General features: G+C 72.1%; 50 protein-coding genes and 5 pseudogenes (2 of these 55 cut by a window edge). 27 read left to right on the plus strand and 28 right to left on the minus strand.

The genetic code is table 11. From position 1 onward, the window contains the following. A protein-coding gene (locus I5Q34_RS27740; protein ID WP_199895179.1) for a phosphatidylinositol-specific phospholipase C domain-containing protein crosses the window boundary here: on the plus strand, positions 1–354 show its 3' end. 1,107 nt of this gene lie to the left of the window's left edge; the window shows 354 of its 1,461 coding nt (coding positions 1,108–1,461); its start codon lies off the left edge, out of view; it ends in the stop codon at positions 352–354. A 25-nt stretch (positions 355–379) separates the two neighbouring features. On the opposite strand, the gene I5Q34_RS35120 is transcribed toward I5Q34_RS27740, so the two are convergent. Further along, entirely contained in the window at positions 380–856 is a 477-nt protein-coding gene (locus I5Q34_RS35120) for a MarR family winged helix-turn-helix transcriptional regulator (RefSeq protein ID WP_374193064.1), read from the minus strand. A gap of 138 nt (positions 857–994) precedes the next feature. On the opposite strand from I5Q34_RS35120, the gene I5Q34_RS27750 reads away from it, so the two are divergent. Further along, positions 995–2,419, plus strand: a complete 1,425-nt coding sequence (locus I5Q34_RS27750; RefSeq protein ID WP_234429623.1) for a chloride channel protein — start codon at positions 995–997, stop codon at positions 2,417–2,419. Between the two features lie 343 nt (positions 2,420–2,762). Continuing rightward, positions 2,763–3,964: pseudogene (locus tag I5Q34_RS35125) on the plus strand (cation:proton antiporter). Positions 3,965–4,827: 863 nt separating this feature from the next. Here the strand turns inward: I5Q34_RS35125 and I5Q34_RS27765 are convergent. After that, a complete protein-coding gene (locus tag I5Q34_RS27765; protein ID WP_199895184.1) occupies positions 4,828–6,582 on the minus strand; it encodes a SulP family inorganic anion transporter in 1,755 nt (584 codons plus the stop codon). 560 nt (positions 6,583–7,142) lie between these two features. On the opposite strand from I5Q34_RS27765, the gene I5Q34_RS27770 reads away from it, so the two are divergent. After that, complete coding sequence (locus tag I5Q34_RS27770) at positions 7,143–8,540, plus strand: MFS transporter (RefSeq protein WP_277965742.1); 1,398 nt, start codon at positions 7,143–7,145, stop codon at positions 8,538–8,540. Positions 8,541–8,581: 41 nt separating this feature from the next. Beyond that, positions 8,582–9,082 carry a MarR family winged helix-turn-helix transcriptional regulator gene (locus tag I5Q34_RS27775; protein ID WP_199895185.1) on the plus strand — a complete coding sequence of 167 codons (501 nt, stop codon included), beginning with the start codon at positions 8,582–8,584 and terminating at the stop codon, positions 9,080–9,082. A 75-nt stretch (positions 9,083–9,157) separates the two neighbouring features. Here I5Q34_RS27775 and I5Q34_RS27780 read toward each other — a convergent pair whose 3' ends face one another. The 4 genes and pseudogenes from I5Q34_RS27780 to I5Q34_RS27795 form a co-directional block, all read right to left on the minus strand. Next, positions 9,158–9,931, minus strand: a complete 774-nt coding sequence (locus I5Q34_RS27780) for a crotonase/enoyl-CoA hydratase family protein (RefSeq protein WP_307811745.1) — start codon at positions 9,929–9,931, stop codon at positions 9,158–9,160. A 106-nt stretch (positions 9,932–10,037) separates the two neighbouring features. Then, positions 10,038–11,199, minus strand: a pseudogene (locus I5Q34_RS27785) (TrkA family potassium uptake protein); the annotation flags it as partial. A gap of 171 nt (positions 11,200–11,370) precedes the next feature. Then, on the minus strand, positions 11,371–11,604 hold the full coding sequence (locus I5Q34_RS27790; protein ID WP_199895186.1) for a helix-turn-helix transcriptional regulator: 234 nt from the start codon (positions 11,602–11,604) through the stop codon (positions 11,371–11,373). After that, positions 11,604–12,188 (minus strand): DUF2975 domain-containing protein, encoded by a 585-nt coding sequence (locus I5Q34_RS27795; protein ID WP_199895187.1) that lies wholly within the window; start codon positions 12,186–12,188, stop codon positions 11,604–11,606. Before I5Q34_RS27795 ends, I5Q34_RS27790 begins: the two co-directional genes overlap by 1 nt. A 591-nt stretch (positions 12,189–12,779) precedes the next feature. Between I5Q34_RS27795 and nhaA the strand changes: the two are divergent. From nhaA to I5Q34_RS27815, 4 genes and pseudogenes are all read left to right on the plus strand, one after another. Beyond that, a pseudogene (nhaA, locus tag I5Q34_RS27800) lies at positions 12,780–14,084 on the plus strand (Na+/H+ antiporter NhaA); the annotation flags it as partial. 1,110 nt (positions 14,085–15,194) lie between these two features. Beyond that, positions 15,195–15,614, plus strand: a complete 420-nt coding sequence (locus tag I5Q34_RS27805) for a hypothetical protein (RefSeq protein ID WP_199895188.1) — start codon at positions 15,195–15,197, stop codon at positions 15,612–15,614. Between the two features lie 50 nt (positions 15,615–15,664). Next, positions 15,665–15,859, plus strand: a pseudogene (locus I5Q34_RS36165) (nodulation protein NfeD); the annotation flags it as partial. 109 nt (positions 15,860–15,968) lie between these two features. Then, positions 15,969–16,826 carry a slipin family protein gene (locus tag I5Q34_RS27815; RefSeq protein WP_277965743.1) on the plus strand — a complete coding sequence of 286 codons (858 nt, stop codon included), beginning with the start codon at positions 15,969–15,971 and terminating at the stop codon, positions 16,824–16,826. On the opposite strand, the gene I5Q34_RS27820 is transcribed toward I5Q34_RS27815, so the two are convergent. After that, positions 16,717–17,031: a hypothetical protein gene (locus I5Q34_RS27820; protein WP_199895189.1), complete on the minus strand. Its 315-nt coding sequence runs from the start codon at positions 17,029–17,031 to the stop codon at positions 16,717–16,719. The two genes, I5Q34_RS27815 and I5Q34_RS27820, sit on opposite strands and share 110 nt — an antisense overlap. 162 nt (positions 17,032–17,193) lie before the next feature. Between I5Q34_RS27820 and I5Q34_RS27825 the strand changes: the two genes are divergently transcribed. The 8 genes from I5Q34_RS27825 to I5Q34_RS27865 all read left to right on the plus strand — a co-directional run bounded on the left by I5Q34_RS27825 (position 17,194) and on the right by I5Q34_RS27865 (position 24,420). Then, positions 17,194–17,496 (plus strand): DUF427 domain-containing protein, encoded by a 303-nt coding sequence (locus I5Q34_RS27825; RefSeq protein WP_199895190.1) that lies wholly within the window; start codon positions 17,194–17,196, stop codon positions 17,494–17,496. Beyond that, positions 17,493–18,068: an SRPBCC family protein gene (locus tag I5Q34_RS27830; RefSeq protein WP_199895191.1), complete on the plus strand. Its 576-nt coding sequence runs from the start codon at positions 17,493–17,495 to the stop codon at positions 18,066–18,068. The genes I5Q34_RS27825 and I5Q34_RS27830 overlap by 4 nt, the downstream gene beginning before the upstream one ends. Before the next feature lie 58 nt (positions 18,069–18,126). Continuing rightward, positions 18,127–18,597, plus strand: a complete 471-nt coding sequence (locus I5Q34_RS27835) for a MauE/DoxX family redox-associated membrane protein (protein WP_199895192.1) — start codon at positions 18,127–18,129, stop codon at positions 18,595–18,597. Between the two features lie 453 nt (positions 18,598–19,050). After that, on the plus strand, positions 19,051–21,402 hold the full coding sequence (locus I5Q34_RS27840; protein ID WP_234429624.1) for a methyltransferase domain-containing protein: 2,352 nt from the start codon (positions 19,051–19,053) through the stop codon (positions 21,400–21,402). Between the two features lie 116 nt (positions 21,403–21,518). Next, positions 21,519–22,004, plus strand: a complete 486-nt coding sequence (locus I5Q34_RS27850; RefSeq protein WP_199895194.1) for a hypothetical protein — start codon at positions 21,519–21,521, stop codon at positions 22,002–22,004. 176 nt (positions 22,005–22,180) lie between these two features. Beyond that, on the plus strand, positions 22,181–22,882 hold the full coding sequence (locus I5Q34_RS27855) for a Crp/Fnr family transcriptional regulator (protein ID WP_234429625.1): 702 nt from the start codon (positions 22,181–22,183) through the stop codon (positions 22,880–22,882). Between the two features lie 77 nt (positions 22,883–22,959). Beyond that, the gene (locus I5Q34_RS27860) at positions 22,960–23,529 is read left to right on the plus strand and encodes a redoxin domain-containing protein (protein WP_199895196.1); all 570 of its coding nucleotides are present in this window, start codon (positions 22,960–22,962) and stop codon (positions 23,527–23,529) included. A gap of 6 nt (positions 23,530–23,535) precedes the next feature. Then, positions 23,536–24,420, plus strand: coding sequence for a cytochrome c biogenesis CcdA family protein (locus tag I5Q34_RS27865; RefSeq protein ID WP_199895197.1), 885 nt, complete (start codon positions 23,536–23,538; stop codon positions 24,418–24,420). Positions 24,421–24,553: 133 nt separating this feature from the next. Here the strand turns inward: I5Q34_RS27865 and I5Q34_RS27870 are convergent, their stop codons facing one another. Further along, entirely contained in the window at positions 24,554–24,967 is a 414-nt protein-coding gene (locus I5Q34_RS27870) for a MerR family transcriptional regulator (RefSeq protein WP_199895198.1), read from the minus strand. Positions 24,968–25,398: 431 nt separating this feature from the next. Here I5Q34_RS27870 and I5Q34_RS27875 point away from each other — a divergent pair, with 431 nt between their 5' ends. Continuing rightward, positions 25,399–26,886, plus strand: coding sequence for a SulP family inorganic anion transporter (locus I5Q34_RS27875; protein WP_199895199.1), 1,488 nt, complete (start codon positions 25,399–25,401; stop codon positions 26,884–26,886). 105 nt (positions 26,887–26,991) lie between these two features. Here I5Q34_RS27875 and I5Q34_RS27880 read toward each other — a convergent pair whose 3' ends face one another. Next, on the minus strand, positions 26,992–27,408 hold the full coding sequence (locus tag I5Q34_RS27880) for a VOC family protein (RefSeq protein ID WP_199895200.1): 417 nt from the start codon (positions 27,406–27,408) through the stop codon (positions 26,992–26,994). 998 nt (positions 27,409–28,406) lie between these two features. Then, positions 28,407–28,601 carry a hypothetical protein gene (locus I5Q34_RS27885; protein ID WP_199895201.1) on the minus strand — a complete coding sequence of 65 codons (195 nt, stop codon included), beginning with the start codon at positions 28,599–28,601 and terminating at the stop codon, positions 28,407–28,409. Positions 28,602–28,740: 139 nt separating this feature from the next. Here I5Q34_RS27885 and I5Q34_RS27890 point away from each other — a divergent pair, with 139 nt between their 5' ends. Continuing rightward, the gene (locus tag I5Q34_RS27890) at positions 28,741–29,190 is read left to right on the plus strand and encodes an Lrp/AsnC family transcriptional regulator (RefSeq protein ID WP_199895202.1); all 450 of its coding nucleotides are present in this window, start codon (positions 28,741–28,743) and stop codon (positions 29,188–29,190) included. Here the strand turns inward: I5Q34_RS27890 and I5Q34_RS27895 are convergent. The 6 genes and pseudogenes from I5Q34_RS27895 to I5Q34_RS27920 all read right to left on the minus strand — a co-directional run bounded on the left by I5Q34_RS27895 (position 29,177) and on the right by I5Q34_RS27920 (position 39,130). Beyond that, positions 29,177–32,221 (minus strand): AAA family ATPase, encoded by a 3,045-nt coding sequence (locus tag I5Q34_RS27895; protein ID WP_199895203.1) that lies wholly within the window; start codon positions 32,219–32,221, stop codon positions 29,177–29,179. The two genes, I5Q34_RS27890 and I5Q34_RS27895, sit on opposite strands and share 14 nt — an antisense overlap. Further along, positions 32,218–33,387: an exonuclease SbcCD subunit D gene (locus I5Q34_RS27900; RefSeq protein ID WP_199895204.1), complete on the minus strand. Its 1,170-nt coding sequence runs from the start codon at positions 33,385–33,387 to the stop codon at positions 32,218–32,220. The genes I5Q34_RS27895 and I5Q34_RS27900 overlap by 4 nt, the downstream gene beginning before the upstream one ends. A gap of 448 nt (positions 33,388–33,835) precedes the next feature. Next, positions 33,836–33,943 (minus strand): annotated as a pseudogene (locus I5Q34_RS35135) (IS6 family transposase); the annotation flags it as partial. Between the two features lie 311 nt (positions 33,944–34,254). Next, a complete protein-coding gene (locus I5Q34_RS27910; RefSeq protein WP_199895206.1) occupies positions 34,255–36,171 on the minus strand; it encodes an FUSC family protein in 1,917 nt (638 codons plus the stop codon). 1 nt (position 36,172) lies between these two features. Continuing rightward, positions 36,173–37,450, minus strand: coding sequence for a cytochrome P450 (locus tag I5Q34_RS27915; RefSeq protein ID WP_199895207.1), 1,278 nt, complete (start codon positions 37,448–37,450; stop codon positions 36,173–36,175). 90 nt (positions 37,451–37,540) lie between these two features. Continuing rightward, positions 37,541–39,130: an FAD-dependent oxidoreductase gene (locus tag I5Q34_RS27920; protein WP_234429627.1), complete on the minus strand. Its 1,590-nt coding sequence runs from the start codon at positions 39,128–39,130 to the stop codon at positions 37,541–37,543. A 101-nt stretch (positions 39,131–39,231) separates the two neighbouring features. On the opposite strand from I5Q34_RS27920, the gene I5Q34_RS27925 reads away from it, so the two are divergent. Next, on the plus strand, positions 39,232–39,996 hold the full coding sequence (locus I5Q34_RS27925; RefSeq protein WP_199895208.1) for an SDR family NAD(P)-dependent oxidoreductase: 765 nt from the start codon (positions 39,232–39,234) through the stop codon (positions 39,994–39,996). 45 nt (positions 39,997–40,041) lie between these two features. On the opposite strand, the gene I5Q34_RS27930 is transcribed toward I5Q34_RS27925, so the two are convergent. Then, positions 40,042–41,499 carry a carboxylesterase/lipase family protein gene (locus I5Q34_RS27930; RefSeq protein ID WP_199895209.1) on the minus strand — a complete coding sequence of 486 codons (1,458 nt, stop codon included), beginning with the start codon at positions 41,497–41,499 and terminating at the stop codon, positions 40,042–40,044. Positions 41,500–41,863: 364 nt separating this feature from the next. Between I5Q34_RS27930 and I5Q34_RS27935 the strand changes: the two genes are divergently transcribed. Beyond that, positions 41,864–42,691 carry an alpha/beta fold hydrolase gene (locus tag I5Q34_RS27935; protein ID WP_199895210.1) on the plus strand — a complete coding sequence of 276 codons (828 nt, stop codon included), beginning with the start codon at positions 41,864–41,866 and terminating at the stop codon, positions 42,689–42,691. Positions 42,692–42,985: 294 nt separating this feature from the next. Here I5Q34_RS27935 and I5Q34_RS27940 read toward each other — a convergent pair whose 3' ends face one another. Then, the gene (locus I5Q34_RS27940) at positions 42,986–43,612 is read right to left on the minus strand and encodes a YigZ family protein (protein ID WP_199895211.1); all 627 of its coding nucleotides are present in this window, start codon (positions 43,610–43,612) and stop codon (positions 42,986–42,988) included. A gap of 113 nt (positions 43,613–43,725) precedes the next feature. On the opposite strand from I5Q34_RS27940, the gene I5Q34_RS27945 reads away from it, so the two are divergent. Next, complete coding sequence (locus I5Q34_RS27945; RefSeq protein ID WP_374193065.1) at positions 43,726–44,091, plus strand: CoA-binding protein; 366 nt, start codon at positions 43,726–43,728, stop codon at positions 44,089–44,091. Positions 44,092–44,100: 9 nt separating this feature from the next. Then, positions 44,101–44,610 (plus strand): GNAT family N-acetyltransferase, encoded by a 510-nt coding sequence (locus I5Q34_RS27950; protein ID WP_199895213.1) that lies wholly within the window; start codon positions 44,101–44,103, stop codon positions 44,608–44,610. Here I5Q34_RS27950 and I5Q34_RS27955 read toward each other — a convergent pair. Together I5Q34_RS27955 and I5Q34_RS27960 are read right to left on the minus strand one after the other, a co-directional pair. Continuing rightward, positions 44,582–45,124 (minus strand): YbaK/EbsC family protein, encoded by a 543-nt coding sequence (locus tag I5Q34_RS27955; protein WP_199895249.1) that lies wholly within the window; start codon positions 45,122–45,124, stop codon positions 44,582–44,584. The genes I5Q34_RS27950 and I5Q34_RS27955 overlap by 29 nt on opposite strands. Positions 45,125–45,172: 48 nt before the next feature. Continuing rightward, the gene (locus tag I5Q34_RS27960) at positions 45,173–45,745 is read right to left on the minus strand and encodes an XRE family transcriptional regulator (protein WP_199895214.1); all 573 of its coding nucleotides are present in this window, start codon (positions 45,743–45,745) and stop codon (positions 45,173–45,175) included. Positions 45,746–45,853: 108 nt separating this feature from the next. Here I5Q34_RS27960 and I5Q34_RS27965 point away from each other — a divergent pair, with 108 nt between their 5' ends. From I5Q34_RS27965 to I5Q34_RS27975, 3 genes are all read left to right on the plus strand, one after another. Beyond that, positions 45,854–46,717 (plus strand): EamA family transporter, encoded by an 864-nt coding sequence (locus tag I5Q34_RS27965; protein WP_199895215.1) that lies wholly within the window; start codon positions 45,854–45,856, stop codon positions 46,715–46,717. A gap of 113 nt (positions 46,718–46,830) precedes the next feature. Next, positions 46,831–47,109 carry a ferredoxin gene (locus I5Q34_RS27970; protein ID WP_199895216.1) on the plus strand — a complete coding sequence of 93 codons (279 nt, stop codon included), beginning with the start codon at positions 46,831–46,833 and terminating at the stop codon, positions 47,107–47,109. A gap of 22 nt (positions 47,110–47,131) precedes the next feature. Continuing rightward, positions 47,132–48,343: a cytochrome P450 gene (locus I5Q34_RS27975; RefSeq protein ID WP_199895217.1), complete on the plus strand. Its 1,212-nt coding sequence runs from the start codon at positions 47,132–47,134 to the stop codon at positions 48,341–48,343. Positions 48,344–48,451: 108 nt separating this feature from the next. On the opposite strand, the gene I5Q34_RS27980 is transcribed toward I5Q34_RS27975, so the two are convergent. The 6 genes from I5Q34_RS27980 to I5Q34_RS28005 form a co-directional block, all read right to left on the minus strand. Next, positions 48,452–49,135, minus strand: coding sequence for a DapH/DapD/GlmU-related protein (locus tag I5Q34_RS27980; protein ID WP_199895218.1), 684 nt, complete (start codon positions 49,133–49,135; stop codon positions 48,452–48,454). An 86-nt stretch (positions 49,136–49,221) separates the two neighbouring features. Next, positions 49,222–50,085: a hypothetical protein gene (locus I5Q34_RS27985; RefSeq protein ID WP_199895219.1), complete on the minus strand. Its 864-nt coding sequence runs from the start codon at positions 50,083–50,085 to the stop codon at positions 49,222–49,224. A gap of 34 nt (positions 50,086–50,119) precedes the next feature. Further along, positions 50,120–50,692 carry a papain-like cysteine protease family protein gene (locus tag I5Q34_RS27990; protein ID WP_199895220.1) on the minus strand — a complete coding sequence of 191 codons (573 nt, stop codon included), beginning with the start codon at positions 50,690–50,692 and terminating at the stop codon, positions 50,120–50,122. Positions 50,693–50,975: 283 nt separating this feature from the next. Then, positions 50,976–51,506 (minus strand): gamma carbonic anhydrase family protein, encoded by a 531-nt coding sequence (locus tag I5Q34_RS27995; protein ID WP_199895221.1) that lies wholly within the window; start codon positions 51,504–51,506, stop codon positions 50,976–50,978. Between the two features lie 105 nt (positions 51,507–51,611). Beyond that, positions 51,612–52,268 (minus strand): DedA family protein, encoded by a 657-nt coding sequence (locus I5Q34_RS28000; RefSeq protein ID WP_199895222.1) that lies wholly within the window; start codon positions 52,266–52,268, stop codon positions 51,612–51,614. A gap of 172 nt (positions 52,269–52,440) precedes the next feature. Continuing rightward, positions 52,441–52,893: a DUF4442 domain-containing protein gene (locus I5Q34_RS28005; RefSeq protein WP_199895223.1), complete on the minus strand. Its 453-nt coding sequence runs from the start codon at positions 52,891–52,893 to the stop codon at positions 52,441–52,443. 84 nt (positions 52,894–52,977) lie between these two features. On the opposite strand from I5Q34_RS28005, the gene I5Q34_RS28010 reads away from it, so the two are divergent. Further along, a complete protein-coding gene (locus I5Q34_RS28010) occupies positions 52,978–53,985 on the plus strand; it encodes a hypothetical protein (protein WP_199895224.1) in 1,008 nt (335 codons plus the stop codon). A gap of 14 nt (positions 53,986–53,999) precedes the next feature. On the opposite strand, the gene I5Q34_RS28015 is transcribed toward I5Q34_RS28010, so the two are convergent. Continuing rightward, the gene (locus I5Q34_RS28015) at positions 54,000–54,845 is read right to left on the minus strand and encodes a spermidine synthase (protein ID WP_199895225.1); all 846 of its coding nucleotides are present in this window, start codon (positions 54,843–54,845) and stop codon (positions 54,000–54,002) included. A gap of 46 nt (positions 54,846–54,891) precedes the next feature. Beyond that, positions 54,892–55,899, minus strand: partial view of an elongation factor Tu gene (locus tag I5Q34_RS28020; RefSeq protein ID WP_199895226.1) — the 3' portion only. The gene runs 192 nt beyond the window's last position; only the last 1,008 of its 1,200 coding nucleotides appear in the window; its start codon lies beyond the right edge, outside the window; its stop codon occupies positions 54,892–54,894.

Below are 55,899 nucleotides of genomic sequence, written 5' to 3' on the forward strand. Positions count from 1 at the left end.
CGCGCGTGCCAGTCGAAGGCGCCCAGCAGCCACCGGTGGGGGGTCGAGAAGCCCTCGTACGACGGCAAGGGCTACTACCAGATCAAGTCCAGCAACGGCTCGTGCCTGACGGTCCCCTACAACAACGGCACCCCGCCGTCGGCCGGGACCCAGCTGTTCTGGTGGGGATGTGAGACCCGCTGGTTCGCGGGCAGCCAGCTGTGGAACGTCATCCCGACTCAGGCCGAAGTCGGAGGCGAGCGCAGGACGGCCTACAAGTTCATCAACAACTGGACCGGGCAGTGCCTGTCGGTGGACCCGTCCACCGCCTCCGCCCCGGGCGGCAAGGTGACCCAGGACACCTGCCCGAAGTAACCGCCGCACCGGGATGGAACCGGTGTCATCGTGGTTGGCGCCTCTCACGCTGTCGGCGGCTGCGCCGCGGGGTGCCAGCGGTGCTGTCAAGTTGCTCTGGTGCCCGCTTTACGAGTGGTTCCGGCGATGCCGCCGGCGCGCCCCGCGTCGCAGGAGCCATCCGGGCGACGATCGCGGCGATCTCCTCACGGCGCCGGCCGGTGACCTCCTCGACGATGCGCAGCCCCTCGGCCGTCAGCCGCATCATCGTCTCCCGGCGGTTGTCGGGGTTGATCTCACGGGAGATCAACCCCGCGGTGTGGAGGCGGTCGACCATCCGCATCGCCGTGGACGGATTGACCCCCAGCAATTCGGCCAGTGTCACCAGCTTCACCGGGCCATTCGTGGAAAGCACCACCAGCAGCCGGAACTGCGGCAAGGTCACCCGGTCCTCCACCGCCGCCAGCGACCGCGCCAATACGGCCACCAGCACGCGAGAGGCGGTCAACACCGCACGGGTCACTGCGGCAACATCATCGGTGTCCCGCGGCAGAGGACGCGAACGCTTGGGCACAACACCCTTTCTATCGTGCCGGAATCGACGCTGCCGCCCCTCCTCTTGACAACCTTTGCATAATGCAAAGCGAGTGAGGAGGGGGACATGAGCGGTATACCCACCACGGACTCCGCCGACATATCCGCCGACACCCGACCACCCCAAGCCACCCGCCTGCGCGTACCGGACCGGATAAGCCGGGCCCCCTGGGCCCTGACCGTCCTCGCCCCGATCACCGGGGCGGCAGCCGCACTCGGCTCGATCGGCTTCCACCAGCTGACCGACGCCCTCACCCGCGTCTTCTCCGGCAGCGCCGACTACGCGAGCGCCGGTCACGCCGCCCACCCGCTGATACCGGGGCTCGGCCCGTACTTCGTGCTCCTCGCCCCCGTCATCGGCGGGATGCTCTACGGGCCGCTGATCCACCGCTTCGCCCCCGGCCCCATCGGCCATGGACTGCCCGAGGTGATGCTCGCCGCCTCCCGGCCCGGCGCCGGTCTCGGGGTCCGGCCCACGGCCGCCAAGGCCCTGGCCTCCGCCGTGTGCATCGGTTCCGGCGGATCGCTGGGCCGCACCGGACCCGTCGTCCAGGTCGGCTCCGCCCTCGGATGCCTCCTCGGCCGCCTGACCAAGACTCCCCCGGACCAGGTACGAGTGCTTCTGGCCTGTGGCGCGGCGGGCGGTGTCGCCGCCACCTTCAACGCCCCTCTCACCGGCGCGTTCTTCGCCGTGGAACTGATCCTGCGCACCTACACCGTCGAGGTGTTCGGCGCGGTCGCGCTGGCCGGCATCACCGCCGACGTCCTCACCCGTACGGCCCTCGGTACCACCGTCTTCCTGCCCCTGCCCGATCCGGGGCCCGCGCAAGCGGCCCAACTACCGCTCCTGTTCCTCCTCGGCGTGGGCGCGGCAGCCGTCAGTGCGGTCTTCACCCGCGTGCTGTACCTGGTCGAGGACGCGTGCACCCGCGCCTGGCGGGGACCGCAGTGGCTGCGCCCGGCCGCAGGCGGACTCCTCCTGGGCACCCTGCTCCTCGCCCTGCCGCAGCTGTACGGCTCCGGCTTCCCGGTCATCGGGACGGTCGTCGACGGTGGCTACCTGCCGGGACTCCTGCTCCTGCTGCTGGCGGGAAAGATCTTCGCCGCGAGCCTGACGCTGGGCATCGGCGGAGCCGGCGGGGTCTTCGCCCCCAGCCTGTTCGCCGGCGCCGCGCTCGGCGCCGCCTACGGCAGTGCGGCCCGCGGGCTGCTGCCCGGCGTCGCGGGGCCGGCCACCCTCTACGCCCTGGCCGGCATGGCCGCGGTCCTCGCCGGTTGCTCGGGCACACCGGTCACCGCGATCACACTCCTCTTCGAACTGACCGGCCAATACACCATAGTTCCTCCGGTCATGCTCACCGTGGTCGTCTCGGCCCTCACCGCCCGTCTGCTGTGTCGCCACACCATTCACACCCTCAAACTCAGCCGCCGCGGCGTGACACTCCCCACCCCTATGACCGAGCCACCTCGAGCAAATCCGAACACCGGATAGCGGGTTACCGCGCAAACCGTGTGCGTCCACAGAATTGACCTGCGGGTCCGGTTCCCCACTCATTCGGGTGGGGAACCGGACCGCATCCCCCCGGTAAAGCACGCCGACGTCCTAGGGTCATGGTCGGACAGATCGGAAATTCGATGCGCTCCGAGTAGCGGGCAAAGGCCAGTTGCTCATCCGGTGAGGACATCTGTGCGGAATTCCCGCCTGCTTGACCACGAGAGACATCAGCACGGTGAAGGACTCTTCGCTGGACGCCATCATCCTGGCCGACATCGCCGTCATCCTGTTCGTCGGCGTCGCGGTCAGCCCACTCCGTGCGCGTCTGCGCCAACCGGTCGTGGTCGGAGAGATCGCGGCCGGCCTCCTCCTGGGCCCGAGCGTGCTCGGACTCCTCCCCGGCGACCTTCCCGCCCTTCTCTTCCCTCCGGCCGTTCGCCCGCACCTGTCCACCATCGCTCAAGTGGGCATTGTCCTCTTCATGTTCATCGCGGGCTGGGAACTCGACTTTCACCCCCTGAGAGGCCGCCTCCGCTCCGTCTTCACGATCACAACCGTCTCCCTGGCGATCCCCTTCACGCTCGCAGTAGCCGTTGCCACCGTGCTGATCACCCAGCACCCCGCCGTCACTTCTCCGGACACCCCTACCGCGGTCTTCCCGCTCTTCATGGGCATCGTTCTGTCCATCAGCGCGCTGTCCGTGCTCGTGCGCATCATCAAGGAGAACGGGCTCCACAGCAGTCGATCGGCACGATGGCCACGACCTGCGGCGCCGTCACCGAAGCCATCGCCTGGTGCTCTGTCGTCGCACTGTTCACCACAGCCCACGAAGGCGGCCTCACGAACTGTCTACGGCCTCTGCTGCAAATCCTGCTCTACGCCCTCGTCATGGCATGCGCGGTGCGCCCCCTGCTGCACCGGTTCCTGCACCGTGACAGACAGGCCGGACACCCGCTGCTGTTCATTCTGGTGATCAGCGGCGGCGTCCTGCTCTCCTCCTGTGCCACCGCGCGGCTCGGTGTCCACTCGGTGCTGGGCGCCTTCGCCTTCGGCCTGACCATGCCCCGCGACCTCCCTCCGGACCTGCGCCAGTCCCTCGAAGAGCCGCTCCACAACACCGGCGCCCTGCTCATCCCGGTCTTCTTCGCCCTCACCGGACTCTCCGTCGACATCACCGAACTCGGACCGGCCGGCGCGATCGAACTCGCCGCCTTCCTCGCTGTCGCATGGGCCGGCAAATACGCCGGAACGTTCGCCGGTGCCCGTCTGACCGGCCTTCCCCGCAACGAAGCCAACCTGCTGGCCACGCTTCTCAACACCCGAGGGCTCAGCGAAGTCATCATGCTCACCCTCGGGCGCGACGCCGGGATCATCACCGACGAGGTCTTCACCGCGATGCTCCTGACAGCTCTCCTGGCCACGGCGTCCGTCAATCCACTGGTACGGGCCCTCACGACCGCTTCCTCGGCCGGCCTCGCGCACATGCCCGCTCAGGCCGCACACCTTCAGTCGGCTCGGATCGCCAAGGAGCACACGCCCTGAACCGCCGACGGGCCGGAGCCACTGAACTGCAGAACAGCTCGTCCCCCTCTTTCCTCGGTCCCGCCTCCTCACCAGCAACGAAACCTCCGATCACACCGCACAGGTATCCGCCAGCCGATTGGGCGTTCCCTCAACCGGAGGACCAGAGAGCGTGAGGGGAATCCTGTGGGCTCTGTGCATGAGCGCACTGACCAGCAAGGGCAATCTCCGGACTCCGGGACGAGCCGAAGATACGATGTTAAGAACACGTCAAAGAGCACAGGCGACTGGGAAATTCCAGATCAGCAGTCAGGCCAGTTACCCGCCGCTCCAGTGCGGGGCATGCGGACCATTTTCGGCTCCGGTTCGCCTGCCATCGTCTACTCCTGTTCGTGGGAGGCGTGTTCGTGTGTCCCGATCTGTAAGCAGAGTTCTTGCGCCGGGTGTCCCGATTCCTTCCAGGGCTCACCACCGGCGCTGCTGGGATTCCAATGTCCGGGGAGAAGGTAGGAGTTGTGGTCTTGCCGGGACTGACCACGACCGCGGGGCACTGCGGTGGTGCGCCGGCTGCGGGTGTCGTCCATGAAGGGGGTGGGCCGTGCTCGCTCCGCATGTGAGCGCAACACCGCTGCCGGGCACCGGCGTACGGTACGACCCGACGGCGAAGGACAACCGTCGCCTGTCCGAGATGCGCATGCTTTCGAGGACGGGCGCCTCGGTGGCGACGGTGCCGCGGCGGATGGCGACGATTCCGTCTCCCGGGCCAGGGTTCCGGCTGGCCGGCGGCGAGACGCTGATCGTCCCGCGCCCGCGGCACGGTGTCCGGGTGCGGGATGCTCATGGTGGCTTCCCCGGAGACGCCCGGGCGGGATCCGGCGCTTGACTCATCGGCCACTCCCCTCGGCTGAACCCGGCCTGTTCCGCCCTTTGTTGACCAACGGTGCGGGACTGGCGGGGACCGGCCGGCGGCCGCCGTCGGGGGCGGTGATGTGACGTCGCGCGTGGTGGATGGCGTCGGTGAGCGTGGTGAAGGAGTGAAGCGTGTCGTGGGTGACGGCGGCAGTGAGTTGGTGCCGGAGGGGCTGGGGGATGCCGGAGAGCAGGACTCGGGCGTTCCGGCGGTGGTGGGCGTCCATGGTCTGCCGAAGGGCGAGCAGGCTGGTGGCATCGCAGGCGTAGACGCCGGACAGGTCCACGATGACCACGATGGTCTCGGCCCGGGCGACCGGCTCAAGCATGCGTTGCGCCGTGGTGAAGAGCAGCGGGCCTTCGAGCCGGTAGACGGCGACTGCGGTGTCGGCGTTCGGCGTGGGCGGGTTCTGGCGGGGAAGACGGACGGGCAGGTGATGGACCCGGGCGGCCTGCGTCACGGTGCGCAAGGCGAGGGCGGCGGTCAGAAGTACGCCGACGGCGACGGCGGTGACGAGATCGACCGCCACGGTGACGCCTGCGGTGACGGCGGTGACGGCGAGCGGTCCGTGGCCGGTGCGGGCGAGTGACCGCAGTGCCGCGAGGTCGATCATGCGCCAGGCCGTGAAGAGGAGGATGCCGGCGAGCGCGGCGAGGGGGACGGCGGAGACCAGGGTGCCCGCGGCCAGGACGGCGAGGGCGATGACGGCGGAGTTGGCGAGGGCGGCCAGGCGGGTGGTGGCGCCGGAGCGGATGTTGATGCCGGTACGGCAGACGGTGCCGGTGGCGGCCATCCCGCCGCAGAGAGACGCAGCGATGTTGGCCGCTGCCTGGCCGAACAGGACCCGGTCGCCGTCGTACCGGTGCGTGGTACCTGTCATGGTGTCCGCCGCGGAGGCGGTCATCAGCGACTCCAGGGCGCCCAGAGCCGCCACGGTGAACACCGACGGCAGCAGATCGGGTACGGCCTCCGGCCGAAGGTATCCGGCCGACGGGGCCGACAGCCCGGCCGGCAAGGGGCCGATGAGGGCCAGCGGCAGTTGGAGGAACCGCGCCCCCGCTGTCGCGGCGGCGACCGTCAGGAGCGGCCACGGCCAGCCCGGCCGGAGTCGGTTCCCGGCCAGACACGCCGTCAGCACCGCGAGCGTCGTCGCCGCCGGCGGCACGGCACCGCTGCCGGCGCCTGCGAGCGCCCGGCCCGCGCCGATCAGGACGCCGCCTTCGCCGGGCGCGCCGCCGCCGAGGGCCAGGGGGATCTGCTGGCACACGATCACCAGGGAACTGCCGGTGATGAAGCCGGTCAGTACCGGCGCCGGCACCAGGTGCACGAACCGGCTGGCACCCAGCAGGGCCATGACCAGCAGCACCAGGCCCGCGAGCAGGCCACAGGTCAGCACCCCGGGCGCCCCGTGGGCGTGGGCGACGGGGAGCAGGACGACGGCCATGACACCGGTGGGACCGGTGATCTGCCAACGGGAGCCGCCGAGCAGCGCCGCCACGGCTCCGGCGACCACGGCACCGACCAGCCCGGCCCGCGCCCCCAGACCGGCGGCGACGCCGAAGCCGAGCGCCATCGGCAGCGCGGCCACGGCCACGGTCGCCCCGGCCAGCAGGTTCGTCACCGGCGCGCGCTTCAGCTGGGCGAACTCGACCCGACCGGGCAGCAGGACCCTGAACCGCCGCACCGCCACAAAACCAGCGGAGTATTGCAGCGGTCTTCTTCTGGACATGCGGTCTCCTTTTCATCCCATGCGATGGGTGGGTATACACGGGGACCCGCAGGGCTGGAGACGCGAATCAGGAACAGCAGCGTGCAGAGCTTCCCGGCCGGCCGATCGGTACGCCGGACCAGGGGCCGGCGCTGCGACCCATCATGAATTGGCGGACGCAGCGTGCCGCTTTCCTCCGCTGAAACGTCGCAGAGTTCCATCGCCGGCCACAAGAGAGAAATGTCGTTCGAGGCATTCCCTGCAAGGTCGCCTCCAGAAGAAAAAGACAGAAGGAATTTCGATGCATTGCGCAGCTCAAGCGGGGGCGTGCGGCGGATTCGCGCGCCCGGTAGCGCGCGGCCCGGGCCGGGCGTGCTCCGTGCGCCCGCATCGCGTCGGATACCGAATACTTCGGTTACCGATGTAACTTCGGCGGTACGGCGGAGCCGGAACCGTACCCACGCCAGGCCCCGGCTCCGTCGTCGGCAGGGCTGGCCGACCGTACGTGGAGGTACAAGGTGTCCAGTGACTTGAGGCGGGAGCGAATACGGCCGCGCGGAAGCGCAGGGCGCCTTCCGGAGGTGCTGATACGGGAGCGGGCCCGGCCGGAGCGGATACGCTCCCACCCCGCGGCCTGGCGGCTGGCCGTGGCCACGGTGTGCTTCGGGGCCTTCATGGGCCAGCTCGACGCCAGTGTCGTCACCCTGATCTTCCCCAGCCTGCGTGCCGAGTTCGGCGTTTCGCTCACCGCGGTGACGTGGGTGTCCCTCGCCTACCTGCTCACCCTCGTCGCCCTCCTGCTGCCTGCCGGGCGCCTCTCCGACGCCCGTGGTCGCAAGCTCCTCTACCTGTACGGGTTCGTCGTCTTCACCGCCGCCTCCGCAAGCTGCGCCCTCGCCCCCACGCTCGCGGTGCTCATCGCCGTGCGCGTGGTCCAAGCGGCGGGCGCGGCGCTGATGCAGGCCAACAGCGTCGCGCTGGTGGCCACCAGCGCACCTCCCGGCCGGCTGCGCACGGCGCTCGGTGTCCAGGCCACGGCCCAGGCTCTCGGGCTCGCGCTCGGGCCGCTGGTCGGCGGGGCACTCGTCACGACCCTCGGCTGGCGCTGGATCTTCGCGCTCAACGTCCCTGTCGGGGTGATCACCGTCGTCGCGGGCCACTACCTGCTGCCGCGTACCCGCCACCGCCACAGCGCGCCCGGCTTCGACTGGCCGGGGCCGGTTCTCCTGGCCGCGGCCACCAGTTGCACGCTGCTGGCCTTGTCCGCTCTCTCCCGTGCCCCCGTCTTCCCCTGGCGGACGATCGCCCTGCTCATGGTCGCGGCCGGCGCGGTGGCGGCGTTCATCGCATGGCAGCGACGGACGTCCCACCCGTTGCTCGGCCCGGAGTTGCTGCGGCCGAGGCCCGTGCGGTTCGGTCTGGCCGGGGCCCTGTGCGGCTACCTCGTCCTCTTCGGTCCCCTGGTCCTGGTTCCCCTCGTGCTGACCGCGCACGGCTCCGATGCGCTGGAGGCGGGACTGGTACTGACCTGGCTGCCGGGCGGCTTCGCCCTCGGCGCCGCCCTGGCCGAGAGGACCCTGCCCCGTGCGTGGGGCGAAAGGGCCCGATGTACGTGCGGCGCGGCCATGGGCACCGCCGCGCTCGCCGCGCTGTGCGCGCTGCCGCTCACCCCGACCGTGCTGCCGCCCTTCCTCGCCCTGCTCGGCCTCGGGCTGGGGGTGTTCATCCCCGCCAACAACGCCCTGGTCATGGCCGCGATCCCGCCGCGCTGCTCCGGCACGGGCGGCGGCCTGGTCAACATGGCCCGCGGAACCGGCACCGCTCTCGGCGTCGCCCTGGTCGCCCTCGCCCTCCAGCTCCCCGGCACCGCTGTCTGGCCCCAACCGCCGCACCGGGCGGTCCTCGTGCTGCTGGCGGCAGCCGTGATCACCCTCACCACCAGTCGCCTGTCACGGCCTGCTCCGGTAACTTCGCGCTGACGGCACCCGGTTGATCGGCAGTTCCGGATTACAGTGGCCACATGCCCCCGCAGCACAGGCCCGCCGAGCCGTCACCGGCCGGCCCGGACACCGCGAACACGCCGGAGGCCCGGCTGCTGACCGAAGCCGTCACCCGCCTGCGCCGCGCGCTGCGGGCCTCGATCCGTACCGACTACCCATGGGAGACCCTGCCCATGGCCCAGGTCGAACTCCTCCAGGTCCTGGCGGAACACTCACCCGCCCGCGTCGGCGACCTCGCCACCCGCCAACGCCTGGCCTTCAGCACCGTCAGCGGCCTCATAGGGCAAATGATCAACGCGGGCCTCGTCGCCCGGGCCACCGATCCCCACGACCGCCGCGCCTCCGCCGTCACCCTCACCGACACCGGCCGACGCCAGCTCACGGCCTGGTCCGACGCCCACGAACAACGCCTCAGCGACGCACTCGCGGCACTGCCCGACGACGAACGGGCCACGGTCCGCGCCGCCCTGCCCGCCCTGCTGCGCATCGCCGACCTGCTGGACCCGAACACCCCTGCCTGAACCCGGAGCCCGCCAGGACGCGTCGGCACCGCCGACCGCGGCCGCAAGGCCGCGATGCCGCGCCGCCGGAACGCCTCAACGCCTACGCCAGACCGGCGGGCGCTTCTCCGCGAAGGCGCGGGCCCCCTCCTCCGCGTCCTTCGAGGCGTTCACCGGGGCGGCGATCTCGTCCTGTGCCGCGAAGGCCGCCGCGTCGCTGCGGCCGCCGCAGACTTGCTGCACGCGCTTGATGGCGGCCAGCGCGAGAGGGGCGTTGCGGGCGATCCGGTGGGCCAGCTCCAGCGCGGCCGACAGGCTCTCGCCATCGGCAACGACCCGGTTGACCAGACCGAAACGCTCGGCCGTCGCGGCCGTCAGCGGCTCGCCGGTGAGCAACGCCTCCATGGCGACGTGGTAGGGCAGGCACTGCGGCAGCCGCAGGGCGCCGCCCTCGGCCGGGATGAGGCCGCGGGTCACCTCGGAGAGCGCGAAGAGGGCGGAGCGCCCGCACACGATCAGGTCGCAGGCGAGGGCGAGTTCGAACCCGCCGCCGAGTGCCCAGCCCTCGACGGCGGCGATCAGCGGCTTCTCCGGATGGGCCCGGGTGAGCCCGCAGAATCCCTGGTCGCCGATGAGGGGTATGCCCTCGGTCGGGAACGCCTTGAGGTCCATGCCGGCGCTGAAGGTGCCCCCGGCGCCCGTGATCACTCCGACCGACAGCGCGTCGTCGTCCGCGAAGCGCCGCAGTGCGTCGGCAAGTTGCTGCGACACCGCGCGGTTGACCGCGTTGCGGGCCTCGGCCCGGTCGATGGTCATGACGCAGACCCGGTCCTGGACGGACGTGGTCACCACTTCCTTCACGTGCTCCACCCTTCGTGGTCCTCCCGTCCACCGGCCCGGTGTCCGGCACTCCGCTCGACGACACCTGCCCAGCGGCGCCGACGGGCACTCCCGTCGTGCGGAACTCCTCGACCGGTCACCTGCCGAGGAGTTCGCCGAGGCCTTGGCGGGTGGCGGCGAGCACGACCCGGTCCTGTGGGCGCAGGACGTATCCCCGGTGGAGGTCCCAGACGAGGGTCTGGGGGCGTTCGCCGGGTGCGTGGGGCGGTGGCGGGGCGGCGAGGTCGGGGAGGCGGTCGTCGGGTTCGGTGGTGTCCAGGGCGATGACGCGCCAGGCGCCGGGGCGGAAGGCTTCGGCGACGGTCCGGCCCTCCAGCTCGGGGTGGCCGCGGACTTCGACGGCGGCGAAGATGAGGACGCGTCGTTCGACGGGGATGGCACCGAGTATGTGGCGGCCCATCATGGCTCCGGCGAAGGCGGGGGCGGCGAGGGTGGAGACGCTGCGGCTGCGGGTGAGGGCGTGCGGGTGGGCGGTCCGCAGGGTGCGGTGAACGGCGGTGGCGAACTGGTCGTCGAAGAGCCGGAGGGCGACGCGCAGCCGGGGCTGGAGGGCACGTGCGGACAGCGCGGCTTCCAGATTGGTGCTGTCCGTGCTGGTCAGCGCGAGGAGGGCCTGGGCGCGGTGGGCGTGGGCGGCCTCCAGCACGCCTTCCTCGGTGGCGTCGCCCAGGATGACGGGGACGCGCAGGCGGCGGGCGAGGGCGATGCCGCGTGCCTGGGGGTCTTCCTCCACGCACACCACGGGGATGTTCATCTCCCGCAGCCGCGCGAGGACTCGGGTGCCGACCTTGCCCAGGCCGAGGAGGACGACGTGTCCGGACAGCCGGCGCGGCGGGCGGCGCAGTGCGGAGGCGCTGCGGAAGGTGCCCAGTCCTTCGAGCGCGGCGGCGACGAGGACGGGGAGGAGCAGCATGCCGGTCAGTCCGGAGAGGAGCTGGAGGAGTTTGCGGGCGACGGGTTCGTCGGTCGCCGTGCTCACCGCGGTGTCGTCCGGCAGGAGCAACGGGCCGTCGCCACTGGTCTCCGAGCCTTCCGCGCCTCCGGGGTCGTCGGTGGTCGACGACAGCAGCGCCAAGGTGCACAGCCCCGGGTCGGCGACCTGGCGCGGGCCGGGGGCGTGCGTTCCCGGACGTGACCATGGGGTGCGCGGCTCTCAGCGGTTTGTGCGCGTCGGCAGGCGCCGTGGCCCTGGCCCGGACAGCGGGCTGCGACCACGTGACATCGTGAAGAACCGGAACTTGTCGGCCTGATCGCTCTGTGGACGGCGCGGTGAGCAGCCGTCACCGCCGCCCTCCGGCTACTCGGCCTGCTCCTCGGTCAACCGGCCGGGCTCCCCGGATGCGCGGCCGACGCCGCGCTCGTCAAGGGCGGCCTGGCCACTCCTGGTGGGCCCCGCAGGGGACAACTGGCTAGGCCGGCTCGGCGGGGTCGTGGGTGATCAGGTCTCCCGGCTGGCACTGGAGGACATCGCAGATCCTCGACAGGGTCGAGAAGCGGATGGCCTTGGCCCGCCCGTTCTTGAGCACGGACAGGTTGACGACGGTGATGCCGACCTGCGCGGACAGTTCGGTGAGTGTCATGCCGCGCTCGGAGAGGAGCCGGTCGAGGTGGATCCGGATCGCGTGGAGTTCCTCTTCGGGCATCAGATGGTCCCTTCGAGGTCCTCTCGCATGCGCACGCCCTCACGCATGATCTTCCCCATGATCACTGCGGCGAGACCGGCGAGGACGAGCACCTGCGGCCCGGAGACCGTCGGCCCGGAACCTACGGCCGGCGCCATGCTCCCGACGAGCCAGGACTGCGACCAGCCGACGGCGAGGCCGGTCAGCGGTGTTCCCACGGCGACGAACCAGCCGAGAACGGAGAGCCGTTGCGAGGCCGCGTCGGTGAACGGCCCCTGCAGCAGGACCGCCTTGAGCAGCCGGGAGAAGAGCAGCAGCGCGAGGGAACCGAACAGCAGCCAGGGCAGTTCGCCCCCGAGGTCGGCGGCGCGCTGCCCCGCGGAGGGACTGTCCTGGCAGAGGCGCGCGGCACTGCTGGACGCATCCACGCCCTTGCCGAGCGGCAGGTTGTCCGCCAGCGGGGCATTGCGCCAGAAGCCCGTCTGCACGCAGACCGCCCCGTCGTCGAGCATGTGCGTGACCCCCGTGCCGATGAAGGCGAGCCCGCAGAGCACCGCCAGCGCAAAGGTGACCGAGGCCAGGGTCCTCGTGAGTCGTGTGTTCACCGCGTGCCTTCCTATCGATTTTCGATATGCTCAAGACTAGAGGAGCATATCGATATTCGACAAGTTCACGGCCGCCGACGAGACTGCCCCGGCGGAGCCGGAAGGCGACTTCCATCCGGGATCGGCCGACGGGAGCGTTCAGACACCTCTGCGATCGGGCGGCTCCGGCCTTCAGTTGAGTGCGAAGCCAAGTGGGGAACCCGAGCAGGCCCGGGGAAAGTCGCGGATCTCCACCACCGTTCGCCCGCGTACACATTCCCGGCCGCCGGCGCCCTGCCGGCCACCCTCGCCGTCGCCGGCCGGCTCCCCGGCCACCGCTCACCGCAGCCCCGGAGCGCCGGCCACTGCGTCAACACCCTGCCCCTGGGTGCGCCGTGATCGCGCCACCGGCTCCCGAGCGGGTGATCATCCCTGAATGACAGGCATGGGTTCGTGACGATAAGTGATGACGCTGTCGCTCCCTGAGCCCCGTGGGGCTGTGGCAGATAGTGTGTAGAGAGAGCGTCAAGGGACGCAGGGTGTGCCGGGAAGTCCGGTCGGCGTCGAAGGGGTCCGTGTACCTGTTGACATCGACGCCCCGGAGGTTCGCAGATGCGCACTGCCCGCCGTGAGCGTTCCGTCTTCCTCGGCCTGCTGCCCTGGCCTGAGCGTGTGGAAGTGGCCCGGGCACTGCGGACGGAGACGGTCGGCGGGCTGGTACTGCTGGTGGCGGCCGTGGTGGCGCTGGTGTGGGCGAACACCCCGCTCAGCGGAGCGTACGAGCGCATACGCGACTTCCGCTTCGGGACACCGGCGCTGGGTCTGGACCTGTCGGTGGGGCACTGGACCGCGGAAGGCCTGCTGACTCTCTTCTTCCTGGTCGCCGGGATCGAGCTCAAGCGCGAGCTGGTGGTCGGCGGGCTGCGTACCCCGGCCACCGCTGCCCTGCCTGCGGCCGCGGCCGTATGCGGCATGGCCGTTCCCGCCGCGCTCTACCTGGCCACCGCCGCTCTCGGCGGAGGCAGCCCCAGGGGCTGGGCCGTGCCGATGGCCACCGACGTCGCCTTCGCGCTGGCCGTCCTGGCGGTGCTCTCCACCCATCTGCCCTCCGCCCTTCGGGCCTTCCTGCTGACCCTGGCGGTCGTCGACGACCTGGGCGCGATCCTGGTCATCGCCCTCTTCTTCACCACCCGGCTGAACCCGGCCGCGCTGGGCGGGGCACTGGCCGGGCTGGTCGCCTTCTGCCTGCTCCAGCGGTACCGGGTACGGGGCTGGTGGTGGTACGTGCCGCTCGGGGTGACGGTCTGGGCGCTGACCTACAACGGCGGGGTGCACGCCACCGTGGCCGGCGTGGCGATGGGCCTGATCCTGCGCACCGTCCGCGATGCGGGCGAGGAAGCCTCGCCCGGGGAGCGGACCGAGCATCTGCTGCGGCCGGTCTCGGCCGGGGTTGCGGTACCGCTGTTCGCCCTGTTCGCCGCCGGCGTCGCGGTCTCACCGGCCGCCCTGGGCCAGGTGTTCGCCCGCCCGGAACCGCTGGGAGTGGTGCTGGGACTGGTCGTCGGCAAAACGGTGGGAATCTTCGCAGGCTCCTACCTGGCGGCCCGTTTCACCCGGGCACGCCTCAACCCCGACCTGGCCTGGGCGGACGTGTTCGCCCTGGCCGTGCTGGCCGGGATCGGCTTCACCATCGCCCTGCTGATCGGCGAACTCGCCTTCCCCGACCCGGCCGACGCCGAACACGTCAAGGCCGCCGTCCTGCTCGGCTCTTTCATCGCCGCCACCCTGGCGGCGCTGCTCATCAAGCGCCGCAACGGGATCTACCGTCGCCTGTGGGAGGCGGAGACGGCCGACGAGAACGCCGACGGCGTCCCGGACGTCCACCGGCAGAACACCCCCGGACACGGCAACGCCCGAGGCGGAGAAGAAGGAGGCCCGGCCATGCGTGCACGGGAACTCGCCGAGCCCTACCCCTTCGTGACCACGGACGACGACGCGATGGACGCGGCCCGGATGCTGGCCGAGCAGTCATTGCCCGCTCTGCTGGTCCTCGACACCGACGGACAGCCGTACGCCATCGTGCCCGGCTCCCGGCTCATCGGGCAGCTCATCCCCGCCTGCATCACCGATGCCCCCGCACTCGCCCGCGTGGCCGACGACCGGCACGACGAGCTCACCGAACGCCTCGCCGGGCTCACCGTCGCCGAATGGGCACCCAGCCGCCTCTACCCGCCGTCCGTCGTCGGACCCGACGCACGCCCCATGGAGGTCGCGACCCTGATGGCCCGCACCCACAGCCCACTGGTCGCCGTCATCGAACGCACCGACACCGGGACGAGCCTGCTCGGCACGATCACCGCCGCCCGCCTCGTGCAGCACTTCCTCACGGTCGCGCCGTAAACCGTGGTACCCCGGCCGACCCACCATGGTTGCCAGGCAGTCTTCACCACCGCCAGGAAGCGGGAGGCATACGGGGAGAGGTTCCCTCACATCACCGGCTGAACGACCAACTCAATGTGGTCGGCATCCGGCCAGGTCTCCGCGACCTGTCCGTTCACGCAGCTGAAGTCGCCGGTGCCACCCAGTACGGGCTCCCACCACGGTGCACGGGTACGCTCCGAATCGATTCGCCATGCGACGGTAGTGGATCTGCCCACTGTGAAGTTCCAGGGTGACGTCGGCCAGCACGACGGGCGCCCCGGCCGTCACGTCGACCACGGTGACGTCGGCGTAGGCGCCTCCCGCCCCCGCTCCGGCAGCGTTGAAAAGGTCGAACGCCGTGACATATCTCCAGCCCGCTTCAGGGGCCTCCGGAAGGGGACTGCCTGTTCGCCGGGCGATCAACTTGATCGTGTGTCTCGTCCACCGTCGATCGTCAATCACTGTGTTCGGCACGTTGGCACTGTGAGCACAGAATCCGTCGCGCCGACTGCTCGTGGGTCGCTTTCCCCACCCCCGCGGTCCGTCGCAGCTCCTGGTGCTCGACCGTCGAATGCTCACGGCATACGGCGGCGCCGCGCTGGCGGCATGGCCGACCTCGTCGCACCGTCCGGGGAAGCCCTCCCGGGCCAACTGGACGGGCGCCGTGTGGTCGTGGGTCCGGCCGATGCCCCGGCGCAAGGTCGAGCCGCACACGGCAGGGGCTCGTACGGTCCGCCACGACCTCGGATTCCCGGGAGACGTACGGCAGATGCCGGCGAGCCCGGAACTCGCCACATCTTCCTGTCGATCGGCACCCTGGCCGTCATCTACGAACTCGCCGGCCCCGGCATGGGATTCGCCGGGATCATCGGAGTCATTCTGCTGATCCTCGGTTTCACCTCGCTCAGCGTCCTTCCGTTCAATACGGCGGGCCTGCTCCTGCTGCTCCTGGCGGCCGCTCTCTTCGTCGGTGAGGTACTCACCCCCGGCATCGGGTTGTTCGCTGCCGACGGACGGCGGCACTGATCCTGGCGGGGGTCTTCCTCTTCCGCGGGGAACTGGGGGTGAGCCCCGGCGTGTTGTGGCCCACGGCGATCATCGCCGGAGGCGGCACCGTACTCGCGGACCGGTTCGCCCGGCGGGCGCGGGCGGCTCCTCCGCACACCGGTGAGCAGGCCCTGACAGGAAGGGAGGCCGTGGTCCGGCGCGCGGACGACGGCGTGGGACAGGTCCTGATCGAGGGGGCCTGGCGGACGGTCCGGATCCGGGACGCCCCGCTGCTCGCCGGACAATCCGTGCGCGTCGTCGGCCAGGAGGGCCTGGACCTCATCGCCGAAGACGCGGGACCCCCGACGGGCGGGGAAACCTCCGAGGAGGATCGTGCCGGAGTACGAACGCAGGGTGATCTTCCGGCTGGGACGGATCACCGGGGCCAAGGGGCCGGGGCTCTTCTTCATCATCCCGGTCGTCGACCGCATGACGCGGGTCTCCCTCCGTACCGTGACGATGGACTCCCCGCCGCAGGACGTCATGGCAAAGGACAACGTCACGGTACGGGTCAGCGCCGTGACCTACTTCAACGTGGTGGACCCCAACCGCTCCGTCCTCGCCATCGAAGACCACATCAAGGGCACGTCCCAGATCGCCCAGACGACGCTGCGGAGCATCCTCGGCCAAGTCGACCTCGACGAACTCCTGGTCAACAGAGACGAAATCAACCAGCGGCTCCACCGCATCATCGACGACGTCACCAACCCGTGGGGCTTCAAGATCACCCTGGCCGAGGTCAAGGACGTGGAACTCCCCGAGCCGATGCGCCGGGCCATGGCCCGGCAGGCAGGGACCGAGCGGGACCGCCGCGCCAAAGTCATCCACGCCAAGGGCGAGTTCGAAGCCGCCGAAACCCTCGCCGACGCCGCGGACCGCCTCGAAGGCCATCCGGTGGCCGTGCACCTGCGGATCCTGTCCACCATGACGGAGATCTCCTCCGAGCGGAACTCCACCCTCATCTTCCCCTGCCCATGGAGATCCTCCGCCTCGTCGGCATGCTGCGCTCCGCCGGGGCATCCGGTGCGCAGGGATCCGCCCCGGGGCGGCCCAACTGAACCGTCTCCGTCCGCCCCGCGCCTCAGCGTCCGGCCCGGCGTGCGCGCTTCAGGGCGTCCGCGAGCTGCTCAACACCGGGGGCACCGGAGGCGTGTCCGCCGGCGTCGCGGTAGATGCGACACGACACGCTGACGGCAGTGTCCGGGGCGGCGAAGGGATCGGTGCCGTCGATCAGCAGCGTCGGGGAACCGTGCATCCCGCACCGGTCCGCCTCCTCTTCGTTGGTGATCACGCATACCTCGGCCGGGGCGGCATCATCGGGCAGCACCTGTTCCAGGCGCTCAAGCAGCACGGCAGCGTTCGGGCAGTCCGGCACCGCCAGCACCACGAGATCCATGATCATTCCCCTTCGGTGCTGTGGGATGGCTCTGTACGGCCAACGGTAGGTCTCATCCCCTGCGGGGAACCGTGAGCACGGTCACCGAACCAAAGCCGATCCCGTGCATAGCGTGGCGGCACGAGAAAGGTCTCCACCCCGAGTGCGACGAGGAGCAAGGTCATGTGGCGGGCTGTATGGAACGGCACGGTGATCGCGGAAGCGGACCGTACGGTGATCGTCGAGGGCAACTGCTACTTCCCGCCCGAATCGCTGCGCCGCCAGTACCTCACGGCGAGCCGGACGTGGTCTCTGTGCTTCTGGAAGGGGCTTGCCCGGTACTGGACGGTCACCGTGGACGGCGTGGCGAACCCGGATGCGGCTTGGTCCTACCCGCATCCGAGCCCGCTGGCGCGCCGGATCAAGAACCATGTCGCGTTCGGGCGGGGGATCGCGGTCGAGGACGGCCCGGAGACCGGACGGTGACCGGGCGACCGGCCCGGTTCGCCGCCTGGGCCGCCGGGGCCGCGGCCGTCGCTGCCGGCGGGTACGCGGGGCTGGTCAGCGGGGCGCTGCCCCTCGATGTCGGGCTGGGCCGGCGCGTCCGGCCGCTCGGGCCGCAGACGCTCGATATCGGCGTGCCCCGCGACCTCGTCTTCGATGTGATCGCCCAGCCGTATCTGGGGCGGGCGACACGGGCCATGCGGGAGAAGGTCCAGGTCCTCGAGCGCGGCAGCGACATGGTACTGGCCGCCCACTTCACGCCACTCGGCGGCAGCCGGTTCACGGCCGTGACCGTGGAGACGGTCCGCTTCACCCGGCCGGAGCGCGTCGACTTCCGCCTGGTGCGCGGCCCGGTCCCGCACGTCGTCGAAGCGTTCGTCCTGACGGAGCGGGCGGAGGGCACCCGCCTGGTGTACGAGGGCGAGCTGGGCACGGACCTGTGGCGGGCCGGAGCCTGGTGGGGTGCGAAGGTGGCCGGCCGGTGGGAGGCGGCCGTCGCCGCCTCGCTCGCCTCGGTCGCAGCGGAGGCCGAACGCAGGGCCGCGCACCGGTAGCCGGTTCGGTGAGCGCGCTTACAGTTCGTGGCCCGGTGCGGGGCCTAGCGTCGGTTCCATGGTGCTGCGGATCGTGCTGGGCACGGTATGCACGGCGATGGCCGTCGGCCAGCTCGCCTCGATCGGCGAGATGCCTCGCATCCTCGCCGCCTACGGGCCGGCCGGCGGGGCCGCCACGACGGCTTCGGCCGTCGCGCTGATCGTCGGTGAGCTGGTGTGCGGGGTCTGGTTCCTGGCCCGGCCCCGCTCCCGGGCCATCGTGCCTGTGTGGGTGTACACGGCGGTGGCGGTGCTCTGGAGCACGCTGGCGATGCAGGCGTACGCCCGCGGCCTGACGGTGCCCAACTGCGGCTGCTTCGGGATCTACCTGTCCCAGTCGCTGAGCTGGTTCGTGCTCGTCCAGGACGCACTGATGCTGATCTACGCGGCACTGCTGCTGCGCGGCTCGCGCCGGGCTCCGGTCGCGCTCGCCAGACCGGACGACGCCGGCCGGGCCGACGGCCGGCGCGCCCCGGGCATGGAAGCGTGAGAAGACGGGCCGTGAGGTCCGGAGGCCGTGGGCGGCGCGGGTCGGGCAGGGTGCTCGCCCTGGTGGGTGCCGGGCTGGTCATGGCGGTGTGCTGCGCCGTTCCGCTGCTGGCGGCGGGCGGGGCGCTCGGTGTGGTCGGCGGCGTGCTGCGCGAGTGGTGGCTGGTTGCCGTCGGGGTGGTGGTCGTGTGCTGCGGCGCGGTCACCTGCCTCCCGCGCTGTCGTGCGCGGCGGCGCCGTGGCCCCGGGCCGGAGGAGTGCCGTCCGTCGGGACCCGGCCCCTCTGACGCCGCCGGTCACGGCAAGCCGCCCGATCCGGGCGAAGACGACGCCCCCGGGCCTCGCGGTCTCCCATGACCAGCCCGGACGTCCTGCGGTTGATCCCCGGCGCCGCCTCGGTGTGGCGCTTGCGGCCGGGCGCGGTCCCGGCCGCGCCCCGAATGGAGGAGTCCCCATGACCCCAGCCCCCGTGCCACGGCGCAAGGTGGACCGGGACGAGGTGTTCGTGGAGTTCACCAAGTCCGTCTGCCCGATGTGCAAGACCCCCGTCGACGCCCAGGTCAACATCCGTGACGGCAAGGTGTACCTGCGGAAACACTGCGGCGATCACGGTGAGTTCGAGGCGCTGGTGTACGGGGACGCCGAGGAGTACCTGTCGTCCTCGCGCTTCAACAAGCCGGGCACGATCCCGCTCGCCTTCCAGACAGAGGTGAGGGACGGCTGCCCGAGCGACTGCGGGCTGTGCCCGGAGCACAAGCAGCACGCCTGCCTGGGGATCATCGAGGTCAACACCGGCTGCAACCTGGACTGCCCGATCTGCTTCGCCGACTCCGGCCACCAGACGGACGGTTACTCCCTCACCCACGCGCAGTGCGAGCGGATGCTCGACGCCTTTGTGGCGTCCGAGGGGGAGGCGGAGGTGGTGATGTTCTCCGGCGGCGAGCCCACCATCCACAAGCACCTCCTGGACTTCATCGGCCTCGCCCAGCAACGGCCGATCAAGAACGTCAACCTCAACACCAACGGCATCCGCCTCGCCACCGACAAGACCTTCGTCGCCGAACTGGGCAAACGCAACCAAGTACCGGGCCGGTCGGTGAACATCTACCTCCAGTTCGACGGCTTCGATGAGCGCACCCACCGGGAGATCCGGGGCCGTGATCTGCGCGCGTTCAAGCAGCGGGCGCTGGACAACTGTGCCGGGGCCGGGCTGACCGTCACTCTCGTCGCGGCCGTCGAGCGCGGTCTGAACGAGCACGAGGTCGGCGCGATCATCGAATACGGCATCGACCATCCGGCCGTCCGGTCGGTGGCCTTCCAACCGGTCACCCACTCCGGCCGGCATGTGCCCTTCGACCCGCTGGACCGGCTCACCAACCCCGACGTCATCAAGCTCATCAACGCCCAGCGCCCCGAGTGGTTCCGGAAGGGCGACTTCTTCCCGGTGCCCTGCTGCTTCCCCACCTGCCGCTCCATCACCTACCTCCTCGTGGACGGCGAACCGGGAAACCGCACGGTCATCCCCATTCCGCGCCTGCTGAACATCGAGGACCACCTCGACTACGTCACCAACCGCGTCATGCCCGACGACCGCATCCGCGAGGCCCTGGAGAAACTGTGGTCGGCCTCCGCGTTCATGGGCACCGCCACGACCGAGGAGAAGCTGCGGGCCACCGCCGAGGCCCTGGACTGCGCGGACGCCTGCGGCATCGATCTTCCGGCGGTGGTGAAGGACCTCGACGACAAGGCGTTCATGATTGTGGTGCAGGACTTCCAGGACCCCTACACCCTCAACGTCAAGCAGCTGATGAAGTGCTGCGTCGAGGAGATCACCCCCGGACGGACGGCTGATCCCGTTCTGCGCGTACAACTCCGTCGGCTACCGCGAACAGGTCCGCGCGGCGATGTCCGGTGTGCCGGTCGCGGACGTGGTGCCCAACGCGCTGCCGCTCGCCGGCCGGCTCACCACGACACCGTACGGCTCGAAGACCGTCCCCACCGAGGCGAAGGAGCGGTCATGAACAGCGATGAGATCAAAGCCTGTTGCGCCGACGCCTACGCCAAGGATGCCGTCGCCCTCCTGCTGGGCGACTCCTACCACCCCGGCGGGACCGCCCTGACCCGCCGTCTCGCCGGCCGGCTCACGCTGACACCCGGCGCCCGGGTCCTGGACGTGGCATCGGGCCGGGGCACCACCGCGCTCCTGCTCGCCGACGCCTACGGTGTGCGGGTGGACGGCGTGGACTACTCGGCCGCCAACACCGCCCTCGCCCAGGGAGCGGCGCAGGCGGCGGGGCTGGCGGAGCGCGCTGCGTTCACCACCGGCGACGCGGAGCAACTGCCCTACCCGGACGGGACGTTCGATGCGGTGGTGTGCGAGTGCGCCTTGTGCACCTTCCCCGACAAGGCACAGGCCGCCGCCGAGTTCGCCCGCGTCCTGCGCCCCGGAGGCCGCGTCGGCATCACCGACGTCACCGCCGCCCCGGACCGGCTCCCGCCCGAGCTGACCGGCCTCGGGGCCCGTATCGCCTGCGTCGCCGACGCCCGCCCCCTGGCCGAGTACGCCGCCATCCTGGCCGCCGCCGGGCTGCGCACCCTGACCACCGAGCGCCACGACGAGGCGATGCTCCGCATGATCGACCAGATCGAGGCGCGGCTGAACCTGCTGCGCATCACCGCCCCCGCCCGCCTCGCCGACGCCGGCGTGGACCTGGCGGCGGCCCCGGCCGTCCTCGCCGCGGCCCGCGCCGCCGTCGCGGACGGCACGCTCGGCTACGCCCTGCTGACCGCCGTGAAGTCACCCTGACATGCCGCGATCTCTACTGCCGGGTACGTAAGCGCCCTCACATACCCGCACCTGCCCTGCGCCCTAGCGTCGGCGACGAGAGCAGAAAGCCACCCGTGAAAAGGAAGGCGATCATCATGACCGCCACTGTGCACGTATCCCCGAGGATCGCCGTGATCCCGCTCCACGCGGCGTGGGGTGCCGTGGCCGGGCTGGCCGGCGGCGTCGGGATGGGTATCTGGATGTCGGTGTCGAGGCCGGTGATGGACACCGCGATGATCACTATGGTCGCCGGCCTCCTCGGCTCCGCCAACGCCTTCGCCGGGTGGCTGATCCACCTCGCGATCGCGCTCTTCGCCGGCATCACCTTCGGCGCCCTGTTCGGCCAGTACGTCCAGCGGCTCGCGCCCGCCGTCGTTCTCGGCCTGGCCTACGGCGCGGTGTGGTGGACCGTCGGCGCCCTGTGGATCATGCCCGCCAATATGGGCATGCCCGTCTTCGAATGGAACGACGTCACTTCCTCCAGCCTCGGCGCCCACCTCGTCTACGGCCTTCTGGCCGGCATCACTTTCTCGTGCATCGCCCGGATGTCGGGCAAGCGCGCCGACCGGACCACGGCATGACACCGGCACCCCCGGCGTCAACACCTGATCCCGGCTCACCGCGCCGGGGGACGGAACCTTCCCCCGGCGCCCCGGACCACTACTGTCTGGCCACCGGCGCGGGCACGCCGGCCGGCCCGGCGTGGGGCGCCGCACCCCCGCCCTGGGCCCCGGGACGACGCGAGGAACCACACCACATGAACCACACCGGCGACGAGGCCGAGAAGACCTGGTGCATCTCCGAGGTCGACATCTTCCGCGACCTGAACGCCTCGGAGATGGACGCCATCGCCGCCGCGGCCCCGATGAAGACCTACAGCGCCGGCGAACTGCTCTACTCGCCCGCCCAGCCCTCCGAAGTGCTGTTCATCCTCAAACAGGGCCGGGTGCGGATCTTCCGGGTCTCCGCCGATGGCCGCGCCCTGACCTGCGCGATCATCACACCGGGCACCATCTTCGGCGAGATGGTGCTCCTCGGGCAGCGGATGTACGACAACTTCGCCGAAGCCCTCGACGACGTCACCGTCTGCGTCATGAGCCGCGCCGACGTCCACCGCTTCCTGCTGTCCGACGCCCGGATCTCCGCCCGCATCACCGAGATCCTCGGCCGCCGCCTGACCGACCTCGAACAGCGCCTGTCCGACAGCGTCTTCAAATCCGTACCCCAGCGCATCGCCACCACCCTGGTCGCCCTCGCGGCCCAGACCCGGCCCGGCGTGCTCGGGGCCCGCAACCCGCAGATCGCGCTCACCCACCAGCAGATCGCCGCCCTGGCCGGCACCTCCCGCGAGACCACCACCAAAGTCCTGCGCGACCTCGCCGGCCAGCACCTCATCCGCCTCGCCCGAGGCCGCATCACCGTCCTCGACCCGGTACGGCTCACCGACCACGCGGGCTGACGCCACCGAACCATGAACACCCACTCGCCGCCCGGCCCGCAATTCAGCCGACCCCGACCACCAGGAGCTGCCCCGTCATGCGTGCCCGCCTCATCCTCCCCGGCCTCCTGGCCGCCACCGCACTCACCCTGACCGGCTGCGGGACCGAGGACACCGCCTCCTCCAACCGCGCCACGCAGAACTCCGGCCCCGCGGCATCCGGTTCCGCGCCGGCAACAGCCGGATCCGGCGCCGTAGCCGTCCCCGAGGCACTGCGGTTCACCGGCACGACCGTGGACGGCAGGCCCTTCGACGCGGCGACGCTGGCGGGCAAGCCCACCGTGCTGTGGTTCTGGGCCCCGTGGTGCCCCGCCTGCAAGGCCCAGGGCCCCGAGACCGCCAAGGCCGCCGACCGGTTCGAGGGCAAGGCACACGTGATCGGCGTAGCCGGACTCGACAAGCCGAAGGCGATGAAGGACTTCGTCACCGACACACGCGTCGGCACCTTCCCGAACCTGTCCGACGAGGCCGGGGCCATCTGGAAGAAGTTCAAGATCGCCCAGCAGAGCTTCTACGTGATCCTCGACAAGGACGCCAAGACCGTCTTCACCGGCAGCCTCCCCGCCGGCAAGGGCCTCGCCGACAAGCTCGGCCCGCTCGTCGGCTGAACCGCCGTGACCGGCCTGCCCCTGGCCCTTGCCCTGACCGCGGGCATGCTCGCCGCCGTCAACCCCTGCGGCTTCGCCCTCCTGCCCGCCTACCTCTCCCTGCTCGTCCTGGGCGACGATTCCCCCACCGGCACGACCGCCGTCACTCGCGCGCTGGCCGCCACCGCGGCCATGACCGCCGGATTCACCGCCGTCTTCGCCCTGTTCGGACTCGCCATCGCCCCCGTCGCAGGCCAAGTCCAAGAACACCTGCCCTGGTTCACCATCGTCTTCGGCCTCCTGCTCGCCCTGGCCGGCGCCTGGCTGCTGGCCGGACGTGACCTGCCCGCCCTGCTGCCCAGACTCCGCCGCGCCCCCACCGTCAGCCGCTCTGCGGTACCGATGGCTCTGTTCGGCGCCGCGTACGCCCTTGCCTCCCTCGGCTGCACCATCGCCCCCTTCCTCGCCATCGTCGTCTCCGCCTTCCGCAGCGGATCCACCCTCGACGGCATCACCCTCTTCACCGCCTACGCGGCAGGTATGGGCGTGATCGTCGGCGCCGCCGCCCTGACCGTCGCCATCACCCGCACCGCCGGCGTCGCCGGCCTGCGCCGCCTCGGCCCGCTCGCCTCCCGCACCGGCGGCGCCCTGATCCTCCTCGTCGGCGCCTACGTCGCCTACTACGGCTGGTACGAGATCCGCATCCAGCGCAACCCCACCGCCCACGACCCGGTCATCGACACCGCCGGCACGGTCCAGAGGACCCTCGTGGGAGCCATGGACGCGATGGGCCCCCTAGCCATCGCCGCCGTACTTGTCGCTGTGCCGGTCGGAGGCGTGATACTACGTCGGCGGCGTCCCCGCGCAACGGGCCAGGCGCCCGCCGGCCCCGGCAACTCGCCTGCCCCGTAAGGCGAATCGGCACGACGAGAGTCACACACCGGGCACAGTGGCCTCCCACTGGTTTTCGGCAGAGGACTCCGGCCGCTCGGGGATCGCAGGGAGCGCGAGCCGCGTCGTGCGGTGCGGCGGATCACCCGGCGGCTCAGGACCGTACGGCGGAGGCCGACTGTTCCAGACGGGAACGAAGGGTGGCGGCGAAGTCCTCGGCGCGGGCCAGTTGGACGCGGAGTTTGTCGACCTGTTCGGCGGCGGCCTGCTCGTAGGTCCGTACGCGCTCCAACAGGGCCTCCCGCTCGCCGGGGCCGAGGACGTCGTCGGCGTCGAGGCGGTCGGTGGCTTCCAGCAGGTCGCGCATCTGGTCCAGGGGGAAGCCGAGCGGCTTCATACGGCGGATCACCATGAGCCGCTGCACGTCGGTCTCGGTGTAGAGGCGGAAGCCGCCCTGGGAGCGGGCGGAGGGAACGACCAGTCCGGTCTCCTCGTAGTGCCGGATGGTGCGCAAGGACAGCTCGGTCCGCGCGGCGACCTCGCCGATCTGCATGTGCTTGCCGTCCACGCCCGTGATCCTCCGGCCCTTCTCGTCCCTGTCGGCCCCGGCCCGGCCGGGCACCACCGATCTCTACCCTAACGTTAGGGTAGAGTTGCTGGTGGTGAGGGGTGGAGTGCCGATGCCTCACCGATTGCCGTGTCGGGGCCGATCGCGTCCCCGGCGAAGATCCGATTCCTGCAGGAGAGAAGCGTGCGCGAGCCCATGACGCCCGGCGCCGCCGCCTGCCCGCCGTGACGCTTCGCCCCCGGACGTGAGCCCGGCCGCGCCCCCGCGCGGTCCCATCCGTCCCTTCCTGGTCTTCCGGCTCCACATCTCACGGGGCCGTCCGCGGGGTGCCGGCCCGGCCCCTCCGCGTCCTCCCGCGCACCCCGGGCCTGCCATGGGGATGTGCCCGAGAACGACAGGTTCCTTTTCCGTTGTCTTCTGCTGCTTCCGCCGTGTCCCCGGCCGCGCGACTGCGCGGTCTGAAGCCCGACTGGCTGTCCGATCCGAAGGTCTGGCGCACCGAGGTCCTGGCCGGCCTGGTCGTCGCCCTGGCCCTGATCCCCGAGGCCATCTCCTTCTCGATCATCGCCGGTGTCGATCCGGCGATCGGCCTGTTCGCCTCCTTCACCATGGCCGTGACGATCGCGATCGTCGGCGGCCGCCGCGCGATGATCTCCGCTGCCACCGGCGCCGTCGCTCTGGTCATCGCCCCGCTCAACCGCGAGCACGGCCTCGGCTACCTGGTCGCCGCCGTCATCCTGGCCGGTGTCTTCCAGGTGATCCTGGGTGCGCTGGGGGTGGCGAAGCTGATGCGGTTCATCCCGCGCAGCGTGATGGTCGGCTTCGTCAACTCCCTGGCCATCCTGATCTTCATGGCGCAGGTCCCCGAGATGCGGAACGTGCCCTGGGCCGTGTACCCGCTGATCATCGGCGGCCTCGCGCTGATGGTGTTCCTCCCGAAGGTCACCACCGTCATCCCCGCGCCGCTCGTGTCGATCGTCGTCCTGACCGTCCTCACGGTCGCGGCCGGGATCGCGGTACCGAGCGTCGGGGACAAGGGCGACCTGCCGTCCTCCCTGCCCGTTCCGGGCCTGCCGGACGTGCCGTTCACCATGGAGACGCTGACGACGGTCGCGCCGTACGCGTTCGCGATGGCATTGGTCGGCCTGATGGAGTCGCTGATGACCGCGAAGCTGGTCGACGACATCACCGACACCCGCTCCAACAAGACCCGCGAGTCCATCGGCCAGGGCATCGCCAACATCGTCACCGGCTTCTTCGGCGGCATGGGCGGCTGCGCCATGATCGGCCAGACGATGATCAACGTAAAGGTCTCCGGCGCCCGCACCCGCCTGTCCACCTTCCTCGCCGGCGCGTTCCTGATGGTGCTGTGCATCGTCTTCGGCCCCGTCGTCTCCGACATTCCCATGGCCGCGCTGGTCGCCGTCATGGTCATGGTGTCCTTCGCGACCTTCGACTGGCACTCCATCGCGCCGAAGACCCTCAAGCGAATGCCCGCAGGCGAGATCGCCGTCATGCTGATCACCGTCGCGGTCGTCGTGGGCACCCACAACCTCGCCATCGGCGTCGTCGTCGGCTCCGTCACCGCCATGGTCGTCTTCGCCAAGCGCGTCGCCCACCTCGCCGAAGTCACCGCCGTCACCGATCCCGACGGCAGCACCGTCGTCTACCGGGTCACCGGGGAGTTGTTCTTCGCCTCCTCCAACGACCTCGTCGGCCAGTTCGACTATGCGGGCGACCCGGACAAGGTCGTCATCGACCTGAGCGCGGCCCACATCTGGGACGCCTCCTCCGTCGCCGCCCTCGACTCCATCGAGAACAAGTACGCCCAGCGCGGCAAGACCGTCGAAATCACCGGCCTGAACGACCCGAGCGCCCACCTCCACGGCAAGCTCACCGGCGAACTGGCCAGCCACTGACCCCCACACCACAAGCTCACAGCGGAGGACCCCGGCCCAACCGCCAGGGTCCTCTGCTGCCTCCAGACCGGCATTTCACCCGTCACCGCTGCGGAAACCGCCGTCCTACGAAGGACCTCGATAGGTGCCGAAGGTCCACAGGTTGCCCTCCGGATCCTTCACGGTGAACGTGTACGCACGAGCACCCGACCCGAACTCGGTGTCATGCGGTGGTTCGAGAATCTCCCCACCAGCCTCGCGCACCCGCCGATGCACCGCGTCCACGTCATCGGCAACGACATAGACCGCGCCGGTTCCAGCCCGCATCCGCCCATGCACACTGTCCGTGTGCCGAGTCGAACCGAACACCAGCACACCACCGCCCGGCCAGCGCAGCTCAGCGTGCCCGATGCCGTCGTGCTCATCCGGCGTGGCCACCACCTCCGCGAAACCCAGCACATCGACCAGAAAACGCAGCGCCGCCCTCGTGTCGTCGTAATGCAGGATCGGCCACACGGAGGACACGGAAGCATCGGGCGACATGCCACTCATCGTAAGCCCGCAGGCATACCGCGCCTTGACCACCGCCCACCCGGTGCAAGCCCGAACTCTCCGGCCTCGCGGCACAGACGCGGAATCGTTCTTATCCGCGGCTTTGTCTTCTGAAGGCCCGGGAGGCGGCGGCCTCGCCGGAGATGCCGTCGGCGCCGTGGCACCCGTGGCCGAGGCCCTGTCATGCGGGGAGGAAGCTCTCCGTGCCGGACCACGGTGTTCCGCCATGGCCCACGAACCCGGGCGGACGTCGGCAAAAACTTGACCGACGATCGGCGAACTCCCGTGATACCGCACGATTCCGCCGTGCGTCGGTCGGTTGCCCCCAGCTGGGCATGTCGGGGCAAGAGGGACGCATGACGACGCTCGTGAAGCCCTGCGCCCCGAGGTGGACGTCCACACCGCCGACGGCCTCGTGGTACGCGATCTCCGGGCCCGGGGCGCGCCCCGTCGCTCCTGATCCCACCAGGCCAGGCGGCCTATGGTGACGTCGTCCCTCTCGTCGACGCGACGGGCCGGCCCGCACCCGTACCGCTTCACCCTCAGCGTGCCGACGGAGACGGCCCACTGGGCAACGGCCGGTGGATCCATTCGACGAGCGGGCGACCGTGGCCAGTGGGCCGTCTCCGCCACGTCCGCCGTATCCCCGTCATCCAAGCAGGCCGCCCTTCCACACCGTCCACATGCCGGCCCGGGACGGTCGGAGGGCCCAGGCGCCTTCTGGCTGTTCCCGCCCCCGCACAGCGCCTTCGCACGCTCCTCTCCCCCGACGGCCGCCCCAACGGCTGCAGTGGCGCAGCCGAGACGAAGTCCCCCGCCCGATTGGCGCGTTGGAGACCGCCCGGTCGCTGCGGGGACCGGGCGGCGCGCCGCCGGAGCCCGTGAGTCCTCAACTCGCCCCGTGAGCACAGCAGGAGCACCGCACGGCATCGCCTGGGCCTTGGCCGGGCACAGCAAGGACGACGACTTCCTGCGCACGACGTTACCCGTCAGCCGCACTCAGATGTGCCACTCCCGCTGGGGATCTCCTCACGGCCCCGGTAGCAGTCAGGCCGTACGGGGACGAGGAAGGGGAACTCGTGGACGCCGTCGGGCACGTAGAGGTCGGCCAGGTTGTCTTCCGCGGACAGGGCGAGGATCGCCCGGCGGTAGGCGGCGAGGACGTCACGGCGCGAGCGGGCCATGGTGAACTCCGTTTCGCCGGGGCGGGAGAACCGCGGCGCGATACGCCCCCTCACTGGCCTGGTACTCCGCCCGCCAGGAACGCGTATGTTCCACGGTCGATACCTTGATTCGCCGGGTTTTTCTTGCTAGACACCGCCCATGACCGATCATTCCCCGGACGCCACCGACTGGCGCATACTCGACGCCCTCCAGAGCAACGGTCGCGTCGGATACGCCGAGTTGGCCCGCATCGTCAACATGTCCCCGAGCGCCGTGACCGAGCGGGTGCGGCGGCTGGAGGAGGCCGGGGTGATCGAGGGGTACACGGCCGTCGTCAGCCCCGAGCGGCTCGGGATGCCCGTGCTCGCCTTCGTCCGGCTCCGCTACCCCAACGGGAACTACAAACCCTTCCACGACCTCCTCGACACCACACCCGAAGTGCTGGAGGCACACCACGTCACCGGGGACGACTGCTTCGTCCTCAAAGTCGCCGCGCGGTCGATGCGGCATCTGGAGGAAGTCGCGGGGCGAATCGGGGCGTTGGGGGCGGTGACGACCAGTGTCGTCTACTCGTCCCCGCTGGCGCGCCGGGCGGTCAGTCGGGGCTGACGGACGCCGTCCGCTGGCGGACGGACGAGCCCGACCGGTCCTTGACCACGCGCAGTTGGACCGGGATGCGGCGGCGCAGGTCGGGCACGTGGCTGACGATGCCGACCGTACGGTCGCGTTCGCGCAGGGAGTCGAGGACGTCCAGGACCTCGTCGAGGGTCTGCTCGTCCAGGCTGCCGAAGCCCTCGTCGATGAAGAGGGTGTCGAGGCGGGTGCCGCCCGCCTCGTCCGTGACGACGTCGGCGAGGCCGAGGGCGAGGGCCAGGGAGGCGAAGAACGTCTCGCCGCCGGAGAGCGTGGCGGTGTCGCGCTCGCGGCCCGTCCAGGCGTCGACGACGTGCAGGCCCAGGCCGGAGCGGCCGCCGCCGGCGCTGCGGGCGTCGGAGTGGACGAGGGTGTAGCGGCCGCCGGACATGCGGTGCAGGCGTACGGTCGCGGCGGCGGCGACCTGTTCGAGGCGGGCCGCGAGGACGTACGACTCCAGGCGCATCTTCCGTTCGTTGTGGACGGAGGTGCCGGCGGCGAGCGAGGCGAGCGCGGCCACGCGGTGGTACTCCGCGCGCAGTGGGGCGAGGCGGCGGGCGTCGGCGGCGGCCTCGGAGGAGAGCCGGTCGAGGGCGTCGCAGCGGCGCCGGGCCTCGGCGTCGCGGTCGGAGGCGGCGCGCAGGCGCAGTGTCGCGGCGTCGGCGGCGGACCGGGCGGACTCCGGGTCGGCGGGCGGGAGTTCGGCCGCCGAGGCGGCCGCGGGGTCGGCGAGGCCGGCCGCGACGGCCGCCTCTTCCTGGCGGCGGGCCTCCAGCCGTGTCTCCAGGGCCTGTTGGGAGGGCTCGTCCAGCAGGGCGTCGGCGGCGAGGGCGGGCGTGGCGAAACCGGCCCGGTAGGCCGCGTCGGCGAGGCGGGCGTCGGCCTCCTTCAGACGGGCGGCCGCGTCGGCGGCGGCTCCGGCCGCCCGGGCGGCGGCGGCAAGCAGGCCGGCCCGCTCCTCCAGCAGGGCCGCGCGGTGGCCGACGGACTCGGCGCCGTCCCTCGCCCGCTCCAACTCCTCGCGCAGCGACTCCTGTTCGCGTTCGAGGTTCTCGTGGCGCGAGGCGCGGGCGGCGGCGCGCAGCCGCGTCGCCTGCAAGTCGGCGCCGCGCCGCTCGTGTTCGCGCTCAGCCTCCTCCAGGGCCGCGAGCGCGGCGGGCAGGTCGGCGGCGGCCTCGCGGGCCAGGGCGACGGAACGGTGCAACTCGTCTGCGGAAGAGGCGAGTTCGGCGGTCGGAACATCCCCTGCCGCGGCCGCGGCGGCGGCGAGGGCCTCGCGCAGCGGGCGGTGGCGCCGGTCGGCCGCCTCGCGGGCGGCGTCGGCGCGCTGGTAGGCGGCCTCGGCGGCCTCCTCCGCCGCGCGGTCCACCTGGCCGGCGTCGGCCCGGGCGGGCGCGGGGTGCTCGGTGGAGCCGCACACGGCGCAGGACTCCCCGGCCCGCAGGGCGGCGGCCAGTTCGGCGGCGATGCCGCGCAGGCGGCGCTCCTTGGTGTCGAGCCAGTGCTCGCGCGCCCCGGCGGCCTCGTCGCGGGCGCGGGCCAGTTCGGCGGAAGCGGCGTCGGCCTCGCGGGCCAGTTCGTCGCGGCGGCGGGCGGCGGAAAGGCGCTCCTGGGCCGACTCGGCCCGGGTGGCGAGCTGTTCGGCGCGGGCGGCGGCCTCCTGCGCCGCCGCGACGCGGGCGCGGCGGTCATCACGCAGGGCGGGCCAGGCCGCGAGCCAGGCGGCGTCCTCGTCGAGGGCGTGCTCGTCGGCGCGGGCCTGGCGGTCCAGGGCGGTGATCTCGGCGGTGACGGCGGCGGCGCGCGCCTCGGCGCGGCGGGCGGCGGTGAGGGAGCCGAGCTCCTCGCGGTGGGCTCGTTCGAGGGACAGGAGCTGCTCGGCCCCGGCCTCGTGGTGCTCGCGGGGGAGCCGGGCGCGGGCGGCCCGTTCGGCCCCGGCGGCCGCGGCGTGGGCGCGTTCGGCCTCGGCGTGCAGCTCCAGCGCGGGGGCGACACCGGCGGCGGCCCGGGCGCGCTCCAGGCGGGCGCGCAGGGCGTCGTACTCGGCGGCGCTCGCCGCGAGTTCGACCGAACGTCGGCGGGCAGTGGCGTACTGCCCCTGGAGGCGGGCGCGTTCGGCGGCGTCGGCGGCGCGCCGGGCCGCGTCCCCGTGCCGTTCCTCGGCGGCGAGGAGCGCGGCGGCGGCGATGTCGCGGCGCTCTCGGGCGGTGGAACGGGCCAACGCGGCCCATTCCAGGACCGCTTCGGCGAGCCCGGGATCGCCGGGGGCGAGCGGGCGGGCGGCGCCCCGCTGGGCGGGGACGCCCGCCACCGCGCCCGCAGTCGGCAGCGCGGGGTCGTCCGCCGCCTGCCCCATCCGGTGCCCGAGCGCGAGCAGCCGCTCGTCGCCGGCGCGCACCCGCGTCTCGGCGGCACGGCGCAGCTGGGCGAGGCGCTCCTCGACGGCGGCGAAGCGGCCGGTGTCGAAGAGCCGGCCGAGCAGCTTGGCGCGCGCGGTGTCCTCGGCGCGCAGGAAGCGGGCGAAGTCGCCCTGCGGCAGCAGGACGACCTGGCAGAACTGCTCGCGGCTCATCCCCAGCAGCCCGCCGATCTCGTCGCCGATCTCCTGGTGGGAGCGGCTGAGCCCGTGCCAGGCGCCGTCGCGGTGCTCGCGCAGGGCGCTGTACGCCCGCTCCCGGGTGGAGCCGGTGCCGCGCCGCTTGGGGCGGAGCTGCTCGGGCCGGCGGGTGACCTCCAGGCGGCGGCCGGCGACGGTGAGGTCGAGGACGACCTCGGTCGGGGTGTCCGGCGCGGCGTGGTCGCTGCGCAGTCCGCCGCCGCTGCCCTGGCGGGCGCCGGGGACGCCGCCGTAGAGGGCGTAGCAGACGGCGTCGAGGACGGAGGTCTTGCCCGCGCCGGTGGGGCCGTGCAGCAGGAAGAGGCCGGCCGAGGACAGCGCGTCGAAGTCGATCCGCTGGGTGGCGCCGAAGGGCCCGAAGGCGGTGATCTCCAGCCGGTGGAGCCTCATCGGGCCGCCTCCTCGCGCTCGGTCCGGTCCAGGCGGACGGCGTCGAGCGCGTCGGTCAGGACGGCCCGTTCGTGCTCGTCGGGGCCGTGGCCGCCGCGGACGTGGGCGACGAAGTCCTCGGCGATCTGCCGGTCGGAGCGGCCGCGCAGCCGCTGGGCGTAGGAGGCGAGGTCGTCCTCGGGGGCGCGGTCGGGCTCGAAGACCAGGCTCAGGACGTGCGGGAAGCGGCGGGCGAGCCGGGCCATGGGGTCGTCCGGCCGGACGGAATCGGTGAGGGTGACCTCCGTCCAGGACTCCTCGTGCCGTTCGAGGGCGGGGTCCTCCAGCAGCTCGTCGAGGCGGCCGCGGAGGCGGGCGAGCGGGCGGGGCACCGGGCAGTCGACGCGCTCGCCGGTGACGGAGCCGTCGGCGCCGAGGTCGACGAGCCACATGGTCTTGCGGTGGTCGGCCTCGGAGAAGGAGTAGGCGAGCGGCGAACCGGAGTAGCGGACGCGCTCGTTGATCGTCTGGCAGCCGTGGAGGTGGCCGAGGGCGGCGTAGTCGACGCCGTCGAAGGTCTCGGGCGGGACGGCGGCGACGCCGCCGACGGTGATGTCGCGCTCGCTGTCGCTGGCGGCGCCGCCGCTGACGAAGGCGTGGGCGAGGACGACGGAGCGGGTGCCGGCGGGCCGGGCGGCGAGGTCGGCCCGGACCCGGTCCATGGCGGCCTCCAGGACGGCCGCGTGGCCGGCGGCGCGGGCGCCGAGGGTGTCCTTGACGAGCGCGGGTTCGAGGTAGGGCAGGCCGTAGAGGGCGACGTCGCCGTGCTCGTCGGCGAGGACGACGGGGGTGCCGCAGGAGGCCGGGTCGGTGCGCAGGTGTATCCCGGCCCGGTCGATGAGCCGGGCGCCGACGCCGAGGCGGCGGGCCGAGTCGTGGTTGCCGGAGATCATGACGGTGGGCACGCCGATCCCGGCGAGCCGGTGCAGGGCCTCGTCGAAGAGCTCGACGGCGGCGAGCGGCGGGACGGCCCGGTCGTAGACGTCACCGGCGACGAGCACGGCGTCCACGGAACGCTCGCGGGCGGTGCGCACGAGGTGGTCGACGAAGGCGCGCTGGGCGTCGAGGAGGCCCACCCGGTGGAAGGACCGGCCGAGGTGCCAGTCCGAGGTGTGCAGAATCCTCATGCCAGGGCTCCGACCTGCATGTTTTCCACTCCTCCACGCTCTCGGTCAGCACCGGTCCAGCACGGTACTCGATGTCAGCACCAGTCACATCGGCACCAGACAGAACGCGGTCCGTCACCGTACGCAGTGTGTCATCCGGGTCAGGCGTGAGATGGAGCGGGTGGACGATTTGGCTTGGTGGACATGTTCTGCCTGCCGGAGGAGGGGGCGGTCTCGCGGACGGCGTTGCCGATCGGGGAGTGACAGACACCGAGGAGATCGGCGAGGCCGGTCATGGCGCACAGGCCGCGTTCATGGAGGATGGCGAGCGGGACGTGTTCGCTGCTACTGATCTTCTGGCGGAAGACTCCGCCGCGGGTGCCGGGCCGGCGTGGTCCGCTTCGTCGCTGGTAGCCGGGGTGTTCGGCTTGCGCCGTCTGCCGGGGAGCGAACTGTTCGGCCGGCGCTGCCGGTCCCCGGGCCGGGGCTGCCGCCGGCGCAGGGCGGCGGCATACTCCGGGCCGAACGTGGCGCACCAGGCCCGGACCGTCTCGTAGGACACCGTGACGCCCCGCTTGTGTCGAGCTGTCTGCAGCCCCAAGTGCGGGCCGCGGCAACGGCGCTGGGATCTGCAGGCAGGTTCCTGCTGACGGCATTCCGGGGATCCAGGGTGCGGGTGCGGGCCAGAAGCAGAATCGCATCGCTTGGCGGCGGGCAGGGCGCCCGGGCCGAGCATCCGGCGCCAGGTCGCGGAGCCGGATCCGGAGAACAAGTAGTCCGGAGAGCAAGTAGTCGGTGACGTAGGCGAGGAGCATGCCGGCTCGAGGATTGCCGCGTCCGCTCGGCGCGTCGGCGGCCAGGGTCGTCAGGAGCGGGTCTGTACCGCTGTCAACGGTGGCTCTTCGTCGTCCGGTTGAGGATTGTGGAGACGGTGCGGGCTTCTGCGGCGACATCGGTGAGCGTGCCGTCGGGCCGTGGCAGGGGTGGTGTCTCGGTGTGCGGGCGGCCGCCCCGGACGGTGTCGGCGAGTGCGCGCAGGCAAGCCTCGATTCCGGCTGTCTCGTCCGGTGCCGGGTGCGGGGCCCCGTGCCGGGCCTGGACCCCCGCCGCGGTGATCAGGTCTGTCATGCGTTCGAGAGAGGTGGCCAGAGGCTGCCAGGCGGCGGCCCGGGTGCTCACGGGCGGCGGTTCGGCCAGGGCCTGCTGGAGGCTTGTCCGGAACGCGGAAAGGCGATGGCCGGTCGCGCGCAGCCGCACCGATCGCCGGGTGCGGTCCGTGCCGAAGGCTGCCGCGAGGTGGTCGGCCACGGCCTCCGCCGTGTCCGCGAGCCGCGCCTCGGCCCTGGTACGTCGGTCACCGGGCCAGAGCGCGTACCCCAGGACCAGGGCGATGGCGCAGCCGATCAGGCTGTCCAGCAGCCGGAAGCCCGCCAGTTGCGGGCCCATCGGGCGGGGTGTCTCCAGTTCCAGCAGCAGCAGGAGGACCGGGGTCAGGGTCATGGTCTGGAGCAGGTAGCCGCGGGGGGAAGCGATCGCGAGGGCGGCGGCGAGCAGGGCCAGGACCAGCGCGTCCCAGCCGCCCTGGGGAACCACGACGAGCAGTACCGCCGCCACGGCGGCCCCGGCGAAGGTGCCGAGGGCACGCAGCAGGGCGCGGACGAAAACGGAGCCCATATCGGGTTTCACGACGAAGGCGACGGTGAGCGGGATCCAGTAGGAGCGCGGTACGCCGATCACGGAAACCAGCGCCTGCGCGCAGCCGATGCACAGCGCCAGACGTATGCCGTACCGCCACGAAGCCGGGTCGGCGAATGCCCTGCGCACGGCGTCGGCCGCCCGGCCCGCCGGGAGGGCGGAATCCCCGGTCCCGCCCGGGCGGGCGGCCGGGGCGTCGGCCAGCGCGGCGGTCGCCCGGTGCAGTGCGGCCCGCAGCGCACGCTCTTCGGGTGTGCCGGGCCGGAGTCCGGGCAGGCGCACCCGGCCGCGTCCGGTCCCGACGGCATCGGCGAGCGCGCCGATGGCCTCGGTGGTCCCGGCCGGTGGCGGGGTCCTGCCCCGGTGCAACGCGGTTGCGCTCTCGGCGAGGGCGTCGGCCGCGTCGAGCAGGGCGAGCAGCCGTGCCTGCTCCGGCCGCCGCCCGTAATGCCGCGACCGGCAGAGCAGCAGGACGTCATGGGCGTGTGCGAGGGCCGACATCACTGCCGTCCGTGCCGCCGCCCAGCCGGCCGACCCGGCCAGGGGCAAGGACGTGGCGATGGCCCGGTAGACCTCGGCAACGGCCACGCGCTCGGCGCGGCCACGGCGCACCGGCCAGGCAGCCATCGTGAACAGCAAGGTCAGCAGGCCGCCGAGCAGGAACAGCGCGGGCGGCTGCCACCAGGGGCCCGGCATGGGCAGACCGGCACCCATCACCGACGACACCAGTGCCGTCATCCCCGTCATGGAGGACACCGCTCCGATCGTGCTGATCAGGCCGGCCGGCAACCCGATCGCGCACAGCACGCCGACGGTCACCCAGCCGTGGTCGTGGACCCGGCCGCCGAGCAGCAGGCCGAGGGCGTTGGCCAGTTGCGGGCACACGATGTTGACGGCCCGCCTCCGGTAGGTCTCCGCGGCGGGGACGGCCGAGCTCATCATCGCCCCGGTCGACACCATCGCCGCCTCGGCGGTGCGGCCCATGGCGAGGCCGGCCGCGACCGGGCCGGCGATGACGACGACAGCCCGTCCCGCGGCCGCCCACGGCACCGGCGCTCGCCGCGGCCGAACCGCCCGCACCAGCCACTCGGGCACCACGGAACGGTTCACGTCACCGTGAACCGGCCGCGCGAGGGCGGACGCCGTCGATGTCGACGAGGAGATGGCGGGGGCCGCGTGGGCTCGGGTTCGAGCGGTAGGGGGGCGGGTCGGTGACGAGCCGGGGGTTCTCCAGCCGACGGGCGAGTTCGGTGAGGGCGATGCGTCCTTCGGGGCGGGCCAGCGGGGCGCCGAAGCAGTAGTGGATGCCGCCGCCGAAGCCCAGGTGTTCGTTGGGCGCCCGGTCGGGGTCGAAGCGGTCGGGGTCCTCGACGAAGCCGGGGTCGCGGCTGCCGGAGGCCAGCACGAGAACGACGGTCGAGCCCCGGGGAATCGTGGTGCCCGCGATCTCGATGTCGTCGAGGGCGATGCGGTTGGCCAGCATCTGTGACACCGGGTCGTGGCGTACGAGTTCCTCGATCACCCGGGCGGGCAGGCCGGGTTCGTCGCCGCGGCGCAGCCGTTCGAGGACGTCGGGGTGGCGGAGGAGGGTGAGCATGCCGTTGGCGATGAGGTTGGTGGTCGTCTCGTGTCCGGCGACGAGGAGGAGGACCGCGTTGCTGAGCAGTTCCTCGCGCGACATCGGGGGGTCGGGGGCACCGCCGGCGAGGAGCCCGGACAGCAGGTCGTCGCCCGGCCGGCCGCGGCGGGCGTCGAGGAGTTGGCCGAAGTAGTCACCGAGTTCGGCGACGGACACGTCGCGTCGGCGCTCCCGTTCCGCGAGCGGTCCGGTGGACGGGTCGGCGCCCCTGATGATCTCGGTGGAGAGGTCCCGGAACCGGGGCTCGTCCTCGCGGGGTACGCCCAGCAGTCGGCAGATCACCGTGACCGGGACCGCGTACGCGAAGTCGTCGACGATGTCGATGCGCGAGGCACCCGACGGGTGCGCACCCGCCAGATCGTCGATCTCGCTCGTCACGGCCGCGAGTACTCCGGGAATCATGCCGTCGATCCGGCCGGGGCAGTGGGGCGGCCCGAAGCTCCAGGTCAACAGGCGGCGGACACGGTCGTGCTCGGGCGGGTCGAGCCCGATGAGATTGGCCGGCAGCCTGGCCGGGGCCTCCGCGGGCGCCCCGGCCGACGGCGCGTCGTTCTCTGCCGGGAGGTTGCGCAGGTCCGAGCTGATCCGCGGATCGTGGAGCAGGGAGACGATCTCCCGGTAGGTGCTCACAGCATAGGTCCCGTCCTCCACCCGCGCCACGGGCGTCTTCCGCAGCTCGGCGAAGAGCGGGTACGGGTCGTGCCGGTTGGAGGCGTCGAGGATCTGCTGCCAGAGGCTGCTCGGGGTCATGTGGGCCTCTCCCTCAACTCCCCCCTCAGGGGTTCCCTCTCCTCGGCTCCGGATCGGAAGTCATGGACTCGGAGGCGATGGATTCGGAGGTCACGGATAGGGCCTGCCGGCCTTCGCGGCCCGCCGTTCGCCGGGCCGGTGGCCGGTGACCACGACGGTCGCGTGCGGGCCGGGCCTGTCCGGGATCCCGGCCGCCACCGGGCGGGCCTCGTCGGGGCGGCCGACGGCACGGGACGGGGGCGGGAACGGCGCCGCCCGGTCGATCAACTCCTTGTAGAAGTCGAGCCATTTGGAGTGGTCGAAGGCGACGGCCGCGGTGATCCGCCCCCGGTAGCCGTAGACGGCCACGAAGCGGCGTTCGGCCAGGGACCCTTGGGCGACGACGACCTGGTCGGCGTAGGTCGGCACGCCGACGGACTTGATCTCGGTGCCGAACTGGGTGGACCAGAACTCCGGCAACGCCAGGTGCGGCCAGCGGTCGTTCTGGGGGCTGAGCATGTTGTGCGCGGCGATCTCCGCCATGGCGACCGCGTTGCCCCAGTGCTCCAGGGCGAGGTGCTGGTAATCGTAGACCGGGTGCGGGAAGCGGGCCACGTCGCCCGCGACGAACACGTCGTCGGTGACGACGCCGTTGACATCGACGGCACGGCACCCCGCGTCGCACGCCACTCCCCAGACCCCTGCCGCCAGCCCCGAGCCCTCCAGCCACTCCACGTTGCGGATGCTGCCCAGCGCCGCGACCGCCACATCGACGTCCAGGACGCCGCCGTCGGACAGCCGCGCCCGCCGCAGCCGCCCGTTCCCGTCGCCTTCCAGCGCCTCCACCTGGAGGCCGCACCGCAGATCGACCCCGTTCTCGCGCTGCATCCGCGCCGCGACGCCGCCGACGACCGTGCCCAGCGCCCCGGACAGCGGGGTCGCGCCGTGGTCGACGACGGTGACCGGTACGCCCAACGCACGGCACGCCGAGGCGACTTCGCAACCCGTGAACCCGGCGCCGATGACCAGCACCCTGCCGGGACCCGCCGCCAGCCGGTACCGCAGCCCCGCCGCGTCGTCCGGGGTGCGCAGCACGAACACGCCGTCGAGCGCGGCCTGTTCCTCGTCCGGCCAAGGGCGGGACCGCACCCCGGTGGCGATCAGCAGCCGGTCGAAGGGCACCCGCCCGCCGTCGGCCAGCAGTACCTGCCTGCCACCGAGGTCGAGGCCCGTGGCCGCGACGCCCAGCCGCCATTCGGCCTCGAACTCCTCGCGGCGGGGCAGCGCCGTACCGTCCGGCGAGCCCTGGCCCAGGAGAACCTGCTTGGACAACGGCGGCCGGTCGTATGGGAGATACGGCTCGTCGCCGATCACGGTCAGCGAGCCGGTGAACCCCTCCCGGTGCAGCGTGAGCCCGGCTCGCAGCCCGGCCAGGGACGCGCCGACGATCACGACGCGCCCGGTGCGCCGGAAGCCTTCCCCGGAACCCGCGGGACGCGGGTGCCGGGCGGCCGCACCGTCGACGGCGATGGCCTGCACCGGACAGGCCGCGGCCGCCCGCAGCACCTTCTCCCGCTGCGCGTCGTCCGGACCGGGGTCGTACAGCAGCGCCTCGTCCCCGTCCATGATGAACACGTCAGGAGCCGCGAACGCGCACTGCGCGTACCCCTGGCACCGCGTGAGATCCACAACGATCCGCATGCGCACGCCCCTTCCCCAACCTGCGCCACCCCCGCCATGCCCGTACCTTCAGTGGAGCACGGCGGAAAACGCGCCGCACCTCGCGGGGAAGGAGCCTGCTCATGACGGCACCGGACAGGATCGCCCTCGTCACGGGGGCCAACCGGGGCGTGGGACGCGCCACGGCGCTGCGGCTCGCCGAGGACGGCACGGACGTGATCATCACCTACCGCTCCCACCCGGACGAGGCGGACGCCGTCGTCGACGCCGTGGCCGGGCTGGGACGCACCGCATTCGCCCTCCCCCTCGATCTCAGCGATCTTTCCGCCTTCGGTACCTTCACCGGTGACGTGCGCCGGGTGCTCCGGGACGGCTGGGAGCGCGACACATTCGACTTTCTGGTCAACAACGCCGGGGTCGGCGCCCGTGCTCCGTTCGCGGAGACGACCGTGGAGGACTTCGACCAGCTGATGAACGTCAATTTCCGGGGGGTGTACTTCCTCACCCAGAAGCTGCTGCCCCTGATCGCGGATGGCGGCCGCATCATCAACGTGTCCTCCGGCCTGACCCGCACCATCGTCGGCGACACCTCGGCGTACGCGTCGGTCAAGGGCGCGGTCGAGATCCTGACCCGTTGCCTGGCCAAGGAGCTGGGGCCACGCGGCATCACGGCCAACACGGTGGCGCCCGGCGCGGTGGCCACCGACCTGGGCGGGGGCCGCTTCCGCGACGACGCGGCGGAGCGCGCCCGGGTGGTCGCGCAGACCGCGCTGGGCCGGGTCGGCCGGCCGGAGGACATCGGCGGCGTCATCGCCTCCCTGCTGTCCGAGCACACCGGCTGGATCAACGCCCAGACCATCGAGGCGTCCGGTGGCACGCCGATGTAGGCGGGAGATGCACCCGCAGGCAGCCTCGTTCATGGGGCTGGTCGGCTACTTGGGGTCGAAGAACGGCGGGCCGAAATACATGATGTCCGTTCCTGGGTCAGGGGTGTACGGACGCCAAGTGGCCAGTCCCTCCCCGTTGGGGGAGCCCGTGGCGGTGAACGCGGTGAGCGCGCCGCCGAAGGCCTGGGCCAGGGCGTGGTCGTGCCCGTCGACGCCGCCGAGCATGGGGGCGTCGGGGTAGGCGTCGAAGGTGCCGAAGAGGAAGGGCAGATCGGCGCAGTGGCAGGCGCCGAGGTCGTGCGGGTCGTCGGGTGGGCGGCGGGTGAAGCGGTAGAGGTACGCCGGGGTGCCCTGGGCGGCACGGTGGGCGGCGGTCCCGGCGGCCGGAGCGGCGAAGGACTCGTCGGTGAGCAGGTCGGCGAGGAGCCGGACCGGGGCGGCGCCGGGGCGGCGGGCAGCGTACCGGCCGTAGTCCTCCGCGCGGGCCGTGAAGAGGGTCTGGACGTCGTCCCGGGTGAGCGTCCGGACGGCCGGGTCGAACGCGCAGAACGCCGTCATCTCGTCCTCCGTCGTACCGAGCAGCACGTCCTTGTCCCCCAGAGCGCCGTCGGCGATGGCCTGGAGCGGGGGCCGGGGCATGCCCGGGCCGCCGAGCACCGGGTACATCGGCGGTGCGGTTCCGCCGGGCCGGGCGCGTTCGGCGGCCAGTTGCCCGTACGCGGCGAGCAGGCGCTCGACCGGCAGTCCGCGCAGCGCCTCCGGGCGGGTGACGCCCAGGAAGCGCAGGTAGGCGGCGGCGCAGTCGTCGGCCTCGGCCACCTCCTGCGCTCCGATGTTTCCCGGGCCGCTCTGGGCGATCATCCGGCGTACCAGATCGCGGGTCTCCGGGGCGAGGGCTGTCGCGGAGTGCGCGCCGGCCGACTGTCCGCCGACCGTCACGGCGTCGTGGTCGCCGCCGAACGCCACGATGTTCTCCCGTACCCAGCGCAGGACGGCGATCTGGTCCCGGACGCCCGGGTTGACCGCGCCGATCTCGGGGAGATGGAGGTAACCGAGCGGGCCCAGGCGGTAGTTGGCGGTGATCACGACGATGCCGCCGAGCGCGGCGAGGCGGGCTCCGTCGTACCAGTCCCAGCCGCTGGAGCCGCTGCTGAACCCGCCTCCGTGCCACCACACCAGCACCGGACGCGGCTCCGCTCCCGGCGGCAGCGTCTCCGCGGGTGTCCAGACGTTGAGGGTCAGGCAGCCGTCCTCGTTCCAGTCGGGCACCCGCGGCCCCATGACCGCCTCCAGTCTGGATGCGGGCTGGGGCACCGAGGGGCCGGGAGCGGTCGCGTCCCGTACACCGCTCCAGCCCGGATGCGGGCGGGGCGCGGCGAACCGCAGGGCGCCCACCGGCGATGCCGCGTACGGAATGCCACGGAAGGCCACCACCGTCCCCTCGGCCACCCCGCCGACCCTGCCCCGCGAGGTGGCCACCACCGGCCATTGGACATCCACCATGAGTCCACGCCCTCCGTGCGGCCTGCGACACCCCTGCCTGGCCGACGGGCCGTCCGGCTGATGGGCGCCGGGAGCCGGGAGCCGTGCGGGACCCTCCGCGGCCCTGGGCTCCTTCTCCACTCCTAGCCGTTCTCGGGCGATCGCGCGGGCGGTGCTGCTCCGTCCGGGGGCTCTCGGGACGCGACCGGCTGTTCCCCGAGGCGGGGGCCGGCAGGGCGCCGCACTGGAACCCGCCGCCGAATTCCAGCACTTCACGCCGGAGCCGTTCCTACCTTCCGGGCCTCCCGGATCGTGGAACCGGAGGAGGGTGGGGAAGATGTTTCCCGCTGTCCCGTTCCGATCCCTGCGAAAGGACCTGTGCGACATGCCAGTGCGCACGACGCGCGACGGCGTCGAGATCTTCTACCGGGACTGGGGGCAGGGGCGGCCTGTCGTGTTCCTCCACGGGTGGCCGCTCAACGGCGATGCCTGGCAGGACCAGCTCAAGGCGGTCGCGGATGCCGGTTACCGCGGCATCGCGCACGACCGGCGCGGCCACGGGCGGTCCACCCCGGTGTACGACGGGTACGACTTCGACACCTTCGCCGACGACCTCGACGACCTCCTCACCCAGCTGGACCTGCGCGACGTCACTCTTGTGTCGCATTCCATGGGCGGCGGAGAGCTCGCCCGGTACATCGGCCGGCACGGCACCGGGCGGATCCGGTCCGCCGTCCTGCTCTCGACGATCACTCCGTACCTGCTGCAGGGGCCCGGCAACCCCGAGGGCGTACCGCAGTCCGAGTTCGACGGAGTCAAGGCCGGCCTCCTCACGGAGCGGTCGCAGTGCTGGAAGGACATGACCGAGCTGTACTTCTCCGCCAACCGGCCCGGCAACAAGGTCACTCGGGGCCTCGAGGACGCCTTCTGGTACATGGCGATGGCGATGACCGTCGAGGGCGGCATCGCCTGCGTGGACGCGTTCAGCACGACCGACTTCCACGACGGCCTCGGGAAGTTCGACATCCCGACCCTCGTGGTCCACGGCGGCGACGACCAGGCAGCCCCGATCGAAGCGACCGGACGCAAGTCCGCCGCCCTCATCCCCGGCGCCGAACTGAAGGTCTACGAGGGCGGCAGCCACGGCCTCGCCCTCGTCCCCGGCCACAAGGAGAAGTTCAACCAGGACCTCTTGGCCTTCCTCGAGAAGTGATCAGGACTCCCGTGGGGCGCGGCGCGTCGAATCGCGGCGCCCCGCCGGCGACGCCGCGTACGGAATGCCGCCATTGGCCCCTTCGGCCGCCCCACCGACCTTGCCCCGCGCCGTGGCCACCGCCGCTGCACGTCCGAACTGAGGAGCCACGAAGTGTCCGGACAGGGACCCCATAGGGTTGTCCTGTACGGTCAACGACCCGCCACCGAACAGGCCGGGCACCGGCCTTCGCCGGCAGCTCCCTGCGCAGACCCTTTTCGCGCCCGCCCCGGACGGTGGTGTCCGACCGGCCCGTCACACCTCCCCGTACGCCTCTCCGCCCAGCTCGAAGCCCGCCGTCCCGGCCGTCGCGTCGGCCAGCCAGGCGCGGAATTCCTCGACCTCCGCGTCGGGCAGGCCGACCTCGATCCGCACCCCCGCCCCGTATGTCACCTCGCGCACCGACCGCCCCGTCGCCCGGAGTTCGTTCTCCAGCTTGCCGGCGCGCTGGTGGTCGACGGTGACGGTGGCCAGCCGGTAGCGGCGCCGGGTGATCGTGCCCAGGGTGTCGAGCGCCTCGCCGACCACTCCCCCGTAGGCGCGGATCAGCCCGCCCGCGCCGAGCTTGATCCCGCCGAAGTAGCGGGTCACGACGGCGACCGTGTAGCGCACCTCGCGGCGCACCAGCATCTGGAGCATCGGCACTCCGGCGGTGCCGCCGGGCTCGCCGTCGTCGCTGGCCCGCTGCACCGAGCCGTCGGCGCCGAGGACGTAGGCCCAGCAGTTGTGCCGGGCGGTGGGGTGCTCCGCGCGGATGCGGGCGACGAACGCCTGGGCCTCCTCCTCCGTCGCGACGGGCGCCAGCGCGCAGATGAAGCGCGACCTGCTGATCTCGATCTCGTGGACGCCTTCGCGGGCGACGGTGCGGTACTCGTCGTGCATCCCGTCACCCTACGTTGACCGGCGGGAATCCCGGAGCGGGGCCGCCCGTTGAGCGGGCATGTACGCGGAACCGGGGACCATCAGACCGGGGACCATCAGGAAGATCATCGGCGGTGGTCGGTCTCTCGTCCAACCGGCGGCGCGCGGCGTACGACGTCGCGGCATGGCTGCAGGGGCGGGGCAAGCGCGTCGTGCCGGTGCACCCGAGAGCGGAGACGGTCCACGGCGAGCGGGGGTACGCCTCGCTCTCCGCGATCCCGTTCCCCGTCGACGTCGTGGACGTCTTCGTCCGCTCCGAGCTCGCCGGGGCGGTCGCGGACGAGGCGGTGGCGATCGGCGCGAAGGCGGTCTGGTTCCAGCTGGGCGTGGTGGACGAGGCGGCGTACGACCGGACGCGCGCGGCGGGGCTGACGATGGTCATGGACCGCTGCCCCATGATCGAGGCACCCCGGCTTCCCCTCCTCGCCGGGCGGGGCTAGCGTCGGACCATGATCACGACACGTGCCGCCGGCCCCGAGGACGCGGCGGAGATAGTGCGCCTGCGCCGGCTGATGTTCGCCGCCATGGACGGGCGGGACTCCCCCGGCGCCTGGGAGCGCACGGCCGAGGAGCTCGTGGCGCGGCGGCTGGGGGCCGGGCTCGGCGCGTTCGTCGTGGACGGCGAGGGGGACGCTCCGCACCTAGCCGCGTGCGCGGTGGGCACGGTCGAGCAGCGGCTGCCCGCGCCCGGGCATCCCACGGGGCGGTTCGGCTTCGTCTTCACCGTGAGCACGGATCCCCGGTACCGGGGGCGGGGGTTCGCCCGTGCGACGACCGAGGCGCTGCTGGAGTGGTTCGCGGCGTCCGGCGTCACGCGCGTCGACCTGCACGCGACGCCGGACGCCGAACGCCTCTACCGGAGCATGGGGTTCGCCGAGCACTCGACGGCGCTCTCGCTCGACCTGTCCGGGAGAGCCGGGTCCGGGACGGTCAGGCGGCCAGCCCTTCCAGCACCGTGACGCCGGGGAGTCCGGCCAGGGCCCGGCCCGGGACGATGAGCTTGCCGCGCCGGCTGCCGCTGCCGATGAGGACGTACTCGGTGGCGGCGACGGCGGCGTCGACCAGCAGCGGCCAGTCGCCGGGCAGGCCGATGGGGGTGATGCCGCCGTACTCCATGCCCGTCGACTCCAGCGCGGTCTCCATGGGCGCGAACGAGACCTTGCGCGCCCCGAGTTGGCGCCGGACGGCGCCGTTGATGTCGACGCGGGTGTGGCCGAGGGCGACGCAGGCGGCGAGGGTGGTCACGCCGGCCCGCTTGGCCCCGACGACCACGCAGTTGGCGGACTGCTCCAGCAGCCAGGCACCGTAGTTCTCCACCAGCACGGCGGTGTCGGCCACTTCGGGGGCGGTGTCGACGTGCAGCACCTGCTCGGCGGGAACGGAGCCGCGCCAGGCGCGGACGGCCTCGGCGACGGGCGGCACCAGCAGGTCCAGGCGCTCCGGCGCGGGCCGTGCGTCGTCGAAGGCGTCCATGGGGGTCCGTGGTTGGGTGATCATGATCATCAACCTAGCCGACAGTGCTCAGCGGGCGAGCGGAACCGAGACGACCATCGTCATCTCCACCGGCTCCGCGCCGTCGTTGCGGTAGCCGTGGGACAGCCCGGCGTCGAAGGTCGCCGCGCCGCCCGCGGGCACGGTGTACTCCTGACCGTCCACGAGCAGGGTGAGCGTGCCGGCGGTCACACGCACGATCTCGACGGTGCCGGGCGGGTGCGGGTCGGAGGCGCTGCTGTCGCCGGGGGCGATCCGCCACTCCCACAGCTCCAGCGGCCCCGGGGCCTCGGCGCCGACGAGGAGCAGGTTGTGGCTGCCGGCCTCGGTGGACCACATCCGTACCGCTTGTCCCTCGGGGACGAGACGGACGGGCTCGGTCCGCTCCTGGTCGAGGAGCGTGGTGATGCTGATGCCCAGGGCGTCGGCGAGCTTGACCGTGGTGCCGACGCTGGGGTTCGTCCGGGCCTGCTCGATCTGGATGATCATGCCGCGGCTGACGCCGGAGCGGGCCGCGAGGGCGTCGAGCGTGAAGTTCCGCTCGGCGCGCCAGTACTTGAGGTTACGGGCGAGCGACTGGGTGAGCCGGTCGAGATCCGTCACGTTCCATCCAAGATCTAGGTCGATGATATAGGTCGATCCGGTGCAGTGTATTGAACTATGGTGTGGGCCTCCCCACCATTCACCACACTGTACTGCGAGGTTCATCCCATGACACCGGTCTTCGCCCTGGCCACCAGCCTCCTGTGGGGGCTGGCCGACTTCGGCGGCGGGCTGCTCACCCGGCGCATGCCGGCCCTGACGGTGGTGCTCGTCTCCCAGCTGCTGGCCGTGGCGACGCTCGGCGCGGTCGTGGTCGCCACGGGCGGCTGGACCGAGCTGGGCCCGCAGCTGTGGTACGCGGTGGCCGCCGGCGTCGTGGGCCCGGCGGCGATGCTCGCCTTCTACCGGGCGCTCGCGCTCGGCCCGATGGGCGTGGTCGCACCGGTCGGGGCGCTCGGCGGGGTGCTCGTCCCGATCGGCGTGGGCATCGTGCTCGGCGAGCGCCCGGGCCTCGTCCAGTTCGCGGGCATCGCGGTCGCCGTGGCCGGTGTCGTCCTGGCGAGCGGCCCGGGCGGCGGTGGCGCCGTCGGGCGCGAGTCGCTGCTGCTCACCCTCGGCGCGGCGGCCGGCTTCGGCACGGTGATGGTGCTGATCGCCGAGGCTTCGCACAACCTCACCGGGCTGTTCCTGGCCCTGTTCGTCCAGCGGCTGTGCAACGTGCTCGTGGGCGGCGGCGCGCTGTTCGTCTCCGCGCGCCGGGGGGCCGCGGTGCTGCCCGGGGGCGGCCTCGCCGAGGTCCGCGCGGCGCTGCCGGCGCTGGCGTTCGTCGGCCTCGCGGACGTCGCCGCGAACGGGACGTACAGCCTGGCCGCGCACCACGGCCCGGTCACGGTCGCGGCCGTGCTCGCCTCCCTCTACCCGGTGGTGACGGCGCTGACCGCGCGCGGGGTGCTCGACGAGAAGCTGCGCGCGGTGCAGGCGTCGGGGGCCGGGCTGGCGCTGGTCGGCACGGTGCTGCTCGCGTCGGCCTGATCCCGGGGACGGCCGTCCCCGTACGGAGCAGTACCGGGCAGTACCGCCCGCACCGCCGGCCGAGGAGGCGTAGGAAGGGGAGGGAAGGGGCCCGCGGGAGAGGAACGGTCGGGATGCAGGTCGTGGTGGATCTCAACCGGTGCCAGGGATACGCCCAGTGCGCCTTCCTGGCCCCTCGGGTGTTCGAACTGCACGGCGACGAGGCCCTGATGTACACCCCGGCCGTCCCGGACGACCAGCGCGAGCAGGTGCTGCGGGCCGCGACGGCCTGCCCCGTGCAGGCCATCCTCGTCGGGGAGCCCGCCGGCCCCGAGCGGTCCGGTCCCGAACGATCCGGTCCCGAGCGGTCCGGTCCCAGGCGATCCGGCCCCAGGCGATCCGACCCCGAGTGATCCGTACCAAGGAGCCCCGCCCATGCCCCCGGAGACCCTCTTCCGCCGGATCGCCGACCCCGCCAACCGCGCCGACCCGTACCCGCTCTACGCCGAACTGCGCGAGAACGGGGTGACCCGGCAGGAGGACGGCAGGTACCTGGTGGGCACCTACCACGAGATCGAAGCGCTGCTGCACGACCCGAGGATCAGCTCGGACGTGCGCAACCGCGCCGAACCCGATCCGGACCTCGCCCCGGCCGAGGGGCTGCCGCCGGCCTTCCTCGGGATCGACGACCCCGAGCACGACCGGCAACGCCGCCTGACCATGCGCCAGTTCGGCCCGCCCCACTCCCCCGGCCGCATCGACGCCCTCCGCGACGACATGACCCGCATCGCGGAGGAACTCGCGGACGGGCTCCGCGGCAGGGAACGCTTCGACCTCGTCGAGGACTTCGCCTTCCCGCTCCCCATCACCGTCATCTGCGACCTGTTCGGCGTGCCGGAGGCCGACCGCCACCAGGTGCACGTCTGGGCGGACACCGTCATCGCGAACCTGGACTTCACGCCCGGGGAGGACCCCGGCCCGCGCCGCCGCGCCGCCCTGGAGGCCCGCCGGGCCATGGGCCTCTACCTGGGCGAGCTCGCCTCGCAACGGCAGGGGCACCGGGGCGGCGACATGCTCACCGGCCTCGTCAACGACGACGGCCCGGACGGCCGCCTCACCGACGTGGAACTGATGGTCACCACGGTCCTGTTGCTCATCGCCGGGCACGAGACCACCGTCAACCTCATCACCAACGGCATGCTCACCCTCCTGCGCCACCCCGGGGAACTGGAGCGGCTGCGCACCCGCCCGGACCTGATGCCGTCCGCCGTGGAGGAACTGCTGCGCTACGAGCCCCCGGTGCACCTGCTGCCCCAGCGCACCCCGCTCGCCGACGTCGACGTCGGTGGCGTCACCGTCCCCAAGGGCGCTCCCCTGGTCCTGGTCCTCGCCTCCGGCAACCGCGACCCCCTGCGCTTCCCCGACCCCGACCGCTTCGACCCCACCCGCGAGGACAACGTCCACTTCGGCTTCGGCGGCGGCGTCCACGCCTGCTTCGGCGCACCGCTGGCCCGCCTGGAGACCCAGATCGCGCTCACCACGCTGCTCCGCACGCTCGACGGCCCCCGCCTGCTGGAGGACCCGCCCCCGTACCGCACGAGCCCCGTCCTGCGCGGCCCCCGCCACCTGCCGCTCGCGCAGGGCTAGTGTCCCGATTTCGAGATCCGGCATCGCCGATTGCATGATCGTCGCCCCACTGACCAGGCAGTTGGTGCTGGACGCGCCTCACGTGGCGACCACGAACCCGAATCCGGCTCACTGCTTCCGCAGCGGCGGCGCCCACCCCTCCTTCTCGTCCCAGCGCCGTACGGCCTTGGCGGGCACCCCCGCCACCACCGTGTGGTCCGGCACCTCCCCCCGCACGACCGCCCCGGCCGCCACCACCACGTTGCGCCCCAGCCGCGCCCCGGGCAGGATCACCGCCCCCGCGCCCAGCCAGCTGCCGGAGCCGATCGAGACCGGCGAACTGCGCGGCCACTGGCGGCCTATGGGCTGGTGCGGGTCCTCGTAGGAGTGGTTGTCGCTGGTGATGTAGACGTAGGGGCCGCAGAAGACGTCGTCGCCGATGGTGACCTCCCGCGTGGCGATCACATGGCTGCCGCGGCCGAGGACGACGCCGTTGCCCAGCCGCAGCACGGGGCCGGGCCCGAGGTCGTGCCCGGGCATCATCCCGGCGGTGAGCGTGACCTGCTCGCCGATGACGCAGTGCTCGCCGAGCTCGATCCACTCCTCGCCGAACACCGTGCCCAGCGGGAAGGCGAGGCGGGTGTGCGCGCCGATCCGGCCGAAGCGGTACGGCCCGGGCCGCTCCGCGGTCACCGAACCGGCGCCCTGGATCCACCGCCAGCCGCGGTGCACGGCGCGCGAGACGGCACGGCGCCGCCAGGCCGCGAGGGCCCCGACGGCGCCGGACGGGAACGTGTTTCGGTACTTCGGCACCCGCTCACCGTAAACGGCGGTGCCCGGAGCGCCCCGGGCCGGGTGCTGTGATCTTTCCCCCAGGGCAGCGAAGGGACGACAACGGATCAGCCGGCCGTGACGCGCCGGCGGCGCCGGCGGATCAGGAAGGCTCCGCCGGCCAGGGCCAGCGCGGCGCTCGGCCCGCCCACGAGCAGGGGTGCCGAGGAGTGCGAGGACCGCGCCGGGGTGTCGGTCCGGAAACCGCTGGAGTATCCCTCCGTGTCGTACTTCGAGCCCGGCTGTTTGTCGGCGTAACGGTCCCTGACCAGCTTCTGGTAGTCCGCCAGGGACACCGAGGACTTGCCGCCGAGCCCTTCCCGTGCGGCGTCGTTGAGCGGTTCGACGGTGGTCAGCTTGAGCTGGTAGAAGCCGCGGATCTGCGGCTCGGAGAACACCGTCGTCGTCGCGTCGCCCTTGCCGGCGTAGGCGGCGTCGGTGTCGCCCTCGCGGACGGCGGCCAGGTGCCAGCCGGTCGTGTCGGTCGGGGCGAGCATGACGGTGGCGGTGCGCCCGCCGGTGACGGCCACCCCGGCCACCGCGTAGCTGAGCTTGATCGCTTCCGTCACGATGGGCTGCGCCGTCCCGGCGACGAACCCCGGTGTGATCTCGTTCAGCACCACGGGATCCTTGATGGTGAAGGACGGCAGGCCCTCGCACGGATCGGCCTTGTCGGGGAGCTCCACCGGAGCACCCGTCGAGCCGGAGGGAGGCGGCGCGCTCAGGAAGCGGCAGACGGCCTCGCGGGTGGCGGTCGACTTCAACACGTCGAGGGCCGCCTGAAGGTTGGGCAGGTCGGCCGGGCCCTTGGCCGCGGAGGCCGGTACGGCCGCGGAGAGCAGCGCGGACGCGCCGAGGGCCAGGGTGACGGCCAGGCGGGAGAAGCGAGCGGTCCGTTGCGTGGTGAACGTTCGCGTGGTGGGCGTTCGCATGGTGGACGTTCTTTGGTCGCGCATGTCGCCTGCCTTAGCCGGAGATGCCGATGCGGGAGTGGGTCCACTTGAACGAGCTGTTGCTCACGTAGTCGTTGTAGTTCCACCACGTGTACGTGGCGGTGTCCGGCCACGGGTCGCCCACGCCGATGGTGTTGTCCGACGTGTCGTAGCCGTAGATCACGTTCATGTGGCCGCCGCCGGAGGTCCAGCCGATGCGCGCCCCGAGGGGCTTGGCGGCGTCGACGTCCGTGTGCACCTCGGCGAAGGTCGCCGCGCGGGACAGGCCCGTGCCGGTGTGGGCCATGCCCAGGTCGCCCCAGGCATTGGCCATGTCGCCGAGGGTCGCGGGCTGGTTGTCACAGCTCAGGTTGGGGTTGTGTTTGTGCGCCCGGTCGCAGAAATCGGTCTGGGTCGTGCCGTAGCCCTGGTACTTGGCGATGGTCAGCCCGGAGGCGTCCCAGCACCACTGCGACTTCTCCTGTTTTTCCATGGTGATGTCGTTGTAGGCGCCTTCCGCATGTGCTGTACCGGCGGCCGCCGTGAGGGCTCCGGAAACAGCCAGTGTCAGGGCCGATGCGATCGTCGCGAACGTGAATCTGCCCATGGTCCTGCCTTCCCGTGACGGGGGCGATGAGCGGGTGTCCGGATCATCCGGTCGCCCGCGCTGGACAGTGATATGACACCGCAGGGCCCGTCCGGCATATACAGATCTTGCAGGAATTACCCTGGATGGAGCCTTGTTCCTATGAATGCCCTTTCCGGAAACGCCAGTTGCCGGGAATTGCCGGTGTTTTCCACGGTGCTGCCGGGGCGTTCCCGAAAAGGGCCGGGACGATCTCGTCGACGAAGCGCCCTCATCGGCGAAGTCGCCGATGCCGCAACGGCGTTCAGCCGCCGAACGACTCCCGGTGGGTCTTCGCGAGCTCCACGTACACCGCGGCGTTGGCGCGGATGTGCTCGCGCTCCTCCGCGGTCAGTTCGCGGCGGACCTTGGCCGGGACGCCCGCCACCAGGGAGTTGGGCGGGACCTCCATGCCCTGCGGCACCAGCGCCTGGGCCGCGACGAGCGAACCGGCGCCGATCCGGGCGCCGTTGAGGACGGTGGCACCCATGCCGACGAGGACGTCGTCCTCGACGGTGCAGCCGTGCAGGACGGCGTTGTGGCCGACGGTGACCCGCTCGCCGACGGTGACGGGGAAGCCGGGGTCCACGTGGACGGTGCAGTTGTCCTGGATGTTGCTGTCGGCGCCGATGGTGATCGGGCCACCGTCGCCGCGCAGGACGGCGTGGTACCAGACGCCGGTGCCGACGGCGAGGGTGACGTCGCCGAGGACGACGGAGGTGGGTGCGGTGAAGGCGCCCGGGTCGACCGACGGCTCCTTGCCGCCCACGCCCGCGATCAACGCCCGTTCCGTCATGGTCTGCTCCTCGTCGCCGCCGCGGCCCCCGTCACGGGCACCGTAGGCGACGACGGCAGCGAGCGGCCCGGCGTGCGTCGAAGATCACACGCCGGGCCGCGGGCACTACTCGGCGACGGCCGGCTCGGGCTGCTCGGCGCCCTCGGCCGGGGCGTTCTTCTGGGCCTTCTTGGCCTTGATCCGCATGACGACGAAGGAGCCGATGCCGATGGCCACGGCGGCGACCAGGCCGAGGTAGGAGAACTGGTGCAGCCACTTCTCGGCGACCTTGCCGACCGAGTAGATGACGGCCACGGTGCCGCCGGCCCAGACGATGCCGCCGAGCACGTTGGCGATGAGGAACTTCCAGTACGGCATCTTCAGGACACCGGCCAGCGGGCCGGCGAAGATGCGCAGCAGCGCGATGAAGCGGCCGAAGAAGACGGCCCACATGCCCCACTTGGTGAAGGACCGCTCGGCGGTGGCCACGTGGTGGGGGCCGAAGTGCTTGGGGAACTTCCGGCCGAGCCAGGCCAGCAGCGGCTTGCCGCCCTTGCGGCCGATCAGATAGCCGATGGAGTCGCCGATGATCGCGCCCGCGATGGCGCAGGCCCCCAGGACATACGGATTGATGTGGTCCTGGCTCGCGGCCATCAGCGTGGCGCTGACGAGGACGATCTCACCGGGAAGCGGGATGCCCAGGCTCTCCAGTCCGATGACCCCGCCCACCAACAGGTAGACGGCGACCGCCGGCACCGATTCGAGCCACTCCTGAACGTGCAACGCCGGTTCCTCCCCGGTTGACGACCTGATACCCGGCGTGCGCCGTGGGGCGCACGCCGGGAAGCCTACTTGAGGTAGGACTCGCCCCGGCCCCGTCCGGTTGAGCTCGAACGCCTATTTGTTACGAACGGTTACGTGCCGGGCCCGGCGGTCCCGTTCCGGCGGCCGCGGCTCAGCTGTTGGGGCGCAGCGTCCAGACGATGGTCATGTCGCCGGTCTCGGCGCCGTCCTCACGGGTGATCGAAACGCGCACCGGGAACTCCGGGCGCCCGCCGGCGTCCAGCTCGGCGACCACGTCGGAGGCCGGGCGGCCGAGGGTGGCGGTGGCGGTGACGGGACCCATGGCGAGCTTCTTGTAGCCGATCTCGGCCCGTACGGCGAGCGGCACGGCGCGGGAGAGCTGGTCGCCGAAGGCGGCGAGGACGATCGCGCCGCTGGCGGACTCGGCGAGGGTGAACATCGCGCCGGCGTGCGGGCCGCCGACGTGGTTGTGGAAGTCGGGCTGGTCGGGCATGTGGAGCTCGGCCCGCTCGGCGGTGATCTCGCCGAACTTGAGGTCGAGGGTGCGCACCATGGGAACGGTGGCCGCGAGCATGTCGCCGATCGAGGGCTGGGTCTCAGACATGCCATGTGAAGTTACCAGTCGGTAGCCTCCCCGGGAAGGGCCACGGGCCACGCCCGTCACCTCCGCCCCTTATCGTTGTCGGCCATGTGGCCAGGACAGCAGCCCGCCAACGGGGGCGAGCACAACCCGCAGCAGCAACCGAACCCCTACCAGCAGCCCAACCCGTACCAGCAGCCGGGTTACCAGGGGCCGGGGTACGGTCAGCCCAACCCCTACGCGCAGCCCGGCGGGCCGCAGTGGACGCCGCCCGCCGCGCCCGGGGGCCCGCAGCCGCCGGCGGGCGGCGGCCGCGGGCGGCGCACCACGGTGATCGCCGTCTCCACGGCCCTGGCCGTGGTCGCGGCCGCGGTGGTCACGGGCGTGCTGGTACTCAAGGACGACGACGAGAAGACCACCGCGCAGAACGACCCGAAGCCGCCGGCGTCCGCCTCGGCCCCGGCCCCCTCCAGCGCGAGCCCGTCGGGCTCCTCGTCCCCCGAGGCCAACCCGCGGGGCGGCAACGAGGACGTCAAGCCGGTGATCGCCGGCTGGAAGCCGGTCGTCAACCTCAAGCGCCTCAACATCTTCGACGTCCCGCCGGACTGGAAGGTGAGCGGCCCGTCGATGCAGTACAGCATCAGCGACGAGGCCGCGAAGGGCGACAAGAGGTACCTCCTGCCCAAGCCGGCCGCGGTGATGACGGGCCCGGCCGTCTACAAGGACGGCGTGTGCGAGGCGCACAACGCGATGGGCGCGACGGGCACCAAGGGCGCGCAGGGCGCCAAGAGCCTGGGCAGCGCCGCCGAGACCGAGGCGCTCAGCTGGGTGTGGGCGGCCTTCGACCAGAAGAAGACCGGGAAGTTCGAGAACACCGACGCGAAGGCGTTCCGCAGCGACCACGGGCTGTCCGGCGAGATGGCCACGGCGACGGTCACCGGGGTGAAGAAGACGGGCAAGTGCTCCAGCGACGGCAAGGCCGTCGCGTTCACCTTCAAGAACGGCAACGGCGACCTGGCCACCTGGATCCTCTTCAGCGTCAAGGGCACCGACGACGAGATCCCCGACGCGACCATCAAGAAGATCATGAGCTCACTGCGGCCGCTGGAGTCCTGACCGGCCGCCCCGGCTCATCCCACCCCGAACGCCCCGGCCGGTGGTTCCGGGGAGCCGACCGCGTCCGCGTCGGCCACCGGAACCGCCCCGGCGGCGAAGCGGGCGAGCGCCTCGCCGTGTTCGACCCGCGCGGGGAAGGCGTCGGCGGCCGCGCGCCGGGCCAGCACGCCGACCGGCAGCGGTTCCGTGGAGGCGGCCAGGACGACGTTGCCGAAGCGGCGGCCGCGCAGCACCGGCGCCTCGGCGATCAGGCACACCTCGGGCAGGACGGCCGCGAGGGTGGCCACCTGCGCCCGCAGGAAGTCGAACGGTGCGCCGTCGGCCAGGTTCGCGACGTAGGTGCCGCCGGGGCGCAGCACGCGCGCGGCCGAGCGCGCGTACTCGACCGAGGTCAGGTGCGCGGGCACCCGGGAGCCGCCGAAGACGTCCGCGACGATCACGTCGGCGGAGGCGTCGGCGGCGGACTCCAGGGCCGCGCGGGCGTCCTCGGCCCGCACCGTGATCCCGGACCCGGCGGGGAGCGGGAGGTGCTCGGCCACCAGGGCCACGATCCGGTGGTCGGCCTCGACGACGTGCTGCCGGGAGCCGGGACGGGTGACGGCGGCATAGCGCGGGAGCGTGAGGGCGCCGCCGCCGAGGTGGAGCACGTCGAGCGGCCGGCCGGGCGCGGCGGCCGCGTCGAGGACGTGCCCGATCCGCCGGGCGTACTCGAACTCGAGGTGGGACGGGTCGTCGAGGTCGACGTAGGACTGGGGCGCGCCGTCCACCGTCAGGAGCCAGGCGCGCGCCCGGTCCACGTCCGGCAGGAGTCGGGCGGTTCCCCGGTCGGTCTCGCGGGTCACGGGTATCGGTTCGTCCACCTCCCCATTGTGACCGCTGTGGGCAGGGTGACCACTGTCGGCACCCTCATCCGGTCACCCGGCCCGCGCCGACGGTGCGGCCGCCCTCGCGGAGGGCGAAGCCGAGGCCGGGTTCGACCGGGACGCCGCGGTCGAGGACGGCGGTCAGGGTCACGGTCTCGCCGGGGCGGGCGACGGCGCGCGGGCCCAGGTCGATGCCGCCGGGGACGTCGGCGGTGCGCAGATGGAACTGGGGGCGGAAGCCGGTGGCGACCGGCGTGCGCCGGCCGCCCTCCGCCGGGTCGAGCACCCGCACGCTGGCCTCGAAGCGCCGGCGCGGGACGACGCTCCCCGGCGCCACGATCACATCCCCGCGCCGCAGTTCGTGCCCTTGCGCTCCGCGCAGCAGCAGCGCGACCCGGTCGCCGGCCCGCGCGCTCCGCACGGGTCGGCCGAAGGTCTCCATCCCGGTGACCAGGGTGGGCTCCAGGACCCCGGGTGCCTCGACGCGGTCGAGGAGGCGCAGGGTGCCGCGTTCCACGGTGCCGATGGCGACGGTGCCCGTGCCGCGTACGAGGCGGACGCGCTCCACGGGCAGCAGGAAGGGCGCGCCGGTGGGGCGCGGGGGGACGGGCACATAGGTGTCGACGGCGTCGAGCAGCGCCTCGATGCTGCCGGTCCACCGGGGGTCGCCGGCCAGCGCGCCGAGCGCCGACACCCGTACGACCGGGGTGAGTTCGCCCGGTCGTCCGTGCGCGGAGAGCAGGTCGCGGACCTGGAGCTCGGCGAGGGCGGTGAGCTCCGGCTCGGCGGCGTCGGCCTTGCTGAGGGCCACGACGAGGCCGGTCACGCCCATCTGCCGGGCGAGCAGGAGGTGTTCGACGGTCTGGGGCATGACGCCGTCGAGCGCCGAGACGACGAGGACCGCCCCGTCGAGCCGGGCGACGCCGGAGATCATGTTCTTGACGTAGGCCGCGTGTCCGGGCAGGTCCGCGTGCACGTAGCGGCGGGTGTCGGTCTCGTACTCCAGGTGCGCGGGGGCGACGGTGGCGCCCCGGGCCGTCTCCTCCGGGGC

This window comes from Streptomyces sp. AV19 (assembly GCF_015999245.1).
Taxonomy (GTDB): Bacteria; Actinomycetota; Actinomycetes; order Streptomycetales; family Streptomycetaceae; genus Streptomyces.

What these genes read in the sequence shown, in the direction of transcription:
- I5Q34_RS27750 (WP_234429623.1), top strand. Translation starts at nt 995, where the DNA reads ATGAGCGGTATACCCACCACGGACTCCGCCGACATATCCGCCGACACC.
- I5Q34_RS27790 (WP_199895186.1), bottom strand. Translation starts at nt 11,604, where the DNA reads ATGCCCGAAGAGGAACTCCACGCGATCCGGATCCACCTCGACCGGCTC.
- I5Q34_RS27825 (WP_199895190.1), top strand. Translation starts at nt 17,194, where the DNA reads ATGTGGCGGGCTGTATGGAACGGCACGGTGATCGCGGAAGCGGACCGT.
- I5Q34_RS27965 (WP_199895215.1), top strand. Translation starts at nt 45,854, where the DNA reads ATGACACCGGTCTTCGCCCTGGCCACCAGCCTCCTGTGGGGGCTGGCC.
- I5Q34_RS27775 (WP_199895185.1), top strand. Translation starts at nt 8,582, where the DNA reads ATGCCCCCGCAGCACAGGCCCGCCGAGCCGTCACCGGCCGGCCCGGAC.
- I5Q34_RS27840 (WP_234429624.1), top strand. Translation starts at nt 19,051, where the DNA reads ATGACCCCAGCCCCCGTGCCACGGCGCAAGGTGGACCGGGACGAGGTG.
- I5Q34_RS27950 (WP_199895213.1), top strand. Translation starts at nt 44,101, where the DNA reads ATGATCACGACACGTGCCGCCGGCCCCGAGGACGCGGCGGAGATAGTG.
- I5Q34_RS28005 (WP_199895223.1), bottom strand. Translation starts at nt 52,893, where the DNA reads ATGTCTGAGACCCAGCCCTCGATCGGCGACATGCTCGCGGCCACCGTT.
- I5Q34_RS27935 (WP_199895210.1), top strand. Translation starts at nt 41,864, where the DNA reads ATGCCAGTGCGCACGACGCGCGACGGCGTCGAGATCTTCTACCGGGAC.
- I5Q34_RS27765 (WP_199895184.1), bottom strand. Translation starts at nt 6,582, where the DNA reads ATGTCCAGAAGAAGACCGCTGCAATACTCCGCTGGTTTTGTGGCGGTG.
- I5Q34_RS27990 (WP_199895220.1), bottom strand. Translation starts at nt 50,692, where the DNA reads ATGGGCAGATTCACGTTCGCGACGATCGCATCGGCCCTGACACTGGCT.
- I5Q34_RS27995 (WP_199895221.1), bottom strand. Translation starts at nt 51,506, where the DNA reads ATGACGGAACGGGCGTTGATCGCGGGCGTGGGCGGCAAGGAGCCGTCG.
- I5Q34_RS27805 (WP_199895188.1), top strand. Translation starts at nt 15,195, where the DNA reads ATGGCCGACCTCGTCGCACCGTCCGGGGAAGCCCTCCCGGGCCAACTG.
- I5Q34_RS27880 (WP_199895200.1), bottom strand. Translation starts at nt 27,408, where the DNA reads ATGTCGCCCGATGCTTCCGTGTCCTCCGTGTGGCCGATCCTGCATTAC.
- I5Q34_RS27920 (WP_234429627.1), bottom strand. Translation starts at nt 39,130, where the DNA reads ATGCGGATCGTTGTGGATCTCACGCGGTGCCAGGGGTACGCGCAGTGC.
- I5Q34_RS27890 (WP_199895202.1), top strand. Translation starts at nt 28,741, where the DNA reads ATGACCGATCATTCCCCGGACGCCACCGACTGGCGCATACTCGACGCC.
- I5Q34_RS27975 (WP_199895217.1), top strand. Translation starts at nt 47,132, where the DNA reads ATGCCCCCGGAGACCCTCTTCCGCCGGATCGCCGACCCCGCCAACCGC.
- I5Q34_RS27940 (WP_199895211.1), bottom strand. Translation starts at nt 43,612, where the DNA reads ATGCACGACGAGTACCGCACCGTCGCCCGCGAAGGCGTCCACGAGATC.
- I5Q34_RS27930 (WP_199895209.1), bottom strand. Translation starts at nt 41,499, where the DNA reads ATGGTGGATGTCCAATGGCCGGTGGTGGCCACCTCGCGGGGCAGGGTC.
- I5Q34_RS27970 (WP_199895216.1), top strand. Translation starts at nt 46,831, where the DNA reads ATGCAGGTCGTGGTGGATCTCAACCGGTGCCAGGGATACGCCCAGTGC.
- I5Q34_RS27985 (WP_199895219.1), bottom strand. Translation starts at nt 50,085, where the DNA reads ATGCGAACGCCCACCACGCGAACGTTCACCACGCAACGGACCGCTCGC.
- I5Q34_RS27955 (WP_199895249.1), bottom strand. Translation starts at nt 45,124, where the DNA reads ATGGACGCCTTCGACGACGCACGGCCCGCGCCGGAGCGCCTGGACCTG.
- I5Q34_RS27860 (WP_199895196.1), top strand. Translation starts at nt 22,960, where the DNA reads ATGCGTGCCCGCCTCATCCTCCCCGGCCTCCTGGCCGCCACCGCACTC.
- I5Q34_RS27900 (WP_199895204.1), bottom strand. Translation starts at nt 33,387, where the DNA reads ATGAGGATTCTGCACACCTCGGACTGGCACCTCGGCCGGTCCTTCCAC.
- I5Q34_RS27850 (WP_199895194.1), top strand. Translation starts at nt 21,519, where the DNA reads ATGACCGCCACTGTGCACGTATCCCCGAGGATCGCCGTGATCCCGCTC.
- I5Q34_RS27835 (WP_199895192.1), top strand. Translation starts at nt 18,127, where the DNA reads ATGGTGCTGCGGATCGTGCTGGGCACGGTATGCACGGCGATGGCCGTC.
- I5Q34_RS27915 (WP_199895207.1), bottom strand. Translation starts at nt 37,450, where the DNA reads ATGACCCCGAGCAGCCTCTGGCAGCAGATCCTCGACGCCTCCAACCGG.
- I5Q34_RS27895 (WP_199895203.1), bottom strand. Translation starts at nt 32,221, where the DNA reads ATGAGGCTCCACCGGCTGGAGATCACCGCCTTCGGGCCCTTCGGCGCC.
- I5Q34_RS27925 (WP_199895208.1), top strand. Translation starts at nt 39,232, where the DNA reads ATGACGGCACCGGACAGGATCGCCCTCGTCACGGGGGCCAACCGGGGC.
- I5Q34_RS27885 (WP_199895201.1), bottom strand. Translation starts at nt 28,601, where the DNA reads ATGGCCCGCTCGCGCCGTGACGTCCTCGCCGCCTACCGCCGGGCGATC.
- I5Q34_RS27855 (WP_234429625.1), top strand. Translation starts at nt 22,181, where the DNA reads ATGAACCACACCGGCGACGAGGCCGAGAAGACCTGGTGCATCTCCGAG.
- I5Q34_RS27820 (WP_199895189.1), bottom strand. Translation starts at nt 17,031, where the DNA reads ATGGATCTCGTGGTGCTGGCGGTGCCGGACTGCCCGAACGCTGCCGTG.
- I5Q34_RS28010 (WP_199895224.1), top strand. Translation starts at nt 52,978, where the DNA reads ATGTGGCCAGGACAGCAGCCCGCCAACGGGGGCGAGCACAACCCGCAG.